This is a genomic window from Rubidibacter lacunae KORDI 51-2 (assembly GCF_000473895.1).
GTDB classification, from domain to species: Bacteria; Cyanobacteriota; Cyanobacteriia; order Cyanobacteriales; family Rubidibacteraceae; genus Rubidibacter; species Rubidibacter lacunae.
In genome coordinates, this window is the sequence record NZ_ASSJ01000052.1 from 1 (window position 1) to 45362 (window position 45362).

Annotated in this window: 35 protein-coding genes and 1 pseudogene; 25 read left to right on the forward strand and 11 right to left on the reverse strand. The window is 54.3% G+C overall.

Annotated features, from left to right (window positions below; genetic code table 11):
• Positions 1 to 6: 6 nt before the first annotated feature.
• Positions 7 to 1350 carry an acetyl-CoA carboxylase biotin carboxylase subunit gene (gene accC, locus KR51_RS09770; RefSeq protein ID WP_022607273.1) on the reverse strand — a complete coding sequence of 448 codons (1344 nt, stop codon included), beginning with the start codon at positions 1348 to 1350 and terminating at the stop codon, positions 7 to 9.
• Positions 1351 to 1891: 541 nt separating this feature from the next.
• Here accC and KR51_RS09775 point away from each other — a divergent pair.
• The 4 genes from KR51_RS09775 (at position 1892) to KR51_RS20975 (ending at position 8714) form a co-directional block, all read left to right on the forward strand.
• A complete protein-coding gene (locus tag KR51_RS09775) occupies positions 1892 to 3664 on the forward strand; it encodes a hypothetical protein (protein ID WP_022607274.1) in 1773 nt (590 codons plus the stop codon).
• Between the two features lie 2055 nt (positions 3665 to 5719).
• Complete coding sequence (locus KR51_RS09780; protein ID WP_022607277.1) at positions 5720 to 6742, forward strand: NAD(P)H-dependent glycerol-3-phosphate dehydrogenase; 1023 nt, start codon at positions 5720 to 5722, stop codon at positions 6740 to 6742.
• Between the two features lie 469 nt (positions 6743 to 7211).
• The gene (locus KR51_RS09785) at positions 7212 to 8513 is read left to right on the forward strand and encodes an MFS transporter (RefSeq protein WP_022607278.1); all 1302 of its coding nucleotides are present in this window, start codon (positions 7212 to 7214) and stop codon (positions 8511 to 8513) included.
• A 66-nt stretch (positions 8514 to 8579) separates the two neighbouring features.
• Positions 8580 to 8714 carry a hypothetical protein gene (locus KR51_RS20975; protein WP_269634907.1) on the forward strand — a complete coding sequence of 45 codons (135 nt, stop codon included), beginning with the start codon at positions 8580 to 8582 and terminating at the stop codon, positions 8712 to 8714.
• A 72-nt stretch (positions 8715 to 8786) separates the two neighbouring features.
• On the opposite strand, the gene KR51_RS09790 is transcribed toward KR51_RS20975, so the two are convergent.
• The gene (locus tag KR51_RS09790; RefSeq protein ID WP_022607279.1) at positions 8787 to 10850 is read right to left on the reverse strand and encodes an NAD(P)/FAD-dependent oxidoreductase; all 2064 of its coding nucleotides are present in this window, start codon (positions 10848 to 10850) and stop codon (positions 8787 to 8789) included.
• Positions 10851 to 11021: 171 nt separating this feature from the next.
• Between KR51_RS09790 and KR51_RS09795 the strand changes: the two genes are divergently transcribed.
• From KR51_RS09795 to dusB, 3 genes are all read left to right on the forward strand, one after another.
• Positions 11022 to 11255 (forward strand): hypothetical protein, encoded by a 234-nt coding sequence (locus KR51_RS09795; protein WP_022607281.1) that lies wholly within the window; start codon positions 11022 to 11024, stop codon positions 11253 to 11255.
• Between the two features lie 205 nt (positions 11256 to 11460).
• Positions 11461 to 12084, forward strand: coding sequence for a transcriptional repressor LexA (gene lexA / locus KR51_RS09800; protein WP_022607284.1), 624 nt, complete (start codon positions 11461 to 11463; stop codon positions 12082 to 12084).
• Between the two features lie 169 nt (positions 12085 to 12253).
• Positions 12254 to 13219, forward strand: a complete 966-nt coding sequence (gene dusB, locus KR51_RS09805; RefSeq protein WP_232214584.1) for a tRNA dihydrouridine synthase DusB — start codon at positions 12254 to 12256, stop codon at positions 13217 to 13219.
• Positions 13220 to 13647: 428 nt separating this feature from the next.
• Here dusB and KR51_RS20650 read toward each other — a convergent pair whose 3' ends face one another.
• Complete coding sequence (locus tag KR51_RS20650; RefSeq protein ID WP_051358147.1) at positions 13648 to 14103, reverse strand: trypsin-like peptidase domain-containing protein; 456 nt, start codon at positions 14101 to 14103, stop codon at positions 13648 to 13650.
• Between the two features lie 452 nt (positions 14104 to 14555).
• On the opposite strand from KR51_RS20650, the pseudogene KR51_RS20655 reads away from it, so the two are divergent.
• Both KR51_RS20655 and KR51_RS20660 read left to right on the forward strand, forming a co-directional pair.
• Positions 14556 to 14927, forward strand: a pseudogene (locus tag KR51_RS20655) (ribonuclease H family protein); the annotation flags it as partial.
• 147 nt (positions 14928 to 15074) lie between these two features.
• The gene (locus tag KR51_RS20660; RefSeq protein WP_232214586.1) at positions 15075 to 15356 is read left to right on the forward strand and encodes a hypothetical protein; all 282 of its coding nucleotides are present in this window, start codon (positions 15075 to 15077) and stop codon (positions 15354 to 15356) included.
• Positions 15357 to 15378: 22 nt separating this feature from the next.
• On the opposite strand, the gene cruG is transcribed toward KR51_RS20660, so the two are convergent.
• Both cruG and cruF read right to left on the reverse strand, forming a co-directional pair.
• On the reverse strand, positions 15379 to 16569 hold the full coding sequence (gene cruG, locus KR51_RS09820) for a 2'-O-glycosyltransferase CruG (RefSeq protein WP_022607292.1): 1191 nt from the start codon (positions 16567 to 16569) through the stop codon (positions 15379 to 15381).
• Positions 16566 to 17474 (reverse strand): gamma-carotene 1'-hydroxylase CruF, encoded by a 909-nt coding sequence (gene cruF, locus KR51_RS09825; protein ID WP_022607295.1) that lies wholly within the window; start codon positions 17472 to 17474, stop codon positions 16566 to 16568. Before cruF ends, cruG begins: the two co-directional genes overlap by 4 nt.
• 463 nt (positions 17475 to 17937) lie before the next feature.
• Between cruF and KR51_RS09830 the strand changes: the two genes are divergently transcribed.
• From KR51_RS09830 to cobN, 10 genes are all read left to right on the forward strand, one after another.
• Complete coding sequence (locus tag KR51_RS09830; protein ID WP_022607298.1) at positions 17938 to 19158, forward strand: GNAT family N-acetyltransferase; 1221 nt, start codon at positions 17938 to 17940, stop codon at positions 19156 to 19158.
• Between the two features lie 24 nt (positions 19159 to 19182).
• Positions 19183 to 19617 carry a Holliday junction resolvase RuvX gene (ruvX, locus tag KR51_RS09835; protein ID WP_022607300.1) on the forward strand — a complete coding sequence of 145 codons (435 nt, stop codon included), beginning with the start codon at positions 19183 to 19185 and terminating at the stop codon, positions 19615 to 19617.
• A gap of 72 nt (positions 19618 to 19689) precedes the next feature.
• Positions 19690 to 19959, forward strand: a complete 270-nt coding sequence (rpsO, locus tag KR51_RS09840) for a 30S ribosomal protein S15 (RefSeq protein ID WP_022607302.1) — start codon at positions 19690 to 19692, stop codon at positions 19957 to 19959.
• Between the two features lie 22 nt (positions 19960 to 19981).
• Positions 19982 to 20494 (forward strand): PAM68 family protein, encoded by a 513-nt coding sequence (locus tag KR51_RS09845; protein WP_022607303.1) that lies wholly within the window; start codon positions 19982 to 19984, stop codon positions 20492 to 20494.
• A gap of 126 nt (positions 20495 to 20620) precedes the next feature.
• Positions 20621 to 21679, forward strand: coding sequence for a 3-deoxy-7-phosphoheptulonate synthase (gene aroF, locus KR51_RS09850; RefSeq protein WP_022607305.1), 1059 nt, complete (start codon positions 20621 to 20623; stop codon positions 21677 to 21679).
• A 703-nt stretch (positions 21680 to 22382) separates the two neighbouring features.
• Positions 22383 to 22778 (forward strand): hypothetical protein, encoded by a 396-nt coding sequence (locus KR51_RS09855; RefSeq protein ID WP_408638108.1) that lies wholly within the window; start codon positions 22383 to 22385, stop codon positions 22776 to 22778.
• 59 nt (positions 22779 to 22837) lie between these two features.
• Positions 22838 to 23137, forward strand: a complete 300-nt coding sequence (gene kaiB, locus KR51_RS09860) for a circadian clock protein KaiB (protein ID WP_022607307.1) — start codon at positions 22838 to 22840, stop codon at positions 23135 to 23137.
• Between the two features lie 93 nt (positions 23138 to 23230).
• Complete coding sequence (gene kaiC, locus KR51_RS09865; protein ID WP_022607309.1) at positions 23231 to 24802, forward strand: circadian clock protein KaiC; 1572 nt, start codon at positions 23231 to 23233, stop codon at positions 24800 to 24802.
• Positions 24803 to 24934: 132 nt separating this feature from the next.
• Complete coding sequence (locus tag KR51_RS20665; RefSeq protein WP_022607312.1) at positions 24935 to 25348, forward strand: hypothetical protein; 414 nt, start codon at positions 24935 to 24937, stop codon at positions 25346 to 25348.
• 202 nt (positions 25349 to 25550) lie between these two features.
• On the forward strand, positions 25551 to 29291 hold the full coding sequence (gene cobN / locus KR51_RS09875; RefSeq protein WP_022607315.1) for a cobaltochelatase subunit CobN: 3741 nt from the start codon (positions 25551 to 25553) through the stop codon (positions 29289 to 29291).
• A 160-nt stretch (positions 29292 to 29451) separates the two neighbouring features.
• Here cobN and KR51_RS19670 read toward each other — a convergent pair whose 3' ends face one another.
• Together KR51_RS19670 and KR51_RS09885 are read right to left on the reverse strand one after the other, a co-directional pair.
• Positions 29452 to 29748, reverse strand: a complete 297-nt coding sequence (locus KR51_RS19670; protein ID WP_156915070.1) for a hypothetical protein — start codon at positions 29746 to 29748, stop codon at positions 29452 to 29454.
• Positions 29749 to 29753: 5 nt separating this feature from the next.
• Complete coding sequence (locus KR51_RS09885; protein ID WP_022607318.1) at positions 29754 to 30656, reverse strand: carbohydrate ABC transporter permease; 903 nt, start codon at positions 30654 to 30656, stop codon at positions 29754 to 29756.
• A 118-nt stretch (positions 30657 to 30774) separates the two neighbouring features.
• On the opposite strand from KR51_RS09885, the gene purN reads away from it, so the two are divergent.
• A complete protein-coding gene (gene purN / locus KR51_RS09890; protein ID WP_022607319.1) occupies positions 30775 to 31410 on the forward strand; it encodes a phosphoribosylglycinamide formyltransferase in 636 nt (211 codons plus the stop codon).
• 983 nt (positions 31411 to 32393) lie between these two features.
• Here purN and KR51_RS09895 read toward each other — a convergent pair.
• Positions 32394 to 33908, reverse strand: coding sequence for a 4Fe-4S binding protein (locus KR51_RS09895; RefSeq protein ID WP_232214585.1), 1515 nt, complete (start codon positions 33906 to 33908; stop codon positions 32394 to 32396).
• A 1190-nt stretch (positions 33909 to 35098) separates the two neighbouring features.
• Here KR51_RS09895 and KR51_RS09900 point away from each other — a divergent pair.
• Complete coding sequence (locus KR51_RS09900; protein WP_022607325.1) at positions 35099 to 37183, forward strand: vanadium-dependent haloperoxidase; 2085 nt, start codon at positions 35099 to 35101, stop codon at positions 37181 to 37183.
• Here KR51_RS09900 and KR51_RS19675 read toward each other — a convergent pair.
• Complete coding sequence (locus KR51_RS19675) at positions 37161 to 37349, reverse strand: hypothetical protein (protein ID WP_156915072.1); 189 nt, start codon at positions 37347 to 37349, stop codon at positions 37161 to 37163. The genes KR51_RS09900 and KR51_RS19675 overlap by 23 nt on opposite strands.
• Before the next feature lie 185 nt (positions 37350 to 37534).
• On the opposite strand from KR51_RS19675, the gene KR51_RS09905 reads away from it, so the two are divergent.
• The 3 genes from KR51_RS09905 to KR51_RS09915 all read left to right on the forward strand — a co-directional run bounded on the left by KR51_RS09905 (position 37535) and on the right by KR51_RS09915 (position 41605).
• Complete coding sequence (locus KR51_RS09905; protein ID WP_022607327.1) at positions 37535 to 38833, forward strand: uracil-xanthine permease family protein; 1299 nt, start codon at positions 37535 to 37537, stop codon at positions 38831 to 38833.
• Between the two features lie 153 nt (positions 38834 to 38986).
• Positions 38987 to 39763, forward strand: a complete 777-nt coding sequence (fabI, locus tag KR51_RS09910; protein ID WP_022607328.1) for an enoyl-ACP reductase FabI — start codon at positions 38987 to 38989, stop codon at positions 39761 to 39763.
• A 477-nt stretch (positions 39764 to 40240) separates the two neighbouring features.
• Positions 40241 to 41605: an NAD-dependent succinate-semialdehyde dehydrogenase gene (locus tag KR51_RS09915; protein WP_022607330.1), complete on the forward strand. Its 1365-nt coding sequence runs from the start codon at positions 40241 to 40243 to the stop codon at positions 41603 to 41605.
• A gap of 44 nt (positions 41606 to 41649) precedes the next feature.
• On the opposite strand, the gene KR51_RS09920 is transcribed toward KR51_RS09915, so the two are convergent.
• Positions 41650 to 43038 (reverse strand): HEAT repeat domain-containing protein, encoded by a 1389-nt coding sequence (locus tag KR51_RS09920; RefSeq protein WP_071783267.1) that lies wholly within the window; start codon positions 43036 to 43038, stop codon positions 41650 to 41652.
• Positions 43039 to 43603: 565 nt separating this feature from the next.
• On the opposite strand from KR51_RS09920, the gene sbcD reads away from it, so the two are divergent.
• Positions 43604 to 44905, forward strand: coding sequence for an exonuclease subunit SbcD (sbcD, locus tag KR51_RS09925; RefSeq protein WP_022607333.1), 1302 nt, complete (start codon positions 43604 to 43606; stop codon positions 44903 to 44905).
• Between the two features lie 248 nt (positions 44906 to 45153).
• On the opposite strand, the gene KR51_RS18300 is transcribed toward sbcD, so the two are convergent.
• The coding region (locus tag KR51_RS18300) for a transposase (protein WP_022607334.1) at positions 45154 to 45362 on the reverse strand (209 nt) is incomplete at its 5' end.

Consider the following 45362-nt stretch of genomic DNA (forward strand, 5'->3'; position numbering starts at 1 on the left):
TCCAGGCTAGAGGAGATGCTGCTCGATGAAGTTCGTGTAAACGTCGCCAGCGAGAAATGCCGGGGTTTCGAGGATTTTTTGGTGGAACCCGATTGTTGTCGTCACACCAGTGATCGCACATTCGCGCAGGGCTCGCTGCATACGCCGGATTGCGACGTCTCGCGTCGGGCCCCACACGATTAGCTTGCCGATTAGCGAGTCGTAGTAAGGCGGGATCTCGTAGTCGGTGTAAACGTGAGAGTCTACGCGCACGCCAGGACCGCCAGGTGGCAAGTAAGCACTAATGCGGCCGGGCTGCGGGCGGAAGTCACGATCGGGGTCTTCGGCATTGATCCGGCATTCGATTGCGTGGCCGCGCACCTGCACGTCTGCCTGGGTAAAAGACAATTCCTCGCCTTGAGCGATACGGACTTGTTCGGCGATAAGGTCCAAACCGGTGACCATTTCTGTCACGGGATGCTCCACTTGGATGCGGGTATTCATTTCCATGAAATAGAAATTCCCCTCGCTGTCGAGGAGGAACTCCACCGTCCCCGCCCCCGTGTAGCCGATCGCTTGAGCCGCACGGACGGCTGCAGCTCCCATCTGCGCCCGTAAATCCTCAGAGAGGACCGGACTCGGCGCTTCTTCGAGCAGTTTTTGGTGGCGTCGCTGGATCGAGCAGTCGCGCTCGCCCAGGTGAACGACATTGCCATGGCAGTCAGCCAGGATCTGAAACTCGATGTGACGGGGGCGATCGACAAATTTTTCCAGATAGACGCCACCATTTCCAAAGGCCGCTTCCGACTCACCCCGTGCGGCCCGGTAAAGGCGCACGAGGTCGCCTTCGTCGCGGACCAAGCGCATGCCGCGACCGCCACCACCAGCCGTAGCTTTAAGCATTACTGGATAGCCGATCGCACGAGCGGCTTTGTGGGCGTGGGCTTCGGTATCGAGCAATCCGTCGCTACCGGGCACTACCGGAACGCCCGCACGGATCATGGTCTCGCGGGCGGTGGACTTATCGCCCATCGAGCGAATTGCCGTTGGCGTCGGTCCGATAAACGCAATCTGGTGGTCGGCACAGATTTCAGCAAAGCGTGCATTTTCAGCCAGAAACCCGTAGCCGGGGTGGATAGCGCTAGCGTTGCGCGTCAGGGCAGCTGCGATGAGGTTGGGGATATTGAGATAGCTTTTGCTGCTCGGCGGCGGTCCGATGCAGACACTCTCGTCAGCCAACTGGACGTGGAGCGCGTTGCGATCGACCGTAGAGTGGACGGCAACAGTCGCGATTCCAAGCTCTTCGCAGGTGTGGAGAACCCGTAGGGCAATCTCACCGCGATTGGCAATCAAAATTTTCGAGAATTTCATTCTTTACGCGCCTCGGCCCTGACATTTGCGGGCATAACCGTTTGCGACCCCGCGCGACCCCAATCGCCCCACGTCGATTTATCATCTCAGATTCTCCGGGACCTTTGTACTCCCGGAGCCAGGTAGGTTGCTAGGGCGACGGTGGAGGAACCGCGATCGCTTCATCCATATTCCCCGCGTGACAGTTATCCGCCCGATAGATGCAGTCGTAAGACGCGACTCAGCAGTGTGCCTGGACGGGGAGAGCTCGTGATGCGCCACTACCGACGCTTCCGCCACGAGTTTCATCGAGCAAAGATGCAACCTATGATGACCTGATTATGCAGAAAGAGCCAATTCGATCTGCCACTCGCAAAGCAGCACGGAATGTTGTCCGGAAGATTTCAGGAGTTGTTGCCACGCGTAAAAACTGCGGAAACGAGGTTCGAGGCAAGTTGCCTGACAGCTCCGACTCAGCGACCTCTACAACCTCAGTGCTTGAGGCTAAAACCTGCAAAAACTGCTATCGTCGAAACTCAATTCAATCTGCACGATCGCGCTTATGATGTTAGGCCCATTTTCCAAAATCTGGCATGCCCGATTGAGCCCTCTGAACGGCAGCAGCAGTTGCAGACAGCAGTTATTTTGGTTGAGCTTAAGTTTGTTGTTTGCACTGGCAGTCAGTTTGCAGGCTTTGCAAGAAGCCTTTAGCAGCGAATATGTTGTACAAGACGATGCCCGGCAGCACGTGTTTTGGATGCTGCGTTACGTCGACCCCAGCTTGTTTCCCAACGACCCCATTGCCGATTACTTCCAATCCGTCGCACCAGCAGGATATCGAGCAGTATACCGCCTAGCCGCGATCGCCCACATTTCGCCTTTTACCTTCAATAAGATTCTGCCGGTTTTACTGGGCTTATTAGGAGCCTTCCTAAGCTTTCTAGTAGGGCTTGAGATCTTGCCAGTTCCATTGGCTGGATTTTGCGCCAGCATTTTGTTGACGCAGAGCTTGGGGCTGACCGACGCGGTATTTTCTGGGACGCCAAAAGCCTTTATTTATATCTTGTTCTTGGGGTTTATCTATTCAGTTCTTCGCAAGTCCTTAGTGCTATGTTCATCTGCGATCGCCCTTCAAGCACTGTTTTATCCGCAGCTTGTACTAATATCCATCGTTACGTTGATTTTACGCTTATTTAAATGGGAACGCGGGCGGATGTATATCATTCGCGACTTCAAAGAGCGGTGGCTTATCTACACCGGGCTGGGAACAGCATTCTTGGCAATGCTGCCATTTGTCTTGACCACCAGCAAGTACGGTCCGACGATGACTGCTGCTCAAGCTAGGCAGTTTCCGGAGTTCTTTCCCGGGGGAAGAGTTCGTTTCTTCTACGACGATGACCCGGCAAAGTTTTGGTTGAAGGGACGAAGTGGAATCCATATTGCTGGCGCGCTCACGCCGGTCACCAATGCACTAGGTTTCCTAGTACCGATCTTCAGTCGTTTGCCAAACTGGTTCCCTTTAGTCCGACATATAAACCCGCGCGTTATCCTTTTACCGCAGATTCTGGCGGCATCACTGCTGATGTTCTTTGCCGCTCACGTCCTATTGTTTCGCTTACATTTGCCCAGTCGGTACACAGGTCACAGTTTACGAGTGGTTCTTTGTTTGTCAGCCGGAGTCGCGATCGCGATCTTAGTCGATTCCGTTCTCAGAGGCAGCCGGCACCTATCACCCCCTTGGCGATCGATCTCAACCATAATCTCAGTTGGGTTAATTGCAACACCCTTGGTTTGCTATCCCTTCTGGGTTGACACCTTCCCGATCGCAGCTTATAAAGTTGGAACTGCTCCACACCTGTACGAGTTTCTGCAGCAGCAACCGAAGGACATTCGTGTTGCTTCATTGGTAGCAGAAGCCAATAACCTTCCTAGCTTCGCCCAACGCTCTATCGCCGTCGGCAGCGAATATGCAATTCCCTATCACTTAGGTTATTACCAGCCTTTCCGCAAAACGGCAGCGGATTTGATTCGCGCTCAATACAGTTCGGATTGGCAAACTATCAGTGATTTTTTAGATACGTATGATATATCATTTTGGTTGCTAGAAGATCGGTCATTCTCCCGCGACTATCTGTCGAACAATAGCTGGATTTTGCAACATCAACCAGCTGCTGATGAAGCCCTTGCTCGGTTAGAAAGGGGTGAAACTCCGGTTCTGCTGACAGCTCTCGAGCAGTGTGCTGTATTCCAAGACCAAACACGGACAAAGACTCTGCTCGACGGCGATTGCTTGCGAATTGTAGCTGAGTCGAGGCGATCGCCGAGCGAGATATAATTCGACAGCGATTGTAAGGCTGAGGGCTATTCAGAAATTAGCATCTGCATCTTCACCGATCTCGATCGGTGAAATGAGGTGAACTAGTATACATACAGTCTTTTATTTGTTTAGATTAAAGTCTACCCCTCCTATTTGTGCTCCACTATTTCGTTATGCGATAAGAGCATGACTTAGTCAAAGAGGAGTTCAACTATATACGCAAGTTTGATATTTCGCTGCTCGTTTTGATTTTCTCTAGATAGATACTATTTAGCTCATTTATTTATCTGAAAAACTTTGCTTTTTCTCTATTAAAGAGAAACTTCTGGCTTGCTTGAGACGTAATTCAGTGGAGAAAAGCAAGCAGACAATTGGTTGTGTAGGAATCTCAGAAATAGAGACAAGACGGTTTTATTTGACTGGGAAAATTTTGGAGACGAAGCGGGCATGTTGCTGTACGTTATAAAAGATAAGAATATTGAGATTCATTGGTTTTAGCCTTCGTAAATATGTCTTAAATCTTTAACTAAAAATTATAGCAGCAAACCAAGATTCACACGAAGCTGCTTTCCGTATCTAAGCTCTCGTTTCGGGGAAACTTTGTTATCTCTGGCTGGGATCTGGCTGATTTAGCCTATCATAAAACGTGACATACATGCACTATAGGGTACATGTGACGTTCTTGGGGGAAAACTCAGCAGCTGCTTAACGCTGGAATAAGTCTAGGAACCCCACACTAGGTAGTTTCTGATGCCCTGCGAAGGCTCATCGCAGGGCGGTGCTGAATTTTCTTATGAAAAGTTTCACGAACTCGTATAACACGTCATCTTTCAATCGTCAAATAGAACCAATAGTGTCAACCGCTTTAGATGACAATTGGGAGAACAATGGAGTCGAATGCATCTATCTTCCCTTCTAAAGACGGATATTGAAGACCTCTAGATAATTGCTCGAATAAAGTGTAAGCCATATGCAAAAAAATGCAAAGATCAGATGTATTCGATCTAGATAGAATTGCTTCTCTGACAACAAAGTTCTTGCTTTTATATGTTTGAAGAATGCTCTAGCAGATTTGCAATGTCTATCTAACCTTCAGAATTGAAAAAAATCAAGATTTCATATTTTCCCGACCTCAAATATCTTTTATACTCGAACTTTTTGCTAGAGCTAAAACCTCAAGATAATTTGAAGTAATTCCGAGATCCTATAGTTTCCAACTTCTTTAGATGTAAGCACTCTCGACCGATTTCCCAACGGAAGTATTAGATCGAGGCTATAAATAGATGGATAATTTCGCGGAGCGACTATTCGAGTTAGCATCAGTAGAGGGATTCAATTCGAGTCAGCTGCGATCGGGCTTGGAGGAATACACGTGAACGGTTCGGTGTTGAGTGGAATGTTTGTCGGGGTCCTTGCCCTGACGTTATTAGTCTACGTACTACGTGGCTTAGGAATCTTTACATTTTTGCCCGGTGGCACGATCCTGGTGCTGTTCGTACTATCCTGTGCACTAGGAGTAGCAATACTATTGGGTCGCCGAGGCTGAACGCCTGCCGAGCCAGTGCCGAGCGGTCATTGCTCTAGCTCTCTCAAGGTAGAACCTGGCTTGATTGTGACGACTACCGGACACCTGCCGAACTCGAGTTGATTGCTCTGTCAATCGATAGCTACCAAAGCTCAGTTCTTGCAATGAGCGCTGAATTGTGCGTTTTTCTCAGGTCCTTCAAGGTCTTCTTTTTGGATTCACGCATCTGTCTGGAGTCACACATCTTCGAGTTGATTGGCAATTTCGGTGTTGCGACGGACATCGGCGATTGAATCAGTAGGTATGATCGAAATCTAACGATTCTTAGTACCCAAGTCGGCAGGAGTAACTAGTCACAGCGTTATGGGTTATCGCCATATAAGTTGACAGTCAGTACTACCCAGTCTCAATTCAGTGCTAACTCAGCACTAACCTAGTGCGGACGCTCGACGTGGATGCCTCGCATGGTTGGACATGGCCGGCATAGCACTAAGCTGATGTGCTTATGGGCAGGGCTCCTGCAGGCAAAGTTCGGGAACAGGTGTTCAATGATCGAAAGGATTTCAACGCAAGTCTCGCCCGATGATACCCTTCGAGCAGCAGCAGATATCGCTCCCTGTGATAGTGCCATTAAGACCCTCGCCGTTATTGGTGTGGGGGCATGGGGTTCGGCCTTGGCAGCGATCGCCGAGCGAAGCGAACACAAAATTCGCATGTGGTCTCGTCGTAGCCCAGAAAATTTAGCTGATGTCATTGCCGGTGCGGATATTGTGCTTTCGGCCGTCTCGATGAAGGGCGTACCGTCAGTTGCCGAGCAGGTAAGGCAGATCGGTCTAACTGAAGGCACCATTATCGTCACCGCAACCAAGGGTCTCGATCCCAAAACCCTGCGCACGCCGTCCAAAATTTGGCAGGATGCCTTTCCCGATCATCCAGTTGTCGTGCTCTCGGGTCCGAATTTGTCTAAGGAGATCGTGCAAAAACTGCCGGCAGCAACTGTGGTTGCTAGTACCGATATTCCTGCGGCTGAAAGCGTGCAAGAATTTTTCTCCACCGATACCTTCCGCGTCTACGTCAACACCGATCCCATCGGCACCGAACTGGGAGGCACGCTCAAGAACGTCATGGCGATCGCGTCGGGAGTCTGTGACGGCATGAAGCTCGGTACCAATGCCAAGGCTGCCTTGCTAACCCGCGCGCTGCCCGAAATGATACGGGTCGGTACCACCCTCGGTGCATCGGCGGAGACTTTCTTCGGACTGTCCGGTCTAGGCGACCTGCTGGCTACCTGTGACAGCCCGCTGTCGCGGAACTACCAAGTTGGCTTCGGTTTAGCCCGAGGCAAAACCCTCGTGGAGATTCTCGATCAGTTGGAAGGAACTGCTGAAGGCGTCAACACTGCGCGCGTGCTCGTACGTTTGGCTAACCAACACGAGATTCCCATACCGATTTCCCGTCAGGTTTCTCGCCTGCTCAAGGGGGTTACTACCCCACAGGAAGCCGTTCAGGCATTAATGGAGCGCGACCTCAAGCCCGAATTCTGCGATTTGTTCGAAGACGACGACAGTTAAAGCAAATCGCAATTGGGCGGTTGCACCCGATGCAAAGCCTGCGGCTTCCGACTGACGCACCGCTTGCTGCATGCAAAGCCGTCGGCGATCGCTGGTTACAATTCCCTACTACAAGGACGTGTCAAAAATTCTGCATCCGAGTAAACTCAACCCCTAGTCTGCCGCAAGAGTTATACCAAATTCGGGTAATCACTCACCAAATTTAAACTCCTCCACGCTGATACTGTGAGGCTTTCAGCGATCTGCCAAGGATGATACTCCCCGGATTGGGTATTACATGAAATTCCCGACCATCCTGGTAAAAGTCTTTTCAAGTCCTTGCCCAGCTCGTTTAGGTTGTCCTGACCGTAGCATCCCAGCTGCCATTCGCCATTACTTCCTCCCCGGTCTCCAAAACTCTATGCCGCAAGCAAAAACGAGAGATGCCCAACTGCAAGGAAATGATCTAGCTGCCGCATCTGAGCCAACTGTGCGGAAGCAGCCTTTCGGGTTCTGGCAGCTCTGGAATATGAGCTTCGGCTTCCTCGGCATCCAGTTCGGTTGGACACTACAAATGGCAAACACTAGCGCTATCTATGAGTACCTTGGCGCAACCCCCGAGGAGATCCCTTTGCTTTGGTTGGCGGCGCCGCTGAGCGGTTTGATCGTTCAGCCCACCATCGGCTACATGAGCGATCGCACGTGGGGTCCGCTGGGACGCAGGCGTCCGTTTTTCCTCATTGGAGCGATCTTCAGCTCGATTGCGCTGGTGCTGATGCCAAACTCGTCAACGTTGTGGATGGCAGCCGGACTGCTATGGATTCTCGACACGTCGGTCAATGTAAGTATGGTGCCATTTCGTGCCTTTGTCTCCGACCTAGTTCCGGAATCTCAATACACGCGCGGCTTTGCCATGCAAAGCTTCTTCATTGGAGCCGGTGCGGTTATAGCATCTCTTTGTCCGTGGATGCTCAACCACATTTTTAGACTTCAGAACGCGACGGGTGTTGACAGTCAGGTACCGCTGACGGTGAAGTGGTCGTACTACATCGGAGCAGCAGTTTTTCTCGGAACCGTGCTGTGGACCGTGCTGCTGGCCGAGGAGCACCCGCCCAAAAATATGAAGGACTTCCGCCGCCGGCAGGAGCAGAGTGGTGGCATCCTCGGCAGCTTCAAAGGGATTCTAAGCGCAATTGCAACTATGCCGGCGATTATGCGCCAACTAGCATGGGTGCAGTTTTTTAGCTGGTTGGGTATCTTCTGCGTATTCATTTATTTCCCACCTGCTGTCAGTCACCAGATCTTCGGTGCGGCGAGCGAGAGCACGGTACTTTACACCGAGGGCATCGAGTGGGCGGGATTGTGCATCGGTTTGTATAACGCCGTCTGTTTTGTCTATTCGCTAGCACTCGGGCGGTTATCGGCCCTAACCGGTCGCATATTCATGCATGCGGCATCGCTACTTTTGGGCGGTATCGGTCTAATCCTGTTATTTTTCGCCAGCGATCGCATATCGATGCTATTGCCAATGGCATGCTTCGGTCTGACTTGGGCGAGCGTATTGACACTCCCGTATTCAATGCTTTCAGAAGTCCTCCCCGTACGCGAAACTGGCATCTATATGGGGTTATTTAATACTTTCATTGTCATTCCACAGATTGTGGTAGTGCTGGGAATGGGCTGGGTGATGGACAACTTACTCGATAACGATCCGTTACTAGCGATCGCGTTTGGTGGTATCTCCTTGCTCGTTGCGTCCGCTTTAACTCAAGGAATTCGCGAAACGGCTTAGACAAACGGCGCAGATGCAGATTTTGCCCCAGCATCGGGAAAACTTACTGCTACTGAAAGGTGACCGATGCGTCATGCGCGCGATTCAGGCGGTAAGCGAGCGTTCTTCTGCGAGCAACGTCGGGCCGACTTTGCTCTCAAAGATTCCGAGCTGACTGCATTGAGCTTCTCTCGACCCGTACCGTTAATGAACTGGCGCTAGGGCAGCAATTACAGTATTGGATGGAGGCAAGAAATTACCAGAAGAGCTGCTGTGTTGGGGGAACGTCGCACCCTAGCCCCCTTCCCGAGCAGGCGATCGCAACAGCGCAGGTGCAGGTGGCAGCAGCGGTTCGACATCTTCTACGATCCCTAATCCAGCCGTCAGATTGTACGAGATCGCTAGCAAGCGTAGCCACACAGCAGGATTGCGCGTTTCCAGCTGCGGACGCATTCGGCGCACCCAATCTGGAAACCAGCCTCGCAACAACCAGCCTACGGCCGCATCGCGCGTGAACGCCAGGTAGCTGCCAATCCAGCGGAGGAAATCTTTTGCCCCTGCTTGCTCCCAAATCCAGCCGATCAATGCAGGATTTAACCAAGCAGCTTTCAAAGCCAAACGGTTGAAGGTCAACCAGTCAACGCGATCCTTGATGAAGCGATCGGCAACCTCAGTTGGTTCCTGCGCCAGCAAACCGAAAAATGTGTTGAGCATAGCGTTAATGCGCTGAGGCGGCAGCGTTTGTCCGGTCGGCACCATCATGCCTTTCGAAAATAACCACGTAACTGACACGTTGCTCTGATAAGCGCGGATGCACTGCAAGTCCCTTGCGCGCAGCGTGTCGCCTTTTAACGCCACATCTAGCAACACCGACAACCGGGGCAAGTTTCGGACTAGCGAACCAAACCCGGTGAACACTAGCGGCGACTGCAGCGATGCTGCATCCCCCAGCGCTAGAAGGCGATCGAATGCCACCACGCGATCGCGACTGCCCAGGCTAAAATGACCGGGAATGTAGCCAAATGTCGGCTTTTTCCACGTCAGTGATGCAGGATTGCAGCGGCGATACTCGGGCAAAATTGCGAAGAAATCTTCGTACATCTCCAACAACGAGCCAGGATTATCGGGATGTACTTGGTGGTAATGGAATAAGTAGAACGTCAAGTCATCCCCCGCCCCCGGGAACAGTTCCCAAATGAGCTGCCGACCGCGCGAGATATCGCCATGGGAGTTGAGTACGTCGCCATAGCGGGAGTCCCACACCCCTGGTGGGAAGTTGCTGACTACTGCGCCTACTGTCGGGCAAACGCTATCAAATGCCCGCGCGCCATTTAGCTGCCAGGCAATCGGCGAAGCACTACCCATTGCATCGATCGCGAGGCGGCCGCTTGCAACACGAGCTTCCCCACTCGGTAAATGTCGAGCCTTGACAGTCACTTGCGCGGTCCCTACATCCGCCCGCAGAAACTCAGTTTGGTCCCAAATCTCACCACCTGCCCGGCGCAGATTGTCGCCGCACAGGTGCAATAAGCGCTCTGAATCGAGTGCGACGTTTAACACTGTGGGCGTATGCAAAATTTCCGCCTGCAGCGCTGGCGGTACGTTGGCATCGAAGAACTTGCTAAATCCGTCGACATACTCGCGCGCGATCGTGCTTTCGCACTCCGCTGCTGTCAGCACGCCCAGATCGACCAGCATTCGCAGTTCTGCTCGCGAGATATTCCATTCCCGATTCATGCGACCGAACGGCAGTCGCTCAACGAGCAACACGCGATAGCCCAAGCGGGCCATGGCTACTGCATGGATGGCCCCTAATGCCCCTCCGATATAAATTAGATCGAAAATTGGCGCGGCTTCTGCGTCCGAGTCCGAATCGACCTCGCTGCGGAACACCACCGGTATGGCGGGCTGGGGTTGGCGCGCGCGCGCGCGCCAACGCTGTTCCCACCAGTATGCTCGCCGCAAGTCGGCCTCGCCGCTCGGCATCGTGCCGAAGTACTTCACCGTTAGCGGAAAGTACGGTGCGAGTTCTTCAAAAATCGACCGCTCGGACGCGATCGCAGGCAGCTCCGGGTAATGTAGCGGAAACTGCTGTCGCAGAGCGCGTGCAAGCTGCCGTCGGATCCGGCGGGCGGCACCAGCAGGTACGCGATCGTCCGCAAACAGCTTGAGGTAAGTCGTGCGCTGTAACGACCACACGAACGCACTCAATTCGCCCCCGCCTTCGGCAAATCTTACCCGCGCGCCCTCGACACTAGGGAGTTTATGACCGCATGGTGGCCTCCACTCCAACTGCAGCCAGTCGCGGACGCGTGCTGTTTCCGGAACGGGAACCTCAATGTAAAGCAGCTCTCTCATTTTTCACCCAACGCCAACACCCGGCGCGAACCCAGCTTTTGCCTATGAATATCTAAAGCCTGCCCTCGCAAAATACGCTAAGCTTCTTTGTATCAAAGCTTAAATTCATATACAAAAGTTTACTTTTTTGCAGGCTCTTTAGATTGGCTCGGTTTTGCCCTCTCGCCCGCCATGCATTATCCCATTCCGGACAGCTCCGAAGAAATTGTTGCGCTCACCCAACAGCAACCAGATGAAGAAATCGTTGCGGCAGCCATTGCAGGGGTAGTGCGGTTAACCCGAGCTCAAGGACGCTCTCTTGACGATCTAACTGCCGAGGTATTGGCCGACGATCCGCTTCTCGACAGCGCGCAGCGTCGCTGGCTCAGTGATATCGTTACGCAGGCCTGGCGAGTAGTAGTTTGAATCCGGGGTAAGTTGGCAACTGCCCCGTGCGGCGTCATCGTTTTGCCGACTTTACATTTACTCGCTCTGTCCCTACCCAAGGCTTCACAAAATTTCGCTTGTTGCTCTTTCCGTCGATGTGAATTGGTGGCAAGATGGTATTAGTACCCGTGTTCTAAAAACGGTCGCCGTACCGCGTTGCACCCCCACACCCAGGACAGAGCATATGGAGCCCCTAACGAAAGCCCAGCAAGAACTATATGACTGGCTGGTGGACTATATCCAAAGCCAGGGTTATGCGCCGTCTATTCGCCAGATGATGCGGGCGATGAACCTTAAATCTCCCGCACCGATCCAAAGCCGATTGGAGCGCTTGCGCTCGAAAGGTTACATTAACTGGCAAGAGGGCAAGGCTCGTACCATTCGGATTCTTCAGCCCCCGGAGAGTGGAGATGGCGTTCCGATCATGGGAGCGATCGCGGCAGGTGGGGTAGTCGAGCAGTTTACAGACTGTGTCGAGCACTTGGACCTGGCTGGAGCATTCCAGCAAACCAACTGTTTTGCCCTGCGAGTGGTCGGCGATAGCATGATCGATGACTGCATTGCGGAAGGTGATTATGCAATCATGAAACGCGGTCGCGAGCCTCAAGCCGGAGATATCGTTGCAGCGAGGGTGGCAGGGATCGGGACGACGCTCAAGCGCCTGTATTTTAGTGGCGATAAAGCAATTCTCAAAGCCTCGAATCCCAACTACGATCCAATCGAGGTGCCGGTCGATAATCTCGAGGTCCAGGGCGTGCTTGCCGGTGTTTGGCGCGACTACAACGGCAACAGTCAACGCCAGTGGTAACTCAGAATTGAACGGTGGCAGCAGTTACCTCTGCGTGCCTCACTCGTTTGACCGGTTATTTAATTCGACGATCTCCACAAAGTCCGTGCTCGCAACCGCAACCACAACTTCCCCAAATACTGCCGTTGGAATGTTTTCAAGAGCATTGCGTGCACGTTTGTACGAACCCATGCAAATCGGCTCGGTGACAGTGCGATCGCGTGTCTTGCAGGCGCCGCTTTCGGGGGTTACCGACCGCACGTTTCGGCGCTTGGTGCGGCGCTTTGCGCCCGAGTCGATGACTTATACAGAAATGGTCAATGCGCGGGAGTTATGTCATCTAAGGCAGCTCGACAAAATTCTGGACGTGGATCCTGACGAGCAGTTGCTGAGCGTACAACTGTTCGATAGTCGTCCGGATTTCATCGGTGCGGCAGCACGTATGGCAGTCGAGCACGGTGCTCTGACCGTCGATATCAATATGGGTTGCCCGGTCAACAAGATTACGCGTAAGGGTGGCGGGTCATCGCTTTTGCGCCAGCCCGACCTAGCGGCACGGTTAGTAGACGCAGCGGTTGCCGCTGTCAACGTGCCGGTAACGGTAAAGACACGCCTGGGTTGGAGCGACGATGAGATCGAAATCGTGGAATTTGCACGCCGCTTAGAAACTGCCGGTGCACAGATGCTAACCGTACACGCCCGCACGAGATCGCAGGGCTACACTGGAGCAGCCCGATGGGAATGGCTCGCACGCGTAAAAGCATCGATCTCGATTCCACTAATTGCCAACGGCGATATTGTTTCAGTGGCGACAGCAGCTCGATGTTTGGAGCAAACCGGCGCTGATGGCGTTATGTGTTCGCGCGGGACGCTCGGAAACCCTTTTCTAGTTGGCGATATCGATCGTTGGTTGCGCTTCGGCGAACGCGAACCGATACGCTCTCCACAAGAATATCTAGTACTGGCGAAGGAGCACTTGATTGGCCTGCAGTCAGCGAAAGGCGATCGCGGGGTTCGGCAAGCACGCAAGCACATGGCTTGGTATGCGCGCAACTTTTGTGAAGCAGCAAAGCTGCGCGAGTTGTTGGCGCAATTGGAAAGCGTTGAGGATGGCCTGCGCTTGCTCGATGCATCAATCGAGCACCTGGACCAATAGATTCGACCATATCGTTTCGAGTTCGCAGCGGGTCGGCGATTGCAGCTCAAATCAGACCAGGTGCTTTTCGGTCGAGATGCAATGAGGATGGTGAGTACGACAAAAAGAGCTTTATAATGGCGATTGCAGCTCACATCAAACTAACTGCTTTTCGGTCGAGATGCATTGAGGATAGTGAGTACGGCAAGAAGATCCGTATATTAATGATTCACGCATCCCCCCTGGTAACGAACACGCTCGCATGGATAGCTAGGAGTTTGGATGTGGGGTCTGGCTGCACAACCAGGGTTTTGCAGCAACCAATACACAACACATCAACTTCTAAGTCAACACCAATTTCGCTGAGATCGACTCGCTCCTGAACCTCTAAGGGGGGGCAACTGGCGTACGCCGACGCTCTGGATCGCGTCACCAGGTTGGAATCCCGCTCAGTCGGCTGCCGACCCATCATCTACCTGAACGACCGCGACACCGCTTTCAACACCCAAATCAAGTTCAAATCCGCTGCTCAGTTCTAGCTCCATGGTTAATCCAGGCGTCAACGTCACCATCCGGACACCGATGTAAGGATGTGCGGCACTCCCATGTGCGACGAGCTGGTCGGCGATGCGCGCCGCAATCTCAATTGGAATTGCAAACCCCAGCCCCTCTGCATTCATGCGAATTGCTGTATTAATGCCGTTCGCTTCGCCCGATGCATTCAACAGGGAACCGCCTGAGTTGCCTGGAATAATAGCAGCATCGGTCTGGATAAAGCGCACGCGCTTTTGGGGAACGCCAACCTCGGAACTGGGACGCCCAACGGCACTCACAATTCCAACCTTGACGGTGTTGTTCAGTCCCAAGGGATTGCCAATCGCAATTGCCCATTCTCCGGGGAGCAACCCACCTGAATGGATAAAGCGCGCGCTTGGTAAATCCGTTGCTTCAATGACGTCCTGCTCACCTCGCGCCCAGCTACATCAATGCGAACAAAGGCTGGCCCAACCTCTTGGACTGCAGCTGCAATGAAGTTGAACTCGCGGTTGTCGATCGGTGCCGGCAATATGGGAGCCAACGGCGGCAATCTTGAAGCCACGAAGGGTGGTGTAGCCGTTCTTGTCGAAGGAATGGGGTCGCGCCAGTGATGACCGACTAGTAATCTGAGACCGCTACCGATAGCAAGTTGAGCTAAGAACCTTCCCCAGCGTGCGAGCGCGTGTGCCATGTGCTCTAAACACCCGCTGGATGGTGCCTCGGCTGAATGCAGCCGCCACCCCAATGTAGACGATCTTCACGGAAGCAGCGGTAGAGCGCGCCGACCCTGGTAGGATGATTTCGGTTTAACGCTCGATCCATGGCAATTGCGACGATTTACACGGATGGTGCCTGCTCGGGCAATCCCGGGCCTGGGGGTTGGGCAACGGCAATTTACTTTGCCGATGGCTCGGTCCACGAACTAGGGGGAGCAACCGCGCAAACGACGAATAACCGGATGGAGTTGCAAGCTGCAGCTGCTGCCCTTGAATTCTTGAGGACTTTCGGGCAAACTACGCCAGTCGCGCTATACACCGATAGCGAATACGTCCTTAAGGGCATTACCCAGTGGGTGAAGGGTTGGAAGCGCCGAGACTGGAAAACCGCACAGGGAAAACCCGTCCTCAATCGGGATCTCTGGGAGGCACTCGACCGTCTCAATCAGCCGTTTGTGCAATGGCATCATGTGCGCGGGCACAGCGGCAATATCGGGAACGACCGCTGCGATGAGATCGCGCGGGCATTTGCCAGCGGCAGTACTCCCAACCTCAAGCATTCGAATGCCGCCGCCCCTAAAACGATAATATTGCCCACCTCTAGCTTGAGCCCAGCAACCGAGATGGTATCCAACTCAGCCCCGATCGCCGACGACGACTCTCAACTTCCTCGCGAGGTCCGCCTCTCGCAGCTTCACCACCTGATCGAAACCCTCCGCATTGCCGACGAAATTGCTCGAGAGGGATATTTGATCAGCAGTTCGGAACTTGCCGACTTGATGGATGTTAATGCTAGTGCTGTCACCAGCCGGGGGGATCATTGGGCTTGGCGCAATTGGGTCGTTTCTCGCGTGCGCCGTGAAGGAAATCAAATTCTCTGGCAACTCGAACGCACCGATTGCTAGCCGTTAAGCCAGCCATCTGCACTCAACCATAGGCCCTTCCCCGCCATTTCTTGGGTCGGCGTAGGGCTGAAAGCAAGATCCGTATTACGGCTGGCAAGTCTGCCAGCGGCGACAGCCAAAATGCTAACGATCGCCAGGGACCACTCCCCGTGTAGGAGGGCGCGATCGCCAACAGCAAGGCAAAGCGCATTGCGAGCAATCCAAGATTAATCCCGAGTGCGGCCGTTACGCTCGGGACACGCGCCGTCACCCATAGCAGCGACAGTATTATCGATGCCAGCAGCGGCAGAGCTTGTACGCAGGAAAGCAACCACAGGTCACCCCACACTTGACCTGGTTGAGCTGCATCCTTGAGGTCGAGCGAGCGCCCCCACTCGCGCCAGGTTTCGACAGCTCCTAGGTACATTCGCACTCCAAAGACGCGCGCGCCATCGAGGAAACCGACCCGGTAGCCGCGAGCCGCAATATTGCGGGCTAGCGTGACATCATCACAAAACGAGGCGGCAGCAGAACTATAACCGTCCAATTCTTCAAGAATGCGTCGACGACAGAGAAAACATTGGCCGTTGGCCATGACGCGCTCGGGAATGAGTGCGTCGGCCCCTGCTGGCTGGCTGCGAAAGATAAGCGTGACGAGCAATGCTGGCTGCAACCACCACTCACCGGGATATTCCAACACGAACTGGGGCGCTAGCGATATCAAGTCGAAGCCCTGAGTCTCAGCTACGTCAAGCAAGCTGGCCACCAATCCCGGTCGCGGCTGCGTGTCAGCGTCGATGCCAAGAAACCACTGGCTTTTCGGCGAACTCGCGTGAAAGCCCCAATGCAGCGCCCACGGACGCCCCACCCATCCTGGCGGCAGCGGATCGTCCTCTATAACCCGGAAACGCGGATCGCGATGCTGCATCGCCCTGACCAAGTCCGGCGTTCCATCGGTCGAACGGCTGTCGACAACCACAATTTCGCGCACTTCACATCCCTGTCGACTCAACCCCTCCAGGCAGGGTCCGATCCGCTCGGCTTCGTTTAAAGTCGGAACGACAACGCTCGTGGCTCCCAGCTGTTCGGGCGTTGCTGTTTTGGGCATTAAGGGTGGCAGGCGACCCGGGCCGCGGAGCAGCCGCGATAACAGAACCAAGGTTGCTGGAATCTGCAGCATCAACAGCCCGGTTGCAATCGAACCGGCTATCTCCGGACTGATATCCTGGGTCACTTGTGCAGCACTCCCATCGAGGCGACAGACAGCATGGATGTTCCGGAATCATTGGGGAGATCCGAACCGGGCGACGATGCCAGCAAGTACAGCGCGATCGCCGGGATCAATGCCAAAACAGTTGATAGCAACACCGGCTGCCACAATCCCGCCGCTAAACTCAGTGCAATCCCGAACAGCAGATTGCCAAGGTAAATTGCTAATGGCAGTCCCAGCTGATCGTAGGGAAACCGCACGGGCTTCTTCAGCCACAACAGCGATGAGACGAGCATAAACAAAGCTCCCGTCCCAGCCCAGCCCAGGAAGTTCTGATAGGGCATGCCGAAAAACGCTCCGGGCCGATCCCATACCCAGAATGGAACTGCCGTCTGGCTCATAGCCGGGTCGAGCACTAAATCCCACGCTGTCAGTAACAGCGATCCGATCGCGATCGCACCAGCAACTTGACGCCAGCCGCAAACCCCGCGTGCGGATAGAGCTGCGCGCGCCAGCAAGTACGCCGCGAAGCCTACGTAAAACCAGGATAAGGGGATTGTGAACGGGACTAGTCCGGCGATCTTGTAACCCAAGCCACTGAGATAGCGATAGTCCCCAAACGGGAATCCTGTACTCGTTCCCAGCAGTTCGCTGCCGAGTGAGAGCGCGACTGCAGGTACTAAAAAACCAGCACAGTGCCAGAGTCCGAGCGTGCGGCATGCATAAAGGAATACTGCTGCGGCGCCCATCAGCATGTAAACGACTCCGCCCCCAGCCATGGACCATGACAATGCAGACTGACCCACAGGCGGCAGGCTCGTGATGAAAGCCTGGTTCGGCAGCACCAAGATCAACCCTGCCAATCCGAACAGCATCGCTAGCAAGTGACCGCCCAACATAACCCGCTCGGTACTTCGCAATACGCTCATCAAAATCAAATCCTCCTCATAGGCGCGATCGCTCTCGCGGGGCACCTGACTCCGCTCGTTCGCCTGTCTGCTTAATTCCCAATCTTGGAGCGTCGGACCGCAGGCGATGCAGTCGATTTGCGAAACGCAATGGACGCTAGCAACAGTTTACAAAAAATAGTTTACAAAAATTCACGGTGATGGCAACTGGCAGATGCTTAAGTCGAAAACTTGCAAATCCCCTAAGAAACCCGCTCATCTCGGGAGTTGCCGAGGGCACTCAAACGCCCAATGGAGCCCAACCGTCCTATCCTGCGATGGTCGTAGCGCAGTTTAGCAAGCAGGAATCGATTCCGAAAGTTCGGGCACGAACTCATTTAGAACTGTACTGAAGGTAACCGTTTGAACCGGTCGAACAGCAGAAAACCGTTAAGATCGGGGTGTTTGCGCTCAGTCGCCCCGTACTCTATCGAGGGCACTTAATATGACTCCGGCTGCAACCGATCCCGCCGATGTGCTTGTGCGTCCCGTTCGGTTTCGCGACTTAGATTTCCTCCATGCGATCGCGCAAGCGAAGGATACGGCAGGTGGCAACGACCCCGACCGCCAGCTCGAACAAATGCGGCGTTGGTTCGGACCGCTGAAAGTGTTGCGTTGGTTCCCCAATCCAGCCCAACACGCTCTCTGTATCAGCGTTGCCGAGCAAGACGATCGCGCAGTTGGCGCAATCCACGTTGCTCCATTTAACAAACAGAGCAGTACCTGGCGCGTCGAGCGGGTTTGTGTTTCTCCCGATGCCAATCTCGGCGATGTCGGTTCGGTGCTGCTGCGCCACTGTCTAGAAACAATTTGGGAAGCGCGCACGTGGGTTTTGGAAGTCGATGTCAGCGATCAGCAGGAATTGGGGCTTTACCGCCGCAATGGATTTCAACCCCTGGCCCAGCTGACCTACTGGGCAATTGCCTCTGAACCACTGGCGCAGATCGCGCAGAACCAACCGCGCCTGCCGAATTTGCTTCCGGCCGGTAATGCCGATGCTCAGTTGCTTTACCAGCTCGATACGGTGTCGATGCCGCCCCTGCTCCGCCAGGTCTTCGATCGCCACATCGATGATTTCCGCACGAATATCCTGCAAGCGATTAGCCGACGTGTCCGCCAATGGTTCGGAAACGTCGAGTTCGTGCGCGGTTACGTTTTCGAGCCCCAACGTAAAGCCGCGATCGGGTATTTCCAGTTGGCTCTTTGCCGCGACGGCAGTCACGCTCATGCAGCTGACTTAACCGTTCATCCCGCATACACGTGGCTGTATCCTGAGCTAATCGCCCAGATGGCACAGGTCGCCCAGACTGCACCACCGCAATCGCTGCAGTTGGTTTCCGCTGACTACCAGCCCGAGCGCGAAGCTTACTTCGAACAGCTGGCAGCCGAGCGCATTGCTCACGCGCTCCTCATGTCGAGGTCGGTCTGGCACAAACTCCGCGAGGCAAAGCCAGCCCCAGCGCTCGATCGCCTCCAGCTTTCGGGCATGTTGCAGGGATTGCAACCGCGTCGTACGCCGATTCCAAGCCGCTTGCCTTGGTTGCGAACCGCCTTTGCCCAACGCCTATTGGGCGGGAGCAGCCGCATGCAAGGCTCTTGTCAGGACGGTAACGATCGCGTCGAACCTGCAACCAATCACCCATGCAATCGCCCCCCCTCTTCATGAAGCACGAAGCCCCTGGGTAATGGGATGGTCGAGCGAGTCTCAGCGCTAGGATTGGATGTCGGTCAGCGGCGTGTCGGCGTAGCCGGTTGCGATGGTACGGGGCTGATCGCTTCCGAGCTCACGACTATTCGGCGGACTTCCTTCACCCGCGATGTCGAGCAGTTGCAGCAGCTCATTGACGCTCGCGGCGTCCGACTGCTTGTAGTTGGCATGCCCTACACCCTTGATGGCAACTCAGGAGTTCAAGCTCGTGCTGTATCTGATTACGCCGAGCGCCTAGGTGCGGCGCTGCAGGTGCCCGTGGAGTTCGTCGACGAGCGCTTGACTTCCGTAGAAGCCGAGGCGCAGCTACGCAGCAACCGCCGCTTTTCCCCGCGTCGCGACAAAGCTGCGATCGACGCTCGCGCTGCAGCCATCATTCTTCAACAGTGGCTCGACCGACGGAGATCTGGAAGTTGAGCGATTATTAGTGCTACTATCTTTATTTGTCATGTCATTAATTTTCCGACCTCTGTCGCCGTTACCCTGGCTATGACCCTGACCCAAGAGCGCAAACAACAATTAATTTCCGGCTTTCAAGTTCACGAGACCGACACGGGCTCGGCAGATGTTCAGGTCGCGCTGTTGACCGCACGCATTAAGAGCTTGACCGAGCACCTTAAGGCCAACAAAAAAGACCACGCCTCGCGGCGCGGGCTCTTAAAGATGATCGGCCGGCGGCGTCGCCTCCTTGGCTTCATCTACAAAGAAGACCCCGAGCGCTACCAACGCTTGATTGCCAGTCTTGGAATCCGTCGTTAGAGCCGCGACGGCGCGACAAACTATGTCCGACTCTCCTCAACGCGATCGCCTGCCGTTCGAGCCCAACCGCAAGCGACCTAAGCCCTCAAAATCCAATACGAGTCCTGCTGCTGCCTCTGCCGTCAGTGCTGGAAGTGGTTCGACTGCAGCGCGCGATCGCTCGCCAATGATTCGGGGAAGCAGTAAGTCTGAAGCATCCCTCTCGGCGATACCGGAAGCCGTCAGCCAACGAATGCTCCGGCGCATGGGATTGCTGAGCGGTCTCCCAACCGGGCTGGGCATTGCCAGCTTCTTAGTGTCTTACCTAATTGTTAGCAACCATTGGTTCGAGCTGCCCAGCTATGCGGTCCTCCTGGTTAGCATGGGGCTGTTTGGCATCGGCGTGTTAGGTCTGAGCTACGGAATTCTTTCCGCATCCTGGGAGGAACAGCCGGGCAGCCTCGTCGGCTGGAACGAGTTTAAAACTAACGTCGAGCGGTTGTTCTCCTCCTGGCGAGCAGCGCGACTGGAAGCGCGTGCTGCCAAGGATGAATGAAGAATCGATAAGAACGCCTACCAGTTTCCGCCACTGCTATTTACGCTCGACTAAGTGAGATCGAGCGATGTGAATCGATTCAGTTGGACGTCTCACAGTCATATCTGTACCGCAAAGGAGTCTGCCATGATCGTTGTCATGAAAGTCGGCTCGCCCGAAGCCGAGGTCGCTCGAATCTGTCAGGAGTTCGCAGAATGGGGCCTGACACCCGAGAAGATCGTCGGCAAGCACAAAGTGGTGGTCGGCTTGGTCGGCGACACGGCAGCCCTCGATCCGCTGCAGCTGCAAGAGATCAGCCCTTGGATCGAGCAAGTCTTGCGTGTAGAACAACCTTTCAAACGCGCCAGCCGCGAGTTCCGTCACGGGGAGCCCAGCGACGTTGTAGTTCCGACCCCCAACGGTCCAGTTGTATTCGGCGAGCACCAACCGATCGTTACGATTGCCGGTCCTTGCTCGGTTGAAAACGAAGAGATGATTGTCGACACGGCGCGACGCGTGCGCGCTGCCGGGGCGAAGTTCTTGCGCGGCGGTGCTTACAAGCCTCGCACCTCGCCGTACTCATTCCAGGGTCACGGCGAGAGCGCATTAGAACTCCTTGCTGCTGCTCGTGAGGCAAGCGGATTGGGTATCATTACCGAGGTCATGGATACGGCGGATGTGGCAAAAGTAGCCGAGGTAGCTGACATTCTGCAGGTGGGCGCGCGCAACATGCAAAATTTCGCGCTACTGAAAAAAGTGGGCGCGCAGGGCAAACCGGTTTTTCTCAAGCGGGGTATGTCGGCCACGATCGACGAGTGGCTGATGGCAGCCGAGTACGTCCTTGCAGCCGGTAATGCCAACGTCATTCTTTGCGAGCGCGGTATCCGTACGTTCGACCGCCGTTATGCTCGCAATACGCTTGACCTCTCGGTATTGCCCGTGTTGCGGACGCTGACCCACTTGCCAATTGCGATCGACCCCAGCCATGGGACGGGTAAGGCCGAGTACGTTCCGGCAATGGCAATGGCAGCTGTTGCGGCTGGTGCGGACGCCTTGATGATTGAAGTGCATCCGAACCCTGCCAAGGCACTATCGGACGGGCCGCAGTCGCTCACCCCCGAACGTTTCGATCGTCTCATGCAGGAGCTGGCAGTTGTCGGCAAGGCAGTCGACCGCTGGCCCGAACTGGAATTGGCAATCGCATAACAGCAGGGCTTGCTTCTGGCGATCGCTCGGACTGATTTTTTTTAGCGCGGTGTTTACAGGTTGCAAAGACTTGTAGGTACCGCGCTTGCTTTAGGCAAAAGTTATTTAACACCTCTAGAAGGAGCTCGCGCGCCCTACCTATTCCATGCGAATGCAGTTGCAAATCGTCCCAATGGATAGGGGACAGCTCGATTGCACGCGATTGCCACCTCGGATAGCCTGGCGCGTAGGGAGGGTTAGTGGCAGCGATCGCAAGAGCACACGACTTTGCCAGCACTAACCGCAAGAGCTCATTGCCCAGAATTCAGGGCTGAGGTACTATTTAGTGCGCTTGCCAAGCGGCCCGTTTATTTTCGTTGCCGTTCTGCCCAGGTACGCAAAGAATGTTAAATTTTTATTAAACAGGGCGTTGATTCTCGCGTGCTGCAGCCGCAGACCTGTTGGGTGAACGATGACAGCTGCTGGCCTGGCAATACCTGCTTAAGTTCGTCTCGATTCGATCGCTAAGGCAACCCCTGCAGTTGCGGTAGCTGATATTGACCTCTCCTGCGCGCCAGCCTCGGCAAATTGTTCGGGGCAACCAGCCGAGCGAAGAGGGCAAGCAGTTTAGGTAGGAGGAGTTAGGAGACTGTCGTGCCTCCACTGCATTGCCTCTTCCGAAGTTCTAGCCCCTCTACTCCAACTCATCGAGCAATCCAACTACATTGGCGTGTACCATAAGCGCAACCAGCAGGAGTTTTATCGCAATCTTTCCAAAGCCGAGCGAGACCATCTCCTCAGCCAGATGCAAGCGGACTATCGGCAGGTCGTGCTCGGTTACTTCACCGGCGAGCAGCGGGCTAATAGCTGGATCGACCGTTTTGTCAACCGCGCTTTTTTCGCCGACCTCTCTGTTTCGCAAATTATGGAACTGCACATGGAGTTGATGGACGAGTTTTCCCAACAGCTCAAACTAGAGGGGCGCAGCGATGAGGTGTTACTCGACTATCGCCTGACGCTCATCGACGTCATCGCACATTTGTGCGAGTTATATCGTCGCTCAGTGCCCCACGAAGGGTCGGCTGCCGCTGATCCGCACGCAGAATGTTATGAGCGTTGACGTGCCTCGGCGATAACACGGTTTAACGATTCTTTCCATTTACTCCCTCTGGGCACCCTATGACCCCTTCTCGCAAGACTTACGTTCTAAAGCTTTACGTCGCCGGCAATACGCCTGATTCAATGCGGGCACTGACGACATTGCAGCAAATCCTCGAAAGCGAGTTTAAGGGGGTTTACGCATTAAAAGTCATCGACGTGCTAAAAAACCCGCAACTTGCTGAAGAAGATAAGATTCTAGCAACCCCAACACTAGCAAAGGTTCTCCCTCCTCCAGTTCGCAAAATCATCGGTGACTTGTCAGACCGCGAGAAAGTGCTCATCGGATTGGATTTGCTGTACGAGGAGATCGGCGAATAAACAAGGACTTAATGCTCTAAGGTATACCTGCTGCAGCACAAACGTCCGGGCAGGTAGATTCACCCTTTGTAATCCTACCGAAACAGACGAGCGATGAACGTTAGCAACGAAAACGGCAAACACCACGACCGTAATGGCAAAGTCGGCGTCCAGAAGATTCGGACGATGATTGAAGGCTTTGACGAGATCAGCCATGGCGGTATTCCTGTCGGACGGACGACACTCGTTAGCGGTACTTCGGGGACAGGAAAGACACTTTTAGCAGTACAGTTTCTATATAACGGCATCAAGAATTTTGACGAGCCGGGAATCTTCGTTACGTTTGAAGAATCACCGATCGATATCATTACTAATGCCTATAGCTTTGGCTGGGACTTGCAGGATTTGACCGAACGCGGCAGGTTGTTTATTCTCGATGCATCTCCCGACCCAGAAGGTCAGGAAATTATCGGGAGTTTCGATCTGTCGGCTCTGATCGAGCGTATTCAATACGCTATCCGGAAATACAAAGCTAAGCGCGTCTCGATTGACTCTGTCACGGCAGTATTCCAACAGTACGAAGGTGCTTCGGTGATCCGGCGCGAGATCTTCCGTCTATCCGCCCGTCTCAAACAAATCGGTGTATCGTCGATCATGACCACGGAGCGAACGGAAGAATACGGACCAGTTGCCCGGTTTGGTGTTGAGGAGTTTGTTTCTGACAATGTCGTAATCGTTCGTAATGTGCTTGAAGGCGAGCGTCGGCGTCGGACGGTAGAAATTCTCAAACTTCGCGGTACGACCCACATGAAAGGTGAGTACCCTTTCACGATCAACAACAACGGGATCAATATCTTTCCGTTGGGAGCAATGCGCCTCACACAACGCTCCTCCAACATACGGATTTCATCGGGAATCAAGACCCTCGACGACATGTGTGGTGGTGGATTCTTCCAAGACTCGATCATTTTGGCAACGGGTGCAACGGGGACGGGCAAAACTCTCCTGGTTAGTAAATTCCTACAGGAAGGTTGCCATGGCGGCGAGCGCTCGATTCTATTTGCGTATGAAGAGTCGCGCGCTCAGCTCTCTCGCAATGCTTCATCTTGGGGCATTGACTTTGAGGAGATGGAAAAGCGCGGTTTGCTGAAACTGATTTGCACTTACCCCGAGTCGGCGGGGCTCGAAGATCACTTGCAGTCGATCAAATCGGAAATCCAGGAATTCAAGCCAACCCGTATTGCGATCGACTCGCTGTCTGCACTCGCGCGGGGAGTTACGAACAATGCATTTCGGCAGTTCGTCATCGGCGTTACTGGTTACGCCAAGCAGGAAGAGATTACTGGTTTCTTTACGAACACGACCGATCAGTTCCTCGGATCGCATTCGATCACCGATTCGCATATCTCCACGATTACCGACACAATTATTATGCTGCAGTACGTCGAAATCCGCGGCGAGATGGCGCGGGCTATCAACGTATTCAAAATGCGCGGTTCCTGGCATGATAAAGGTATTCGCGAATACGTTATCAGTCGCCAAGGACCAGATATCAAAGACTCGTTCCGTAACTACGAACGCATTATTAGTGGCGCACCGACGCGAGTAACAGCAGACGAGAAGAGCGAGCTCTCGCGGATTGCTAAGGGCGTTCGCGATATCACCGTAGAGGAACGTCCAGAGTAGGGTTTTGCCCGCAATCAGATGAGTGGGTAGTAAACCAAAAAAGTATAGGATCGGTCCTGGAAGAGACACTGGATGCGGTTGCTCCCATGCATTGCCCCTATTGCGACCCCCCGAACGAGGGTGGAGCGACCGATGCCGAAGGCGCGAAAGACTCGAGATTTCGAACCATCGCCGGACATCAATGAGAGCTTTATGACAGAGGTCATCCCCTTCGGGAGCTGGCATGTGAGTCACCGGTCGAATCAGACCACCTCACGAACATACTTGAAAGAACCCTCCATTTACGATGTATGTCAGCGATTATGGTTGGCATCAGATGATGATTTTGGCGGCTTTGAAATACCGTCCTACAATATGTTGAGGATGCAATCTATTTTGTTGCGTTGTTTAAAATTTTTATTGGCGAAGCTGATAGACTGCTCTCCAAACCCAGAGAACCTCGATCGATTCGATAAAGATTGCAGTCCGGCACTGCAGCACGGACATTTCGAGCGTCGTCAAGCCACAACCTGGCAATTTTTCGAGGTGCCCCCCCTAAACATCTGATTCTACGACTCTTTGATAAGACATTCGCGATAGTGTTAAGGCTGATTACAATCAGTCCTTCATAGACTTTAGCAACTATGGCAATTGAGGAACTGTTGCGAACAGTTTCTGCTCAAAACGACAGCGCATCGGAACAGCCATTCTGGTAAATGTTCAGACGCTCACTTCCGTTGCTAGAAACTAAGAAAATAAGAGGTTTCTGATGCACCGTATTGCAGTCGCTCCTGTTGGTTGGGACCCTGAAGCTGATAGTTTGACTCTCATCGAGCAATCTCCTGCTCGGATTGTTGTGCTCTCAGCAGCAGATACTGACATTCAGATGCTAGCAGCAGCAGTTGCAAGCACGACCGACACCTTCCCCTCTGTAAGGGTCGCAAATTTACTCCAGTTACAGCAACAGCTAGCTATTGATATGTATGTTGAAGACGTGCTTACAAAGGCAAGCGTGATTGTCTTGCGCTTACTTGGCGGTCAGTCGTATTGGTCCTACGGCTTAGAGGCTGTCAAATCAGTTGCAGGAGAGACAAACGCAGCATTGTTTGTACTACCTGGCGACGATCGAACCGATCCAGTTCTCCTCGGGCATTCAACCGTACCGGTATCTGCTGCTCATCGCCTGTGGCACTATCTGGCGGAGGGTGGATGTAAAAATGGCTTGCGTGCATTGCAGTTCGTTGCAGATCTTGGCTTAGGTACCAATTTTTCACCCGATCCACCACACAGTATTGCGCGCGTCGGCATTTATCCAGGGAGCGCGCGCTGTCAAGGAACACCGATTGCCAAAGTCGCTATACTTTTTTATCGGGCTCACTACCTAAGTGGAAATACTGAACCAATTGATGCACTGTGTTCTGCACTCGTTCGCAAGAACCTAGAGCCAGTCCCGATCTTCGTATCAACCCTTAGCGAAGTAGAGGTGCAGAAGGAAGTTAAAGAGCTACTCTTCAGTGGCTTGAAGAATCCGCAGTCGACTTCCCCTTTTGTAGCGCCAAGCTTAATCCTAAATACAACAAGTTTTGCAATCTCAAAATTGAGTGCAATCAAGAAATCGAACTTTTGGCAAGACCTTGATTTGCCAGTATTGCAGGTGATTCTTAGTGGCGGGACTCAAGAGCAGTGGTCTAAAGGCTGGCAAGGGCTATCGCCTCGTGACATCGCCATGAACGTAGCATTGCCAGAAGTTGACGGTCGAGTTATTACGCGCGCTGTATCGTTTAAGTCGAAGTTGAATTGGAATTCGGCAATTGAGGCTAATGTTGTTGTTTACAAGCCACAAACTGACCGAATCAGTTTTGTCTCAGACCTGGCTCGAAACTGGGTCGACCTAAAACTTACACATCCACGCGATCGTCGGATTGCTATCATCCTTGCCAACTATCCCAATCGCAACGGGCGCCTGGCAAATGGGGTTGGACTAGATACACCAGAAAGTTGTGTAACAGTTTTACGCTCTCTAGGTCAGGCAGGCTACCAAGTCGGCAACCTTCCGACAACCGGTGATGAGCTTATTTTACGCTTGACCTCTGGAGTAACAAACGATCCAGAGAGTTTCACATCGCATTCAGATCCAACACAGAGCTTATCATTGACCGAGTATTTCAAATATTTTGACTGCCTTCCTGTAGCAGCTAGAGAGGCTGTTTGCGAGCGCTGGGGGAAGCCAAGCAGCTCGTTTCCGATCCCAGGAATACAGCTGGGAAACATATTCGTTGGCATTCAACCATCAAGGGGTTACGATCGCGATCCGAGCTTAAATTATCATTCGCCCGAACTCGAACCAACCCACGAATACCTTGCTTTCTATCACTGGTTAGAGAATTCCTTTGGCACGCAGGCGATCGTTCACATAGGTAAACATGGCAATCTTGAGTGGTTGCCTGGGAAAGGGATAGCCCTTTCTGCTGAGTGTTACCCGGAGGTGGCACTGCGAGCGATCCCCAACTTCTATCCTTTTATTGTTAACGACCCTGGCGAAGGCTCTCAGGCAAAGCGACGGTCTCATGCCGTCATTCTCGATCATCTAACTCCACCAATGACCCGTGCTGAATTGTATGGGTCGCTCCAAAAATTAGAGGTTCTCATTGATGAGTACCACGAGGCAAAAAGTCTCGATCCGACGCGATTGAGCTTCATTAATAAGCGAATAGAGGAACTCGTTCGAGAAGAGGATCTACATTGCGATTTAGGCATAGACAAATTTAGCGAAGCAGAGGTTTCAGATTTCCTAACTCGTGCTGATGGTTACCTCTGCGAGCTAAAAGAAGCTCAAATCCGTGATGGACTACATGTTTTCGGGTGTTGTCCAGAGGGACGCCAACTTCGCGATCTCACTATCGCAATTGCCAGATCGCCGGGTCCAGGTCGATGTGGAATCGCGCGCGCGATCGCGCGCGACATAGGGCTGGAAATCGATCCACTAACAGTTGACTTCGCGAGGTCTCTACTCCCAAGTGATAGCGAGTTGCTCTCGCGCTTCACCGAGCACCAATGTTGGATTGCCGGAGATGCTGTAGAGGTTATTGAATCGCTTGCAGTTGAGCTCGTCACTGGGATGCGATTGCCGCTTGGAGATTTAACTACTGCCGAACTGGCTTGGATACGCAATTGCCTCATCCCCGATCTGCAAAAAACACACCGAGAAGTTGATAACTTGTTACATGGACTAAATGGCGGATACATTCCAAGCGGTCCTGCGGGAGCACCGACGCGCGGGCGACCGGATGTGTTGCCTACGGGACGGAACTTCTATTCCGTCGATATCCGTGCCGTGCCGACAGAGACAGCCTGGGATATGGGCAGAAAAGCTGCTGAAGCTGTTGTCGAGCGTTACACTCAAGAGCACGGCGAGTACCCACGGTCGCTAGCGATTTCCGTGTGGGGAACTTCAACGATGCGAACGGGTGGCGATGACATTGCTGAAGCCCTAGCCTTGCTGGGCGTGCAACCGGTTTGGGATGGTCCATCACGACGCGTTATAGATTTTGAAATCCTACCGTTGTCGGTTTTGGGACGCCCGCGTGTAGACGTAACTTTAAGGGTTTCTGGCTTCTTTCGAGACGGGTTTCCCAATCTTATCGATTTGTTCGATCGCGCTGCAAATGCGGTCGCCGACCTGGATGAAGCTACAGATAGTAATCCGTTAAGAGCGCGCGTCTGTCAGGAAAAGGACTACTGGTGCCGACAAGGTTTGGATGAAGCGTCAGCTGCTGCGCGATCGCGTTACCGGGTTTTTGGTTCTAAGCCTGGAGCTTATGGTGCTGGCTTACAGGGATTAATTGAAGCGCAAAACTGGCAAAGCGATAGCGACTTAGCGCGTGCTTACATTAACTGGAGCAGCTATGCCTATACGGGAAACGGCATTGGTAAAGCAGCTCCAGAAGCATTCTCGGAGCGACTTCAGCAGTTACAAATCGTTTTGCAGAATCAGGACAACCGCGAACACGACTTGTTTGATTCAGACGATTACTATCAGTTTCAGGGTGGGCTGACTGCAGCGGTACGTAAGGCAACGGGTAAAAACCCGCAAACTTATTTTGGCGACCACTCCCGTCCGGGCAACCCTAGAGTCCGCCATCTGCGCGAGGAAGTTGCCCGCGTCTATCGATCTCGAGTTGTGAATCCGAAATGGATAGCTGGCGTTATGCGTCACGGCTACAAAGGTGCATTCGAATTAGCAGCAACGGTCGACTATATGTTTGCGTATGATGCCACTGCACGGTGTGTTGAAGACCACATGTACCAAGGAGTCGCCGACGCTTATCTTTTCGATCGGAACGTACAAGATTTCGTCCGTCAGAAGAACCCTTGGGCGCTGCGCGACATGGCCGAACGCTTGCTCGAAGCCCACCAACGAAAGCTTTGGAAAAGTGCAAGTGCGGCAGTTTGCGATCGTCTCCGCGCTCTTGCAAACGAGGCTGAAGGGATCCTCGAGGAAATGGACTGATTCCCCGAGCAGGTGAGCAGCCGTGACGAGCAAATGCCCGTAGCGATCTACAAGTAATGGTGGGCCGCAGCCAAGTTAGGGCATGACTTCCAGGCTATTTTTTGGCTTACATGATGGATTGGGAGCAGATCGGCGCTTTGACCGACGCCGCGCGCGGCAGCTAACAAATTACCCGTAGGCTGGATCGGCGATCGCAACACAACCACCAAGCGATCGCCGACCTCACAGATCTGACCCGGCCGGCGATCGCGCCGGTCGCAGCCGAAAACATCGCAGTATATTGACCGGCACCCTTATTGGCGGGCAGTCGGAAGAGCCGATCGAGCGCGATCGCGTGGGTGTGGGATTCCACCAGGCAGTCACCGATGACAACGGAAAGGTCGATCGGGACAATTTCCAGAATGAAAACTTGATAAAGCTTTTTTGCAGACTTGAAGTTCCCCAAGCAGTTCTGCAAGTGCTCTACTCTTCGCCCCAAGCTCGCAACTGCCAGTAGACGAGGACGAAGGCGATCGCCAACAATACCGTTGCTGCCGCTGCCGCGTAGCCGAAGTCGAAGCGGGCAAAAGCTTCCTCGTAAACGAAGTAGACCAAGATGTTGGTGGAATTAAGCGGACCGCCACCGGTCATGATGTAAACCGGTTCGAAGTTGCGGAGCGTAAAGATCGCCGTGGTGATGGTGGCAAACACCAGCGTCGGGCGCAATCCCGGCAGCGTTACGTGCCAAAACCGACCGACTTCACCGGCTCCATCAAGCGTTGCCGCTTCGTAACGAGACTGAGGAATACTCTGCAAACCCGCCAGAAACACGACTAAATTGAAGCCAAGTTGCTTCCAGATTGCCAGCAAAATCAACACCGGCATTGCCCACGCCGTACTGTTCAGCCACGGAATGGGCTCGATATCCATCGCCAACAGGACTTCATTGACCGGGCCGCGATTTTGGAATAACCAGCGCCAGCCCAAACCAACCGCTACTAACGACGCGATCGACGGTAGAAAATAAGCCGTCCGCAACCAATCTCGCAAGGCAATCGCGCGATCGAGCAGGACTGCCAACATCAACGGTACGACCAAACTCGGGACTAAGGTAGCGATGGTAAAGTATGCCGTATTGCCCAAAACCTGCCAAAAATCCGGGTCGAGTATCAAGCGCGCATAATTCCGCAGCCCGACCCAGCGCGCCCCTTCCACGGTGAAGCTCCCGCTAGTAAACCCAAGTGCTCCCAGATACGCGATCGGCCAAAATACAAAGACGCCGAGCAGCACTAGGGCCGGCGCCAAAAAAATCCACGCCGCGATCGCCTCGCGATCCAGCAACGCTGCCGTCCGGTCGCCGAACTGCCTGCTCGCGTTTTTGTTCATGCCTAGCCTACCGTCTGCACTCGAGCGGTCGTTCTCCTACCGTCGCACTCCGAATGGCGCTCTCCCGATTGTAAAGAGCCCATCCGTCCACCGCACTTTCCCTGCAACTATCCAGCCCATGTCGTCAGATTCGCCGATCTCTCCCACTGTCACCACCCCGCCATTAGATCCACCCGTAAGGTTGGGCATCATGGCCTCGGGCACGGGCTCGAACTTCGTGGCGCTTTGCGATGCCGTAAGCGATCGCACCCTGTCTGCCGAGATCGCCGTTTTGATCTATAACAACCCTGGCGCGCTTGTCGCCGAACGCGCTAAAGAGCGCAACGTTCCTGCTGTCCTGCTCGACCATCGCCAGTACAAGCCGCGCGAGGAACTCGATCGCGCAATCGTTGCCGAGCTGCAGCGTCGCAACGTCGAATGGGTCGTTATGGCCGGCTGGATGCGGATCGTCACACCGTTGTTGATCGAGGCGTTTCGCGATCGTGCTCTCAACATCCACCCGAGTTTGCTCCCGAGTTTTAAAGGTGCCCATGCCGTGGAAAATGCTCTAGACGCGGGCGTCAAAATTACCGGCTGCACAGTTCATTACGTGCGGGAACAAGTCGACAGCGGTCCGATTGTCATGCAAGCAGCCGTGCCCGTTCTGCCCGACGACACCCGCGACACCCTCCACGCCCGCATTCAAGCCCAGGAATATCGGATTCTTCCCCAGGCGATCGCCTTAGCAGTTCACCGGTCCCGAAGCGGCAGCTAGGCGCGCTCTCATCAATCGAAACGCGGCACTAGTGGCCTGCCAGCCGTCCAACATCAACTCCGCTGGCGTTGTACCAGCACTGAATGGTTTCCTTCAAATCGGAACCTCGCGGTGGCGAAAATAGTGCCACAGCAATCTCACTGATAGCCTCAGCATTTCCTCCGATTTCGAATAGCAAAGGCTCTTGCGCTACAGCCTCGACAGGTAGTGCCTCAGCCTAGTGTTCTCTCCTGCCACCCGCGTCATGTACGTCTTGCTCTTTAATTGACTTACCGCGTCGAAGAACTTCTTGCAGACCCCGCAGCCATCATTCACCCACTAAAAGCAACCTCATCCCTATACTCTCGCCCCTAGCAGCTCAAACGACCCGCTGCTGCGATCGCCTACGGTAAAAGCCACAATTTCAGGTTTCTTGAGGTTTACGACAGTCCAGAGCCATTTTTCTTCTTGGTGCCCACAAACGTCTGCAGATTGTAGAGTTCTTCAATCGGGTGAAGTGATTGTCGGTTGACAGGTCCGGCTGGGTCGCTGCGCTCTGGCAAACCTAGTTGATGACCGTGTTATGGCAGACCCCTGTCAGCGCTCGATGGTGCAGTAGCCCTGTCATTCGGGATGACTCAGGTGCGTGTCCCCATCTAGAAAGATATTTCGCACTGGCGAGCAAAGACTCCTATTTGTGCGCTATTAGCAGGTGCGGGAAACTTAGAGGATGTTTGAAACGCCGAGTAGCGCGAAATTAGGCACTTTCCTCACGACGAGGTAACAGGGCTTTCGGGGGGTTTCTCCGGGTAGCTCAGGGAAGTCAGATACCAGGCTGGACCCTTTTTAAACAGCCTCTTAGCCTGTTTTCGAGCTCAAGCTGCTTCTGAGTTTTCTCCCAAGAAGGTGACATGCCCCCACCGCCAATTACAATGTCTTTTGATAGGAACTGGTTTAGCACGCGTAAGGGGAATGAAGTGGCAGGTGGGTGGCCCCGCCCCGGTTCAAGGAGAATCGTGTAGATCGCAGTTTATTCGTTCTTCTTCCCCGGGGGTAATGGCGTAGTCTGCGCTTAGGGAACGCAGATTTGCCTCCTCTTTGGAAGTTCGATCGACAGGGTCTAAAGTAGGTTGGTTCTTTTGGAGATACAGCTGCCGCTCCAATGCCACCTGGTATGCATTGAGGCGAATCTGATTCTCTAAGTGGCGCGGAAGATAGGGATCGAGAAGGTCGGGATCTCCAATAACTAATTCCTCCAAAATGAGATTGTGTTCGCTATCGGGGATATCTAGTTCTTTTCTCAGCCGATCGAGCATTTTGAGGCTGTTGGCAGTATTGACATAGCCTTCTGTAAGAGCCTCACGAACAACCCCTTTGTAGGCTTGGCGTTGTTTCTCCCGGGTAAAATCTGGCAACACCTTGGCTAATACATACACTTCGTCAGTACTAAGATCTGCTAAGTGTCGCCCCTCCAGGAACCGGGATGTGTTCAGCTTCAGTTTCTCCAATTGTTTGCTCAGACGACCGGCTAGCTTTTCTCGAGAGTAGAGGGCGGGATTGCGAACCCAACTTTGCCGCGCCCACAGGGTGCTGGCCATAGCAATAACACCATCAAACAGAATCTCTGCCCAGAGGGGAGTAAGGCGCAGCAAGGGACGGCCCGCAAACCAGAAAAAGAAATTGAATGCCACAAAGGTCGTCAGCACAAAAAACCGATGCTGCACTAAATCGGTGCCGATCTTGGGATTCCGTTGCAATTGGTGGGTCATTGCCCGAGTTGTTAGCCAGCGCCCGAGAAGGATTCCTGTCAAGGTAAACGCACCCAGTACCAGAGGCACCGCGAAGAGTTTGGGAATACCGACGGGCTGGCCGAATAAATACAGACCGGGTTTCATAAGAGATGCGATCTGGTTGGGTTCGTTGCTCCACACACCAGAAAAGTAGTAACCCCAGTTACCAGCGTAGAGGTAGTAGTAAACGAAGAAACCCACCATCAACCCTAAATAGCCGTAGCGAGTCAATGATTCCTGGGAAGAGCTGATGCCGTCCCAATAAGTGCGCTCGGAGTCGATGTCAAAGCAGGGGCTCTGGCAAGCAACACAAGCGCTTTGTTCTTTGCCCTCGGGGGTCACCGTCCGGCACATCGATTGAGTTATGCGGCTGTTGCTGGTGTGGGCTTTACTGCCGAGAAGTCCCCGTGGCTCGCTGAACACGGTTTGAACCGGTGCCATAGGGCAGAAATATTGACACCAGGATTTTCCGCCATAGAAATATCCCACTGCAATGGATGCAACAATCGTAAAAACCAGCCAACTACCCAGGACCAAGCGATCTGCATTGAAGAATAAGATGCGACCGCAGAGTCCAATAAACAAGTACGCGAACTGGATAAACTGGTAATTGCGCCCCAGCCAGGAATTAGACTTAACCCTAGCCAATTCAAACCTAATTGTCCCGGTCTTTTTGCTTCCCCGCCTAAGGTGACGCTGTTTTCCCAGGGCGCGCGGAATCTGTGACAAAAACGAAAGGGGGCAAATTTGTCGCCAGAGTTCGTGCCCGAAGATTAGCAAAACAAAGATGCCGGAGGGTACGATCGCCCCCCAAAACAACGTTGCCCCAAGGGGGTAAGGTTCTTGAACTATGCACTTTCCTTGGACTGTGACACAGTCTTCGGTTATCCGCAGTGGGCTCCAGAGATGGTCTGGGCTCGTGAGGGCAGCTGTCCAGGGATCGTAAAATAGAGAGGTAATTATTAATAGCCAGCCGACGGCCAAAATCCAGCGAATCCAATGCATTTGCCGCTCTGGTATTTGTGAAAACATGAGATGAGCCTCGTGATGATGAGAGCAACCCCAATTTTATTCGCTCACATAATAAATGGGGGATTGGGATTTCGACACTACAACCGACCAACAGAACATTCGAAAGCCCTGACGTGAAATTATTGGCGACATACTGGAGATAGTCCTCGACCATTGAGAGGCGTTTAAAAAGGGTTTGGCCAGGTATCAGAGTACTCTGAGCGCCCCGTAGACAATCCACCGGTAGAACCCAGGTATTAATAAGGGGTTTGCTAGGTGTCCATTAGGCCATCCAGTTCTTTCCATGCCCCAATGTCTTATCTGTCAAACTCTACGAGGATACACCTACGCAAAATCTGGCAGAGTTGATTTGCTCCTGTAATGAAAAACATGAGTAATCTTTATCACGCTTGCGATCCTTTTCGATGACTGTCGTGCGCACGCGCGCTGGTATTCTAAAGGAAATTTGCAAAGAAAGGATATTGGTTGGCGCCTACCCTCGTCCTCTATCCAGAGGGATAGCTGTTCAATGCCTGTGACTTTATAACGATCTTCCGATCTAGTTTGTGAAAGATCGCTTGCCCGTTTTCTTAGGTGTGATTTCATTCACCACTACAACTCATCATTTCATTTTTAGTACCACCAGAAAACAAAGCTTATACCAACTCTAAGAAGCGCTGCGACGGATGGAGAACGGAATCCTTTACTCCTCGGGATTGTTTACCTCATTTGTCGTATGCGTTTTGCAAATTGGTATTACTTTAAAAGAAGACAACGCCTTCTTCATGGTTGCCGATCTCTCATGACGATGTGTATTATGGTGCCCAGAAGAATGACTGCCTGTAAGTTTTTAGGCGAGTCTGCTTCGGCACATTACTTTTGTTAGGGAAACCAAAGGAGAGATTACGATGACCGATCGCCGTCAGGATGCTTATGCTGTAAGGGTGGAGGCTGCCGAGCTAGCCCGCAGCCGCATGTATCCGCCCCAAGAGGCAAACGGGGATGAAGAGCGCTTTGCTGACGCTCAATATTTCATGTCCTTTACAAAAGGTCTTCCCCACAACCCTAAAACGGGACTGCTACAAGACCCCAACGATTTTGTTGAATACCGTAGAGCTATCGATGATGGCTTCATCGATCCGTTCTCCGACGAAGAGAAGGTCCGTCACGGTGCGAAGTACGAAGTTGTAAGCAGCTCTACCGCATCACTTTTTGGTGTTGATGAGGGTTTGGTCGCGTTTGTTTTCGACCTAATTGCTGAAGCACAGCTAATCGTAGACGATCCCGACAGCAGTGCTACAGATAAACAGAACGCACAAGCTGAAATCGACCGGTTAAACCAGAACCTTGAGAATTTCCGGCAATGGGAAGCTCCGACGGCAGGAGTGGTTTTCGATTTACAAGGGCCGGACGCGCAAGCAGTGACCATGCCGCCAGCACCACCACTGCTGAATGTTAATGGCACGGAAATCAATCCCGAGCTGGTTTTTGAAATGGCCGAAGTTTATGAACTGGCCGTTCTGCGCGACATTCCCTTTAATGATTTTGAAGAGAAGTCTCTGAATAATCCAGAAGTTGTTGATGCGATCGCGCGCCTCAACAGTCTCGAATTTATTGATGAAGGCACGTTCAAAGTTGAGGGCAGCCGTCCGCGCAAAGTCAGTACCACGCGCAAAAATCCCAATCCTGGAGGCGAGATTGACAATCCTGCATTTGGCAAACTGGACTTGCAAACGGTCTTTCGCGGATCGTCTCCCGGTGTTGAGGTGGGACCGTATCTTTCCCAATTTTTGCTAATTGGCAATGCCGATCTCAATGGGTTTGGTAGGATTGCCAGCGGCAAGATCGGCTACGGTGCCATCCAAATCGATCAGCGCCTGCCGGTCGCGAAGCCCGGGCTGAACTACATGCTGACGATGGACGATTACGTGAAGGTTCAGCGTGGAATCCGACCTCCTCAGGAAATATACGTCAATGACGATGGCTTGAATGCCAACCCCGAACCGCTCACCCAACCGGCACGACGTTTCATCTCAACGCCGCGCGATTTGGCAACCTACGTTCACTACGATGCCCTTTACGAAGCATATCTCAATGCCTGCTTGATCTTGCTGGGAATGGAAACTCCCTTCGATCCGGCTTTCGATCACCTTTCCGGCGTTGGCGTGGCCGCCAGTAACCCGATAACCCGTCGCAATGCCAGTGGGTTTGCCCTTTACGGCGGTCCCCATATTCTAAATTTGGTCACCGAAGTCTCCACACGCGCCCTCAAAGCCGTTCGCTTCCAGAAATTCAGTAACCACATTCGCCTGCGCCCGGAAGCTTTAGCTGCTCGCCTCGAGGTGGTACGGCTGGCCACCTGTAACCCGATTCTGAAACAGAAACTACCGCAATCGCTATTCGACAACATCAGCACCTTCACCCAGAAGCTGGAGGATAATGGCACCCTAGCCGAAGTGTCCGCACTTCCTGGAAGCAACGGCAGCTTCTTTTTACCAATGGCTTTTCCGGAAGGCTCGCCAATGCACCCCGCCTACGGTGCCGGTCACGCGACGGTGGCAGGTGCCTGTGTCACCATTCTCAAGGCGTTCTTCGACACCAGTGCGGTGTTGGCGCAAGATGAGGAGGGGAAAGTTGCGTTCAAGCGTTTTAAAGCGGGCGACAAAGCAGCAATCTATCGCGCGCCACAACTAGCTCACCCAAAGGATGCTCCTAATGGGGATTTGCAGGAAGAGATTAAAGATCCCCAAGAAGATCCGTCTGCAACTTTCCTTACCCTCGAAGGCGAGTTGAACAAGCTAGCGGCGAATATTTCCATCGGTCGCAACATGGCTGGGGTTCACTATTTCAGCGACTACTACGACAGCCTGCGGATGGGAGAGGAAATCGCGATCGGCATCTTGGAAGAGCAGGTGCTTACTTACTCTACAGATCCCTTCGTTCTCTCCGTGCCCACATTCGACGGTCAAGTCAAGAGAATAGGTCGCCGCTAACCATGCCCCAACCTCGCCGACCAGCGCGGGTCCGGCCGCCCCTGCGGATGCGGTTGGCGGCCGCCTCCGGCCGCCGACACCAGCGCAATACCCCCGTGCCTTTCCAACGCCCCGCTCCACCGCGTAAAATTGCGCGGACTCGACCAATGACGGCACCAGTCGTCATGCAATCACCCCAATCTATCCCGCCTTCAAGGTCACTCAGCCCGCTGGAGAAGCTAGTGGCAGTTCTCGTTCGCGCGATCCGATCTTCGGCAAAATACTTGGAAATTATTCTGAGAATGTTGTGCAAAGCCTAAAGATCGTCCCCGAGCGATCGCCGATATCCCAACCTCAAGCCAGTGAGGAGTGATGAGCGACGAGCAACAGCATCTCCCGGATAGCAAGACTCAGAATGAAGTTCGGAATGTTATCGATGCAACCGCATATCAATTTCGCTTCAAGGATATTGCTCTTGGCGCTCAGATGCTGTTTGTTGCCTTTGGAGCCCTGGTGCTGGTGCCGATCCTCGCCGGACTGGATCCAAATGTCTCACTGTTCACCGCCGGACTGGGCACGATACTTTTCCAACTCGTGACGGGCGGCAAGGTGCCCGTATTCTTGGCTTCCTCGTTTGCATTTATTGCACCGATTCAGCTCGGCACGCAACAGTTTGGCGTTGCCGAAACGCTGTCCGGACTAGCGGCTGCCGGCCTGCTTTATCTTGCGTTAAGCCTGGCGATCTTCTTGCGCGGTCCCCAATTTCTGACCGAACTCCTGCCACCCATTGTTACCGGGCCGGTCATCATGGTCATTGGGTTGTCCCTATCCCCGATCGCAGTCGAGATGGCCTCTCAAACCGGCGACAGCTATAGCGAAGGTGCCGCACTCGGGGTTGCGGCTGCGTCGCTTTCTGCCACCATAATGACCGCGCTTTTGGGACGCGGACGGGTTCGGTTGGTATCTATTCTCATCGGCATTGCTGCCGGCTACCTTGTAGCGATGCCCCTGGGCATGGTCGACTTCTCTGAAATTTCAACAGCATCGTGGTTTGCCTGGCCGGATTTCACGCGACCGAAACTGCACTGGCCGTCCATCGCCTTTATCCTGCCCGTCGCGATTGCCCCCGCAATCGAACACTTCGGCGACATCCTCGCGATCGGAGCCGTCGCGAAAAAAGATTACCTTAACGATCCGGGCGTCCATCGCACCCTGCTCGGCGATGGACTGGCCACAACGCTCGCGGCCTGTCTCGGCGGACCGCCCAACACAACCTATTCCGAAGTGACGGCAGCGGTTGCCCTAACGCGCAGCTTCAATCCAGCCATCATGACCTGGGCGGCAATCGCCGCGATCGCGTTGGCTTTCTTCGGCAAACTCGGCGCGATTCTGCGCACCGTTCCCGTACCGGCCATGGGCGGTATTTTGGTCGTGCTCTTCGGAACGATCGTGGTCATAGGCATCGACAGCTTGGTCAGGGCCGGGGAAGACTTGACGCGACCGCGCAACCTATCGATCGTTGCCGTTATTCTAGTCTTCGGTGTTGGCGGTTTAACCCTCAAAACCGGAACCTTTGCTCTGGAGGGAATCGGTCTGTGCGGAGTTGCCGGCCTGTTGCTCAACTGGATCCTGCCACACCCTACAGACGACGAAAACTCATACGAGGCCTAAACCCGACGACTTCAGCTGCTTTGCCGGAGCAAGCTTTTCCCCGACGCGATCGCCGCTCAACTGCACCAGGATTGCTTCCAGTCACCGTTTAGCGCTAAAGTCGGCAGTACCCTATTGCACCGTCTCGGCGAGCGATCGCCGCCGCCGCGCCACATGTTAGACCTGACCGGAAAGAAAGCCCTCGTTACCGGCATTGCCAACAATCGCTCTATCGCTTGGGGCATCGCCCAGAAATTGCACGAGGCGGGAGCCGAACTCTGCATCACCTATCTTCCCGACGATCGCGGTCGCTTTGAGAAGAAAGTCGGCGACCTCGTTGCGCCCCTAAACCCAACGCTGTTCTTGCCCTGCAACGTCCAAGACGACGAGCAAATCGATGCCACCTTTGCTGCGATTGCCGATCGATGGGGCAGCTTTGATATCTTGATTCACTGCCTGGCATTTGCCAATAAAGACGAGCTGACCGGCGATTTCAGCGCCACCAGCCGCGACGGCTTCGCCACCGCCCTTGGTATCAGCGCCTACTCCTTGACCCGCCTTGCCCGCGCAGCCAAGCCCCTCATGACCGGTGGCGGCAGCATCGTGACCCTCACGTACCTCGGGAGCGTGCGCGTCATTCCCAATTACAACGTCATGGGCATTGCTAAGGCTGCCCTCGAAGCCAGCGTCCGCTACCTCGCCTCCGAACTCGGTCCCCAAGGTATCCGCGTCAACGCCATCTCTGCCGGCCCGATCCGCACCCTGGCATCGTCTGCCGTCGGCGGCATTCTGGACATGATCCGCCACGTTGAAGAGACCGCTCCACTGCGGCGGACCGTTACCCAAGATGAAGTTGGCGGGACTGCAGCATTTCTCTGCAGCGACCTTGCTAGCGGACTGACCGGTCAGGTTCTGTACGTGGATTCTGGATATCAAATCATGGGCATGTAGCGTTTAAGCCCTTCTTAAGTCAACAGCGCACGATTCGCATGTATTTATTACGCATGCGACTCTTTTCGTACGTAGAGCTTTGGTAAGGAATGTGGCAATACCTTCTGTCGGTTCGCTGCAGAGACAAATGCCGAGAGCGATGCCTGAGCCCGGTAAGGGCTGCCAGGACCCCCCCCGAGGTGGATTTTCGATCTGCTGTCGCTTCAGGCTCGGACTGTCCTCACTCGATCCTCAACTGCTGCAAGAAACTTCATGATTCCTCTTTTTACGAACGGTTGGGTTGCAGAACATTATGGGGTTTGACACGTCCTTGTGGTTCGCACAATGCAAGCAACCAATTGCAACAAAACTGAAAAATGCGGCGCGACCACGCAATTAGACTGAAATAGACTGCTTGTCAACCGCTCCGCAAGACAATCGATGCATTCGACCGCGGTGTCAAGCCGTCCAATGCAAAGCGGCAGGAGGATTCCAGCGATGGCGATTGCAACCGTCAATCCAGCAACGGGGCAAATCGTGCGAGCGTTCGAGCCGATGGCGGCAGATGGCATCGAGACCGCGCTCGCGCGGGCGGATGCAGCCTTTGATAAGTACCGCCACACAACGTTCGATCGACGCGCTGCATGGCTGCGCGCCGCTGCCGACCTCTTGGAGCGCGACCTAGATCGCTACGCCGCACTGATGACGCTCGAGATGGGCAAGCCTGTCAAGCAGGCGATCGCCGAAGTCCAGAAATGCGCGTTGGTCTGTCGTTACTACGCCGAGCGCGGAGCCGAGTTTCTAGCCGATGAGGCAATCTCCACCGCCGCAACCCACAGCTTTATAAGCTATCAACCGATCGGCGCAGTGCTGGCAGTCATGCCCTGGAACTTTCCGTTTTGGCAGGTGTTTCGTTTTGCCGCGCCGAACCTTATGGCCGGCAATGTCGGGTTGCTCAAACACGCCTCCAACGTGCCCCAGTGCGCGTTGGCGATTGCCGACATCCTCCGGGAAGCCGGCTTTCCCGAGGGTGCATTTCAAACACTTTTGGTTGGCGCGAGTCAAGTCGAAGCGATTCTCTCCGACCCGCGGGTTAAAGCGGCGACGTTAACCGGCAGCGAGCCAGCAGGGGCGAGTTTGGCCGCAGCAGCAGGTAAGCAGATCAAGAAAACCGTGCTCGAGCTCGGCGGCAGCGATCCGTTTGTGGTGTTGGCAAGTGCCAATTTGAAGGCCGCCGCAGCAAAGGGAACGACCGCGCGGATGCTCAATAGCGGTCAGTCCTGTATCGCTGCCAAGCGCTTTATCGTCGTTGAGCCCGTCGCCGACGAATTCCAGCAGCTGCTCGTGGAGCAGTTCGCGCGCTTGCAGGTCGGCGACCCAACACTGATGTCAACCGATGTCGGACCGCTGGCGACCGCGAGCATCATGGACGAGTTGGATGCCCAAGTCAGCGCGACGGTCGCGGCCGGCGCAACTATACTCATTGGCGGCAAGCCCGACGAGCACCCCGGCAACTACTATCCACCAACGATTCTGTGCGATATCCCGCCCGACACGCCAGCCGCGACCGAGGAATTCTTCGGACCCGTCGCATTGCTGCACCGGGTTCCCGACTTTGACGCCGCCATGAAACTTGCAAACGCGACTCCCTTAGGCTTGGGAGCCAGCGTGTGGACCGGAGACTACCGCGAACGCGAACGCGCGATCGCCGAGCTCGATGTCGGAGCGGTTTTCGTGAACGAGTTGGTCAAATCCGACCCGCGTCTTCCCTTTGGCGGCACCAAACGGTCTGGCTACGGGCGCGAATTGTCCCGCGAGGGCATCCGCGAATTTGTCAACCTCAAGACCATATGGATTGCTTGAGTACCCTAACGGCACTATGAGCCGGTATCTCTTTACCGGACTCTTTAAGAGCAACCTTGGACGGCAAACGTATGGCGAGTCTCGGTTTTCACGTCAGCCAAAGTACTTTCGATTTCGCGTGCCCGCTCGGAAGTTGGGGCGCGGTCTTGCAAGTCCTGCAGGCTCTTGCAGCCAGCCGGCAGCTTTTGCAGACTCGACAGCGCGTGCAGGCGAACGGATTTCTCATCGCAGACGGCCAGCTCGCAGAGCGGCGCGGTCGCCTGCTCCAAATAGGTGTTACCTAATGCCACAGCTAATGCTTTCTGCAGCGACGCCGATGGCAGCGTAGCGGATGCGGATAGCTGCCGGGCAAAGGCCACGAGCACCTCGGCAGCGCGCGCGCTACTCTCGGGAGCCCGCCATCGTCCGAGTGCGATGACAATCTCTTCTACAACCGTTTTTTCTGTCGGTGATTCCTGCTCCGCGGGACCGACCGGTGCAGCTAGTTCTGCAGCAAAAATTTCCAGCGCCCGTGCTGTCTGCGCCCAACTCAGCGACTGCACTACCACTATCCGCAACTCGCAGGGCGTTCGCTGCGAGCGCAGCAACCGTGCCAGCTCGGCAACTGCCGCATCGTTGCCAATGCGTCCCAAGGCGATCGCGGCTTGGTGGCAGACCGTATGGTCGAGGTCGTATAGCAGTGGCTGTAGACGAGCAACTAAATCCCACTCCTCCGGGTCGGCCACAAAGCTCAGCCCGGAAATTGCTTCGCGTCGGACGCGGGGGTCGAGGTCCTGCAGTGCAGAAATTGCTACCGGCGGGACGCGCGGGTCGTGGAAGCTGCACAATGCCTCGACGGCCGTCGCACGGATGATCGGCAGCGAGTCGTCGGCCGCACTCAACAGCGGCGAGATCGTTGCCGGACGACGAATCCACGCCAGTGCCTGAGCAGCCAGTAGCCGCATGCGATCGTCCGGTGCGGCTAGCAACTCGGCCAGGGCAGACACTGCCGAATCGCCAAATTCGGAGAGCGTGCGCGCTGCCGTAATGGCTAATTCTTCATCCTCAGTCGCGATCGCCAACTCCACTAATGCTAAAACCACGCGCGGGTCGTCAAAGCCGGCCAAGATCCTTACGGCGTACCATCGCAGCTCCAGTTCCGCATCTTCGTCTTCGACGAATTCCAGTAAGGGCGCGATCGCGGCATCTCCAAACTTCGCAAACACTTTTGCCACGTCCCACCGTAGTTGAAAGTCTCCTGCTTGCAGAACCTGCAGTGCGAGATCTAGAGCACGCGATCGCTCCGCTATAGTTGGCACGATGCCCTGACGCCAATCGCCTGCCCGAGCAAAGGGGCTGTCACAATCCCACGGCAGCGCTTGCAGGTACTGTCCGACAGCTACCCAATCCTGCCGTTCGCCAGCCGCCGCCGCTTTTTTGAGGAGATTTGACATCGTCGCTCTTTTGCAATTTTCTGCACCGACTGCTCGCGACATCCGAGTATTAATTCGCATCGGTTTTCCTACTCTAATCGCTTTCCTCAACCCATCGCGATCCCTGAACCGGTGACCGTCTCCCCCACAATGTTGCACGTGCAATTCCTGCATGCAAATGCCTCATAGCACTCAGAAAAATGTATTCAAATTGACCAAGATCGGAGAACCGTGCGCCCAGAATGCGGTCGGCGGCCGACCCGATTTGCCTTTTCGGCCGAAACGCGAGACATCATCATCACCTGGGAGCTGAAGGCTCTCGGGTGTTTATCCCGACGTCCACTGAGTGATGGTCTTGCCGACAACCAATGTGCCGCTCGCGTTAGCAAGCGTTGCTGCTGGAGTTTGCAGTCAAAAAGCGAATCGCCTGCAGTGTTGGGCGGACTCCATAACCGACTTTATTGGCATGCAGGTGTTTCTATTTCCGGCGAATAGTGGTAACCTTGGCAATCTAGTACATTTAAACTGAACTCAACGCGTCTTTTGCCTGAGGCAAGCGCGCTTGGATCGCAATTGGGTTGCACTAATGCCTGCTATTCGCATCTTGCACCTTTCCGATACCCATATGGGCAGCGGTCTCGTGCGCGGGCACACCGACCCAGAAACCGGCATCAACACGCGTTTGCAGGATTTCATCACTACCCTTGGCCGTTGCATCGATCGCGCCCTTGCCGAACCAGTTGACCTAGTGCTGTTCGGGGGCGATGCCTTCCCGGATGCCACGCCACCACCCTTCGTGCAAGAAGCATTTGCCGCTCAGTTTTGTCGCCTGGCGATCGCGGGCATTCCCACCGTGCTGCTCGTTGGCAACCACGACCAACATTCCCAGGGTAAAGGCGGGGCGAGTCTCTCAATTTATCGCACGCTCGGCGTTCCCGGTTTCATCGTTGGGGATACTCTAACCACCCACCGTATCGCCACTCGCAATGGCGACATTCAGGTGGTAACCCTCCCATGGCTGACGCGCTCGACCTTGTTGACGCGCACGGAAACCGAAGGGTTAGCGCTTTCTGAGATTCATGCTCTGCTGATCGAACGCTTGCAGCCCGCGCTCGAAGGTGAAATCCGTCGTCTTGACCCCACCGTGCCGACCGTGCTGCTCGCGCATTTGATGGCCGATCGCGCCGAGCTGGGAGCCGAGCGCTACCTGGCTGTCGGCAAAGGCTTCACGGTTCCGCTGTCGCTGCTCGCCCGCCCCGAGTTCGAATACGTTGCCCTCGGGCACGTTCACCGCCACCAAAACCTTAACCCCGCCGACAATCCACCCGTGGTGTATCCCGGCAGCATCGAGCGCGTAGATTTCAGCGAAGAACGAGAAGACAAAGGCTTCGTATTGATCGATGTGGAGCGCGGTCGCACGCGTTGGGAATTTTGCACGTTGCCCGTACGCACGTTTCGCACGATCGAAGTCGACACCGCCGAGAGCTCGGACCCGCAAAGCGATATCCTCAAGGCGATCGCCGCTTGCGACATCGCAGACACGATCGTGCGGTTGATCTACAAATTACGCGCCGATCGGCTTGACACGATCGACACCAACGCACTCCAGCAGGCTCTTTCCACTGCCCACAGCTACACTATTCGTCCGGAGCTAGTCAGCCAACTCGCCCGCCCTCGCCTTCCAGAGCTAGGCGACCGCCGCCGTCTGACGCCCCTCGACGCCTTGCAAGTCTACCTTACCGGTCGCGATGACTTAAGAGATATTGCTGACGAGATGCTCGACGCCACTCGCCGCCTGCTGGACGGAGATAGCGATACCGTCTCGGTGGATGCCATTAAATTCGTGCCCGACAGCATGGACGGTCGCACGCAACTGCGCTTGCTCTGAGCAAGCCGCACGTGACTCGTCCGCTCGCGGCGCGAATGACTTAAAAAAAACCTCGGCGCGATCGCGATCTGCACCGAGGATTGTTACAGCTAAGACTGAGCTATGTGAGGAAGATTCGGTTTATCTATAACATTTAGGTTATAGAAGTCGTCGCGCGATCGCAGCCGAGAAGCTACCGAACTTCCGCGCGGCGAGATCGCATGACGCCACCTAAGTACATTTAGCTTTTATACGGGAAGCCCAGCGCTCTATCCGCTAGGGTGAGCGTCGGGATGAGAGTCGCGGGTGCTGACGGGGCTCGATGCCCCAGAAGCACCCATCTCCGGGGTGTCCTGCTGCTCAATATACCGCCTCAACACAGACACGGTTACCCCGCCACAACTGGCGACAAAGTACGACTCATTCCAAAGAACCGACTGCCAATAGAACCGATCTACTCGCTCTGCAAACTCGGTCC

What these genes read in the sequence shown, in the direction of transcription:
- accC (WP_022607273.1), bottom strand. Translation starts at nt 1,350, where the DNA reads ATGAAATTCTCGAAAATTTTGATTGCCAATCGCGGTGAGATTGCCCTA.
- KR51_RS09775 (WP_022607274.1), top strand. Translation starts at nt 1,892, where the DNA reads ATGATGTTAGGCCCATTTTCCAAAATCTGGCATGCCCGATTGAGCCCT.
- KR51_RS09780 (WP_022607277.1), top strand. Translation starts at nt 5,720, where the DNA reads ATGATCGAAAGGATTTCAACGCAAGTCTCGCCCGATGATACCCTTCGA.
- KR51_RS20975 (WP_269634907.1), top strand. Translation starts at nt 8,580, where the DNA reads ATGCGTCATGCGCGCGATTCAGGCGGTAAGCGAGCGTTCTTCTGCGAG.
- KR51_RS09790 (WP_022607279.1), bottom strand. Translation starts at nt 10,850, where the DNA reads ATGAGAGAGCTGCTTTACATTGAGGTTCCCGTTCCGGAAACAGCACGC.
- KR51_RS09795 (WP_022607281.1), top strand. Translation starts at nt 11,022, where the DNA reads ATGCATTATCCCATTCCGGACAGCTCCGAAGAAATTGTTGCGCTCACC.
- lexA (WP_022607284.1), top strand. Translation starts at nt 11,461, where the DNA reads ATGGAGCCCCTAACGAAAGCCCAGCAAGAACTATATGACTGGCTGGTG.
- dusB (WP_232214584.1), top strand. Translation starts at nt 12,254, where the DNA reads ATGCAAATCGGCTCGGTGACAGTGCGATCGCGTGTCTTGCAGGCGCCG.
- KR51_RS20660 (WP_232214586.1), top strand. Translation starts at nt 15,075, where the DNA reads ATGGTATCCAACTCAGCCCCGATCGCCGACGACGACTCTCAACTTCCT.
- cruF (WP_022607295.1), bottom strand. Translation starts at nt 17,474, where the DNA reads ATGAGCGTATTGCGAAGTACCGAGCGGGTTATGTTGGGCGGTCACTTG.
- KR51_RS09830 (WP_022607298.1), top strand. Translation starts at nt 17,938, where the DNA reads ATGACTCCGGCTGCAACCGATCCCGCCGATGTGCTTGTGCGTCCCGTT.
- ruvX (WP_022607300.1), top strand. Translation starts at nt 19,183, where the DNA reads ATGGTCGAGCGAGTCTCAGCGCTAGGATTGGATGTCGGTCAGCGGCGT.
- rpsO (WP_022607302.1), top strand. Translation starts at nt 19,690, where the DNA reads ATGACCCTGACCCAAGAGCGCAAACAACAATTAATTTCCGGCTTTCAA.
- KR51_RS09845 (WP_022607303.1), top strand. Translation starts at nt 19,982, where the DNA reads ATGTCCGACTCTCCTCAACGCGATCGCCTGCCGTTCGAGCCCAACCGC.
- aroF (WP_022607305.1), top strand. Translation starts at nt 20,621, where the DNA reads ATGATCGTTGTCATGAAAGTCGGCTCGCCCGAAGCCGAGGTCGCTCGA.
- kaiB (WP_022607307.1), top strand. Translation starts at nt 22,838, where the DNA reads ATGACCCCTTCTCGCAAGACTTACGTTCTAAAGCTTTACGTCGCCGGC.
- kaiC (WP_022607309.1), top strand. Translation starts at nt 23,231, where the DNA reads ATGAACGTTAGCAACGAAAACGGCAAACACCACGACCGTAATGGCAAA.
- KR51_RS20665 (WP_022607312.1), top strand. Translation starts at nt 24,935, where the DNA reads ATGCCGAAGGCGCGAAAGACTCGAGATTTCGAACCATCGCCGGACATC.
- cobN (WP_022607315.1), top strand. Translation starts at nt 25,551, where the DNA reads ATGCACCGTATTGCAGTCGCTCCTGTTGGTTGGGACCCTGAAGCTGAT.
- KR51_RS09885 (WP_022607318.1), bottom strand. Translation starts at nt 30,656, where the DNA reads ATGAACAAAAACGCGAGCAGGCAGTTCGGCGACCGGACGGCAGCGTTG.
- purN (WP_022607319.1), top strand. Translation starts at nt 30,775, where the DNA reads ATGTCGTCAGATTCGCCGATCTCTCCCACTGTCACCACCCCGCCATTA.
- KR51_RS09900 (WP_022607325.1), top strand. Translation starts at nt 35,099, where the DNA reads ATGACCGATCGCCGTCAGGATGCTTATGCTGTAAGGGTGGAGGCTGCC.
- KR51_RS19675 (WP_156915072.1), bottom strand. Translation starts at nt 37,349, where the DNA reads ATGACGACTGGTGCCGTCATTGGTCGAGTCCGCGCAATTTTACGCGGT.
- KR51_RS09905 (WP_022607327.1), top strand. Translation starts at nt 37,535, where the DNA reads ATGAGCGACGAGCAACAGCATCTCCCGGATAGCAAGACTCAGAATGAA.
- fabI (WP_022607328.1), top strand. Translation starts at nt 38,987, where the DNA reads ATGTTAGACCTGACCGGAAAGAAAGCCCTCGTTACCGGCATTGCCAAC.
- KR51_RS09915 (WP_022607330.1), top strand. Translation starts at nt 40,241, where the DNA reads ATGGCGATTGCAACCGTCAATCCAGCAACGGGGCAAATCGTGCGAGCG.
- KR51_RS09920 (WP_071783267.1), bottom strand. Translation starts at nt 43,038, where the DNA reads ATGTCAAATCTCCTCAAAAAAGCGGCGGCGGCTGGCGAACGGCAGGAT.
- sbcD (WP_022607333.1), top strand. Translation starts at nt 43,604, where the DNA reads ATGCCTGCTATTCGCATCTTGCACCTTTCCGATACCCATATGGGCAGC.